The 56845-nt window shown below is 58.3% G+C and carries 57 protein-coding genes (1 of these 57 cut by a window edge); 23 read left to right on the top strand and 34 right to left on the bottom strand.

Annotated features, from left to right (window positions below):
* The 4 genes from HY2_RS12880 to HY2_RS12865 all read right to left on the bottom strand — a co-directional run.
* Nucleotides 1–66, bottom strand: partial view of a type II and III secretion system protein family protein gene (locus HY2_RS12880; RefSeq protein ID WP_034828249.1) — the beginning only. The gene continues 1500 nt to the left of window position 1, outside the view; only the first 66 of its 1566 coding nucleotides appear in the window; its start codon is at nt 64–66; its stop codon lies off the left edge, out of view.
* Nucleotides 67–68: 2 nt separating this feature from the next.
* Nucleotides 69–908: a Flp pilus assembly protein CpaB gene (gene cpaB / locus HY2_RS12875; protein ID WP_034828247.1), complete on the bottom strand. Its 840-nt coding sequence runs from the start codon at nt 906–908 to the stop codon at nt 69–71.
* Between the two features lie 99 nt (nt 909–1007).
* Nucleotides 1008–1523 carry an A24 family peptidase gene (locus tag HY2_RS12870; protein WP_051595005.1) on the bottom strand — a complete coding sequence of 172 codons (516 nt, stop codon included), beginning with the start codon at nt 1521–1523 and terminating at the stop codon, nt 1008–1010.
* A 136-nt stretch (nt 1524–1659) separates the two neighbouring features.
* Nucleotides 1660–1821 (bottom strand): Flp family type IVb pilin, encoded by a 162-nt coding sequence (locus tag HY2_RS12865; protein ID WP_051595024.1) that lies wholly within the window; start codon nt 1819–1821, stop codon nt 1660–1662.
* 310 nt (nt 1822–2131) lie between these two features.
* Here HY2_RS12865 and HY2_RS12860 point away from each other — a divergent pair, with 310 nt between their 5' ends.
* The 3 genes from HY2_RS12860 to HY2_RS12850 all read left to right on the top strand — a co-directional run bounded on the left by HY2_RS12860 (nt 2132) and on the right by HY2_RS12850 (nt 3863).
* Nucleotides 2132–2575, top strand: a complete 444-nt coding sequence (locus tag HY2_RS12860; RefSeq protein ID WP_034828244.1) for a pilus assembly protein N-terminal domain-containing protein — start codon at nt 2132–2134, stop codon at nt 2573–2575.
* A gap of 122 nt (nt 2576–2697) precedes the next feature.
* Nucleotides 2698–3249, top strand: a complete 552-nt coding sequence (locus tag HY2_RS12855) for a TadE/TadG family type IV pilus assembly protein (protein WP_034828241.1) — start codon at nt 2698–2700, stop codon at nt 3247–3249.
* Between the two features lie 11 nt (nt 3250–3260).
* Entirely contained in the window at nt 3261–3863 is a 603-nt protein-coding gene (locus HY2_RS12850) for a TadE/TadG family type IV pilus assembly protein (protein WP_233346368.1), read from the top strand.
* A gap of 21 nt (nt 3864–3884) precedes the next feature.
* On the opposite strand, the gene HY2_RS12845 is transcribed toward HY2_RS12850, so the two are convergent.
* Both HY2_RS12845 and murC read right to left on the bottom strand, forming a co-directional pair.
* Entirely contained in the window at nt 3885–5390 is a 1506-nt protein-coding gene (locus tag HY2_RS12845) for an MFS transporter (protein WP_034828239.1), read from the bottom strand.
* Between the two features lie 92 nt (nt 5391–5482).
* A complete protein-coding gene (gene murC / locus HY2_RS12840) occupies nt 5483–6907 on the bottom strand; it encodes a UDP-N-acetylmuramate--L-alanine ligase (RefSeq protein ID WP_034828237.1) in 1425 nt (474 codons plus the stop codon).
* Nucleotides 6908–7087: 180 nt separating this feature from the next.
* On the opposite strand from murC, the gene HY2_RS12835 reads away from it, so the two are divergent.
* Nucleotides 7088–7606, top strand: a complete 519-nt coding sequence (locus HY2_RS12835; RefSeq protein ID WP_233346367.1) for a DUF3291 domain-containing protein — start codon at nt 7088–7090, stop codon at nt 7604–7606.
* Here HY2_RS12835 and murG read toward each other — a convergent pair.
* The 12 genes from murG to HY2_RS12775 form a co-directional block, all read right to left on the bottom strand.
* Nucleotides 7603–8700, bottom strand: a complete 1098-nt coding sequence (gene murG / locus HY2_RS12830; protein WP_034828236.1) for an undecaprenyldiphospho-muramoylpentapeptide beta-N-acetylglucosaminyltransferase — start codon at nt 8698–8700, stop codon at nt 7603–7605. The genes HY2_RS12835 and murG overlap by 4 nt on opposite strands.
* Nucleotides 8693–9844 (bottom strand): FtsW/RodA/SpoVE family cell cycle protein, encoded by a 1152-nt coding sequence (locus HY2_RS12825; RefSeq protein ID WP_051595003.1) that lies wholly within the window; start codon nt 9842–9844, stop codon nt 8693–8695. Before HY2_RS12825 ends, murG begins: the two co-directional genes overlap by 8 nt.
* A complete protein-coding gene (murD, locus tag HY2_RS12820; protein WP_034828232.1) occupies nt 9841–11256 on the bottom strand; it encodes a UDP-N-acetylmuramoyl-L-alanine--D-glutamate ligase in 1416 nt (471 codons plus the stop codon). The genes HY2_RS12825 and murD overlap by 4 nt, the downstream gene beginning before the upstream one ends.
* Before the next feature lie 10 nt (nt 11257–11266).
* Nucleotides 11267–12460 (bottom strand): phospho-N-acetylmuramoyl-pentapeptide-transferase, encoded by a 1194-nt coding sequence (mraY, locus tag HY2_RS12815; RefSeq protein ID WP_034828231.1) that lies wholly within the window; start codon nt 12458–12460, stop codon nt 11267–11269.
* On the bottom strand, nt 12460–13893 hold the full coding sequence (locus tag HY2_RS12810) for a UDP-N-acetylmuramoyl-tripeptide--D-alanyl-D-alanine ligase (protein WP_034828228.1): 1434 nt from the start codon (nt 13891–13893) through the stop codon (nt 12460–12462). The genes mraY and HY2_RS12810 overlap by 1 nt, the downstream gene beginning before the upstream one ends.
* Nucleotides 13890–15329, bottom strand: a complete 1440-nt coding sequence (locus HY2_RS12805; RefSeq protein WP_034828226.1) for a UDP-N-acetylmuramoyl-L-alanyl-D-glutamate--2,6-diaminopimelate ligase — start codon at nt 15327–15329, stop codon at nt 13890–13892. Before HY2_RS12805 ends, HY2_RS12810 begins: the two co-directional genes overlap by 4 nt.
* Entirely contained in the window at nt 15326–16954 is a 1629-nt protein-coding gene (locus tag HY2_RS12800; RefSeq protein WP_034828224.1) for a peptidoglycan D,D-transpeptidase FtsI family protein, read from the bottom strand. Before HY2_RS12800 ends, HY2_RS12805 begins: the two co-directional genes overlap by 4 nt.
* Nucleotides 16951–17292 (bottom strand): cell division protein FtsL, encoded by a 342-nt coding sequence (gene ftsL / locus HY2_RS12795; RefSeq protein ID WP_034828222.1) that lies wholly within the window; start codon nt 17290–17292, stop codon nt 16951–16953. The genes HY2_RS12800 and ftsL overlap by 4 nt, the downstream gene beginning before the upstream one ends.
* The gene (rsmH, locus tag HY2_RS12790) at nt 17289–18320 is read right to left on the bottom strand and encodes a 16S rRNA (cytosine(1402)-N(4))-methyltransferase RsmH (RefSeq protein ID WP_051595002.1); all 1032 of its coding nucleotides are present in this window, start codon (nt 18318–18320) and stop codon (nt 17289–17291) included. Before rsmH ends, ftsL begins: the two co-directional genes overlap by 4 nt.
* Entirely contained in the window at nt 18320–18832 is a 513-nt protein-coding gene (locus HY2_RS12785) for a division/cell wall cluster transcriptional repressor MraZ (RefSeq protein ID WP_051595001.1), read from the bottom strand. The genes rsmH and HY2_RS12785 overlap by 1 nt, the downstream gene beginning before the upstream one ends.
* Nucleotides 18833–19249: 417 nt before the next feature.
* Complete coding sequence (gene ahpD / locus HY2_RS12780) at nt 19250–19792, bottom strand: alkylhydroperoxidase, AhpD family (protein ID WP_034828221.1); 543 nt, start codon at nt 19790–19792, stop codon at nt 19250–19252.
* 244 nt (nt 19793–20036) lie between these two features.
* Nucleotides 20037–20585 carry a peroxiredoxin gene (locus HY2_RS12775; RefSeq protein WP_034828219.1) on the bottom strand — a complete coding sequence of 183 codons (549 nt, stop codon included), beginning with the start codon at nt 20583–20585 and terminating at the stop codon, nt 20037–20039.
* 116 nt (nt 20586–20701) lie between these two features.
* On the opposite strand from HY2_RS12775, the gene HY2_RS12770 reads away from it, so the two are divergent.
* Nucleotides 20702–21601 (top strand): hydrogen peroxide-inducible genes activator, encoded by a 900-nt coding sequence (locus tag HY2_RS12770; RefSeq protein WP_034828217.1) that lies wholly within the window; start codon nt 20702–20704, stop codon nt 21599–21601.
* 129 nt (nt 21602–21730) lie between these two features.
* The gene (locus HY2_RS12765) at nt 21731–22699 is read left to right on the top strand and encodes a bifunctional helix-turn-helix transcriptional regulator/GNAT family N-acetyltransferase (RefSeq protein ID WP_034828356.1); all 969 of its coding nucleotides are present in this window, start codon (nt 21731–21733) and stop codon (nt 22697–22699) included.
* Nucleotides 22700–22778: 79 nt separating this feature from the next.
* On the opposite strand, the gene HY2_RS12760 is transcribed toward HY2_RS12765, so the two are convergent.
* Nucleotides 22779–24257, bottom strand: coding sequence for a sigma-54-dependent transcriptional regulator (locus HY2_RS12760; protein WP_034828215.1), 1479 nt, complete (start codon nt 24255–24257; stop codon nt 22779–22781).
* 610 nt (nt 24258–24867) lie between these two features.
* Here HY2_RS12760 and HY2_RS12755 point away from each other — a divergent pair.
* Nucleotides 24868–25062, top strand: coding sequence for a NepR family anti-sigma factor (locus tag HY2_RS12755; protein WP_146617208.1), 195 nt, complete (start codon nt 24868–24870; stop codon nt 25060–25062).
* A gap of 128 nt (nt 25063–25190) precedes the next feature.
* Here the strand turns inward: HY2_RS12755 and HY2_RS12750 are convergent, their stop codons facing one another.
* The 6 genes from HY2_RS12750 to dcm all read right to left on the bottom strand — a co-directional run bounded on the left by HY2_RS12750 (nt 25191) and on the right by dcm (nt 30737).
* Nucleotides 25191–25559, bottom strand: coding sequence for a PilZ domain-containing protein (locus HY2_RS12750; protein WP_034828211.1), 369 nt, complete (start codon nt 25557–25559; stop codon nt 25191–25193).
* A 101-nt stretch (nt 25560–25660) separates the two neighbouring features.
* Nucleotides 25661–27256 (bottom strand): putative bifunctional diguanylate cyclase/phosphodiesterase, encoded by a 1596-nt coding sequence (locus HY2_RS12745; protein ID WP_162173288.1) that lies wholly within the window; start codon nt 27254–27256, stop codon nt 25661–25663.
* 125 nt (nt 27257–27381) lie between these two features.
* Nucleotides 27382–27819 carry an ester cyclase gene (locus HY2_RS12740; RefSeq protein WP_034828209.1) on the bottom strand — a complete coding sequence of 146 codons (438 nt, stop codon included), beginning with the start codon at nt 27817–27819 and terminating at the stop codon, nt 27382–27384.
* Entirely contained in the window at nt 27816–29030 is a 1215-nt protein-coding gene (locus HY2_RS12735; RefSeq protein ID WP_051594999.1) for a type II restriction endonuclease, read from the bottom strand. Before HY2_RS12735 ends, HY2_RS12740 begins: the two co-directional genes overlap by 4 nt.
* Complete coding sequence (locus HY2_RS12730; RefSeq protein ID WP_034828207.1) at nt 29021–29479, bottom strand: very short patch repair endonuclease; 459 nt, start codon at nt 29477–29479, stop codon at nt 29021–29023. Before HY2_RS12730 ends, HY2_RS12735 begins: the two co-directional genes overlap by 10 nt.
* On the bottom strand, nt 29472–30737 hold the full coding sequence (gene dcm, locus HY2_RS12725; RefSeq protein WP_034828205.1) for a DNA (cytosine-5-)-methyltransferase: 1266 nt from the start codon (nt 30735–30737) through the stop codon (nt 29472–29474). Before dcm ends, HY2_RS12730 begins: the two co-directional genes overlap by 8 nt.
* Nucleotides 30738–30913: 176 nt before the next feature.
* On the opposite strand from dcm, the gene uvrB reads away from it, so the two are divergent.
* The 5 genes from uvrB to HY2_RS12705 all read left to right on the top strand — a co-directional run bounded on the left by uvrB (nt 30914) and on the right by HY2_RS12705 (nt 39734).
* Entirely contained in the window at nt 30914–33121 is a 2208-nt protein-coding gene (uvrB, locus tag HY2_RS12720) for an excinuclease ABC subunit UvrB (RefSeq protein WP_034828203.1), read from the top strand.
* A 312-nt stretch (nt 33122–33433) separates the two neighbouring features.
* Complete coding sequence (locus HY2_RS12715) at nt 33434–35326, top strand: ATP-binding protein (RefSeq protein WP_155836561.1); 1893 nt, start codon at nt 33434–33436, stop codon at nt 35324–35326.
* A gap of 96 nt (nt 35327–35422) precedes the next feature.
* Nucleotides 35423–35566, top strand: a complete 144-nt coding sequence (locus tag HY2_RS17355; RefSeq protein WP_155836560.1) for a hypothetical protein — start codon at nt 35423–35425, stop codon at nt 35564–35566.
* Between the two features lie 999 nt (nt 35567–36565).
* Nucleotides 36566–37540, top strand: a complete 975-nt coding sequence (locus HY2_RS12710; protein WP_051594998.1) for an endonuclease/exonuclease/phosphatase family protein — start codon at nt 36566–36568, stop codon at nt 37538–37540.
* A 70-nt stretch (nt 37541–37610) separates the two neighbouring features.
* Complete coding sequence (locus HY2_RS12705) at nt 37611–39734, top strand: caspase family protein (protein ID WP_034828199.1); 2124 nt, start codon at nt 37611–37613, stop codon at nt 39732–39734.
* Between the two features lie 79 nt (nt 39735–39813).
* On the opposite strand, the gene HY2_RS12700 is transcribed toward HY2_RS12705, so the two are convergent.
* The gene (locus HY2_RS12700) at nt 39814–40431 is read right to left on the bottom strand and encodes a hypothetical protein (RefSeq protein ID WP_051594997.1); all 618 of its coding nucleotides are present in this window, start codon (nt 40429–40431) and stop codon (nt 39814–39816) included.
* A gap of 93 nt (nt 40432–40524) precedes the next feature.
* Nucleotides 40525–41361, bottom strand: a complete 837-nt coding sequence (locus HY2_RS12695; RefSeq protein ID WP_034828197.1) for an ABC transporter permease — start codon at nt 41359–41361, stop codon at nt 40525–40527.
* Nucleotides 41362–41638: 277 nt separating this feature from the next.
* Here HY2_RS12695 and HY2_RS12690 point away from each other — a divergent pair, with 277 nt between their 5' ends.
* From HY2_RS12690 to HY2_RS12680, 3 genes are all read left to right on the top strand, one after another.
* On the top strand, nt 41639–42175 hold the full coding sequence (locus HY2_RS12690) for a GcrA family cell cycle regulator (RefSeq protein WP_051594996.1): 537 nt from the start codon (nt 41639–41641) through the stop codon (nt 42173–42175).
* Between the two features lie 133 nt (nt 42176–42308).
* The gene (locus tag HY2_RS12685; protein WP_051594995.1) at nt 42309–43652 is read left to right on the top strand and encodes an ATP-dependent DNA helicase; all 1344 of its coding nucleotides are present in this window, start codon (nt 42309–42311) and stop codon (nt 43650–43652) included.
* Between the two features lie 130 nt (nt 43653–43782).
* Nucleotides 43783–43965 (top strand): hypothetical protein, encoded by a 183-nt coding sequence (locus tag HY2_RS12680; RefSeq protein ID WP_034828193.1) that lies wholly within the window; start codon nt 43783–43785, stop codon nt 43963–43965.
* Between the two features lie 20 nt (nt 43966–43985).
* Here the strand turns inward: HY2_RS12680 and HY2_RS12675 are convergent, their stop codons facing one another.
* The 5 genes from HY2_RS12675 to HY2_RS12655 form a co-directional block, all read right to left on the bottom strand.
* Nucleotides 43986–44216: a hypothetical protein gene (locus HY2_RS12675; protein ID WP_233346365.1), complete on the bottom strand. Its 231-nt coding sequence runs from the start codon at nt 44214–44216 to the stop codon at nt 43986–43988.
* 85 nt (nt 44217–44301) lie between these two features.
* The gene (locus tag HY2_RS12670; RefSeq protein WP_034828190.1) at nt 44302–44499 is read right to left on the bottom strand and encodes a hypothetical protein; all 198 of its coding nucleotides are present in this window, start codon (nt 44497–44499) and stop codon (nt 44302–44304) included.
* 170 nt (nt 44500–44669) lie between these two features.
* Nucleotides 44670–45125, bottom strand: coding sequence for a dUTP diphosphatase (gene dut, locus HY2_RS12665; RefSeq protein ID WP_034828188.1), 456 nt, complete (start codon nt 45123–45125; stop codon nt 44670–44672).
* Between the two features lie 63 nt (nt 45126–45188).
* On the bottom strand, nt 45189–46688 hold the full coding sequence (locus tag HY2_RS17645; protein WP_206741029.1) for a hypothetical protein: 1500 nt from the start codon (nt 46686–46688) through the stop codon (nt 45189–45191).
* Between the two features lie 62 nt (nt 46689–46750).
* Complete coding sequence (locus HY2_RS12655) at nt 46751–47635, bottom strand: branched-chain amino acid aminotransferase (protein WP_034828186.1); 885 nt, start codon at nt 47633–47635, stop codon at nt 46751–46753.
* 55 nt (nt 47636–47690) lie between these two features.
* On the opposite strand from HY2_RS12655, the gene HY2_RS12650 reads away from it, so the two are divergent.
* Genes HY2_RS12650 through HY2_RS12635 form a run of 4 tightly spaced genes read left to right on the top strand, consistent with a single transcriptional unit; the run spans nt 47691 to nt 51727 of the window.
* Nucleotides 47691–48158, top strand: a complete 468-nt coding sequence (locus HY2_RS12650; RefSeq protein WP_051594994.1) for a MarR family winged helix-turn-helix transcriptional regulator — start codon at nt 47691–47693, stop codon at nt 48156–48158.
* A complete protein-coding gene (locus HY2_RS12645) occupies nt 48155–48838 on the top strand; it encodes a response regulator (protein ID WP_034828184.1) in 684 nt (227 codons plus the stop codon). The genes HY2_RS12650 and HY2_RS12645 overlap by 4 nt, the downstream gene beginning before the upstream one ends.
* Nucleotides 48839–48845: 7 nt before the next feature.
* Nucleotides 48846–50147, top strand: a complete 1302-nt coding sequence (locus tag HY2_RS12640) for an ATP-binding protein (protein WP_034828182.1) — start codon at nt 48846–48848, stop codon at nt 50145–50147.
* A 32-nt stretch (nt 50148–50179) separates the two neighbouring features.
* On the top strand, nt 50180–51727 hold the full coding sequence (locus HY2_RS12635; RefSeq protein ID WP_034828180.1) for a carbon-nitrogen hydrolase family protein: 1548 nt from the start codon (nt 50180–50182) through the stop codon (nt 51725–51727).
* Here the strand turns inward: HY2_RS12635 and HY2_RS12630 are convergent.
* Together HY2_RS12630 and HY2_RS12625 are read right to left on the bottom strand one after the other, a co-directional pair.
* Entirely contained in the window at nt 51724–52413 is a 690-nt protein-coding gene (locus tag HY2_RS12630) for an SOS response-associated peptidase (RefSeq protein ID WP_034828179.1), read from the bottom strand. The genes HY2_RS12635 and HY2_RS12630 overlap by 4 nt on opposite strands.
* A gap of 59 nt (nt 52414–52472) precedes the next feature.
* Nucleotides 52473–53378, bottom strand: coding sequence for a GNAT family N-acetyltransferase (locus tag HY2_RS12625; protein ID WP_034828178.1), 906 nt, complete (start codon nt 53376–53378; stop codon nt 52473–52475).
* A gap of 241 nt (nt 53379–53619) precedes the next feature.
* Here HY2_RS12625 and HY2_RS12620 point away from each other — a divergent pair, with 241 nt between their 5' ends.
* The 4 genes from HY2_RS12620 (at nt 53620) to zapE (ending at nt 56811) form a co-directional block, all read left to right on the top strand.
* Nucleotides 53620–54054 (top strand): response regulator transcription factor, encoded by a 435-nt coding sequence (locus HY2_RS12620; protein WP_034828177.1) that lies wholly within the window; start codon nt 53620–53622, stop codon nt 54052–54054.
* 115 nt (nt 54055–54169) lie between these two features.
* Nucleotides 54170–54772 (top strand): rhomboid family intramembrane serine protease, encoded by a 603-nt coding sequence (locus HY2_RS12615; protein WP_034828176.1) that lies wholly within the window; start codon nt 54170–54172, stop codon nt 54770–54772.
* A gap of 35 nt (nt 54773–54807) precedes the next feature.
* Nucleotides 54808–55632, top strand: a complete 825-nt coding sequence (locus HY2_RS12610; RefSeq protein WP_034828175.1) for a hypothetical protein — start codon at nt 54808–54810, stop codon at nt 55630–55632.
* A 51-nt stretch (nt 55633–55683) separates the two neighbouring features.
* The gene (zapE, locus tag HY2_RS12605) at nt 55684–56811 is read left to right on the top strand and encodes a cell division protein ZapE (RefSeq protein ID WP_034828174.1); all 1128 of its coding nucleotides are present in this window, start codon (nt 55684–55686) and stop codon (nt 56809–56811) included.
* The last annotated feature ends 34 nt before the right edge of the window (nt 56812–56845 follow it).

The following is a 56845-nucleotide window of genomic DNA, read 5'->3' as shown; positions in this document are numbered from 1 at the left end:
AAGAGGCGGCACCGAAGCCGCCAGCGCCAGGGCAAAGAGGCCTGTAATGCTTTTATATGGTTTCATGTTCAGCGCCCCCGCGGCCCAACCGGCATATCGACCTGTCCATTCTTGTAGACAACCACCCCACTCTCAGATGGTCCGCCCCCTGCCGCGTTGAGCAGATCGCTCCGCGCCTTGCGGCTCTCCGCTTCACCTACGTCCGACCAGGAACGAAGGGACAGGGACAGAATCCCCCTGCGCTCTGCATACGCAATCAGCTCAGCCTCATCTCCGGTAACTTCGAGCGTGGCTGTGCTGCCAATCTGGCTCGCGCCGCCGAATTCCTCCGTGTTGTAGACTTGATCAATTGCCAGAACACGAACGTTCTGAAGAACTGTCTTCGTGATGGGAAGCTTCTCGTCACTTGATGCTCCCTCGACCTCATAGGTCAGGATGACGTCAACATGATCGTTCGGCAGGATGAAGCCACCGGTTGCAGATTCGACGGAAATCTCGACAGCCAACGCACGCATACCAGGGGTCAGTAACGCCGCCATTGTACCTGTATCGCCCTTCATGACCAGCTTGGTGTCCATGATTGGCTCTTTTTCATAGATCGGGATACGCACAATACTGCCAGCCAACTTTTCCATGGCGTCCGAGTCGCCTGCCTCTGTGCTGTAAGTATTGAGAACACTGCTCTCCGGCCAGTCAGCCCAGCGCAAATCTTCCGGAGTGATCATATCACCAATCTGCAGATTGCGCTTCGCCACAAGAACCCGAGTCTGAGACACTTCCCGGGTTTCAACGACTGGTTCGGGGGCGGATGCGACTACAGGGGCCTGCGCCATGTTGCGCACCAGAAAGGCCGCTGCGATGGCTGCAATAGCGGCCCCGACCAGAATGATCAAACGTATCGGCGACATCAGATGTCACTCCCCTAGATACATATTCCGACTGGCCATACTTGCGGCATGTAACCACCCGATTTGGCCAAACAATTTCACACCGGGCCTAAAGCATCGTTAACCGAAAAAACCGATACGGCTTAAGGCTTCGGTAAGAAATGGAGTCTCGGGGCCAGCGACGAAGACACCTATGGCAATTGCAACACCATACGGCACACCCGCCTTTTCCTCGAATGGCGCCCGCACAGCGCCAGGCAGGACCTCGACCGGCATGGTCTTGCGAACCAGAAGGATGATCATGGCGCAGGCACCGCCGGCTAGTGCCATTGCGAACAGAAAATCCATAGCCGCATTCGGGCCTATCCATAACATCACGGCAGGGATCATTTTGGCATCCCCTCCCCCGAAGATATTGAAGGCAAAAAGTGCAAACGCGATGACGAATGCACATAGCGCGGCAAGAAGGTGCCCGCCCAGTATCTCAAGTGGCAGCCCGGAGACAAACGCCGCAGGAATGAACAGTGCCGCAAGGGTAAGATTCAGCCAGTTTGGAATTGTAAGCCGGTTTATATCGTGAAGGGCTGCGAACACGCAGAGCGCTAGAAACAGGCTGCCAAGAATTATCAGGATCATGATCTCGCTTCCCCAAGCTTTGACTTTCCGGAACTCTGCCTGAAAAGACTGAAGGAAGTTTTATCCGAGAAGACATGAAAAAGCCGCCAGGAAACCCCGGCGGCTTTATCTGTTACTTCAAGATTTAGCGCCTGAATTAGGCAGCAGTCATCTTATCAGAAACGGCTTTGAACTTGGCGTTCGTTGCGCCGCCAAGAGCGGTAGCACCGCCAATGATAGCAACAGCGATCAGAGCAGCGATCAGGCCGTATTCGATAGCCGTGGCGCCAGACTCGTCTTTAAGAAAACGTGCAAACATTTGGAAACTCCCATCATGCATTTCTAACTGCCCCGGTTTTGGATCTCTCTGTCCGGAACAATCCAGACACTAGCCCATCAGTCTCAATATCAGGTGAAAGAAAATAGAAAATCCATAAAGGCTAATGAGTGATTTGTTTACCATTTGACCCCCTGCAAATACTGGCCTTTTTGATTCGCGATGGTCTTTTCCGAATGCGTATACAATGTGTCCAGACAGCCTTCTGAGAGCTTTCTGGAAACCCTATTAGGAAAGGCGCAACTTTATTCAGCGAATGTCCTGAGGCTGATTTACTCTGGAGACGGCAGACATGAAGTTCGCGGGGAAACTGTGCGCATTGTCGCTGGCAGGCGCTCTCATGGCGCTATTCGCCATAGCGGAGCCCTTGACGATAAAGGCCGATACAACAGTTCCTGTCAAACTGCGTGGCAAGGCTGGCAGTGTTGTGCTTGGTAACCAGAGAATTGCCGATGTCGCTGTACATAATGAAAGCCTGATCTTCATTACGGGCCGCACGGCAGGCACGACCAATATCATGGCGTTCAATGAGAATGGCGATCAGATCTATGCCGCCGACATCATCGTCACTGTGGACACCAGCAACCTTGTCACGGTTAATCGCTCAGGCGAAGACTTTACATATGACTGCGACATAGACTGTACACCCGTACCTTCTCTGGGCAATGAGCGCGGCTTTTTCTCTGGCACTGTCAGCCAGGAATCAATTCTCAACAAGCGTGCGGAAGGTTGGTAGCCTTCCCCTATCCGTCAGAAAACTGAGAATCCATAAAATTTAATCCAAGTGCGCAACGGCCTGAAAACTGTGCTTTGTTACAGTATTCTCTGGACCTGCATGTCCTATGGGGAAGTTGCGCAATGACAATTCCATTTACCATCCTGACCGCTCGCCTGCAGGGCAAGGTCGAAGCCTGGTTACAAGACCGCAAAGGGGCCGCAGCTGTCGAGTTTGCACTTGTGGCCATTCCCTTCTTCTTCCTTATCTTCGGCATTCTGGAAATCTGTCTGATTTTCATCATGTCCACCATACTGGAGCACTCTGTAGGCGAAGCAGCCCGCAAAGTCCGTACAGGGCAGGCCCAGAAGAGCGGCTATACGGAAGTCGAATTCCGGCGCGATGTCTGTAATGAATTCTTCGATCTGCTTAGCTGCGATAACAAGCTGCACATTGATGTACGCTCCATGAGCAAATTTAGTTCGGCAGACATGAGCACACCCAAGGATGCCGATGGCAATCTGGATGATGCCGGCTTCATTTTCAGCCCAGGCGGAGCGAACGAGATCGTCGCGGTTCGCGTCTATTATGAGTGGCCTCTCATGACGCCAGTCATTTCCGCACCTCTCGCAAACCTGCCCAACAACCGGCATCTGCTTCAGGCCAATGCCGTATTCCGTAACGAGCCCTTCTGAGACTTATGGACATGGCCACGAAATCTCTTCTTTCCCGTTTGAACCCGCGCCTGAAATGGCGCGGCGTGCGAGGCATCCGCTATAATCAGGAAGGCGTCTCGGCAGTCGAGTTTGCCCTGATCGCCCCAATTCTCATTTTGCTCTATCTCGGCTCGGTCGAGCTCAGCCTGCTTATGCGGGTGGATCGGCGCGTGACTTCAACCAGCGCCAGCATGGGTGACCTGACTGCACGCCTGGCCAAGGTGACGGATGATGACATGCGCGAAATGTTTGCCGCCGCAGATGTGATGATGCAGCCCTACAGCGCTCGCACGGCCCGTATGCGCATTACTAGCATTGTCGACAATGGTGACGGCAATGCGCGCGTCGCTTGGTCAGATGCCTATCTGATGACGCCCTATTCCAAGGACACGATCCTCAGCGTTCCAGACGGCATCATCTCCTCTCCCGGATCGGTGATCTTGTCGGAAGTCGAGTATAATTACGACGGTGCCCTTGGCGGCTTCCTGACCAATGACAAGAAACTGCGCAGCCATTTCTATCTGCGTCCGCGCCGCGTCCGTGAAATCGAACGTGTTTCAGGCAGCGGCGGTGCCTTCGGCCCGACCAGCTAAACCTTTCTTAAAGCCCCTGCCCTAATCGGCAGGGGCCTTGCTGACACGAACCTGGGTCAGAACGGCAAATCCGCAGAAGAACAAAAGCGCGATGGCAGACATGCCGACCCGCTGGCTGTTTGACCATGTGGTAAACAATTCAATCAGCAACGGTCCGATCCAGACCGTCACCGTACCAGCAATCGCATAGAGCCCGAAGAACTCGCCCCGCATATGAGTCGGCGCGACATGCACCAGCATGGAGCGGCTGGAAGAGATATTGGCCGTCGCAAAAACGCCGATCAATGCCCCTGTCATCAGATAGGTTACATCCGACAGGCTGGAAAAGACCGGCGTGTTCCACAATTCGCGATTGTCGATCAGCCCATAGAAAATGGAATCGCGCGTTACAGACAGGCTGAGGAACAGGATCACGACAATCGCAAGCAGTTCCATCAGAAGAGCATTTTTCGGTCCGAGCTTTGAATCGAACCAGCCGCCGGCCACCCCGCCCACAGCAGCCCAGATGGAGGCCCAGATTGCGTAGACGGTCAGCTCCACAATGCCCCATCCCAGGAACAGGCTCACATAGACAGCCGCCAGCGCCAGCAGGGCGAACATGCCATCGGCATAGATGGTCCGGGCGATCAGGAATTTGAACGCTTCCTTGTGATGGCTGGCCTTGCGAACCGTGCGAATGACATTCTGAGCCCCCTGCTTCACCGCCGGGAACAGTTTCGTACCCTTTCGTCCGGTATCTTTCGCATAGAGGAAGAAGGGGATGATCATCGTAACCAGCCAGACCGCGCAGATAGGTCCGGCAATGCGGAAATGTTCATATTTGGAGGTATCGATGCCAAATACTGGCTCTGCAAAAGGCCAATGCATCATATCCGGCAGGGCGAACATGAAGACGATCGCAATGAACAAGACGGTCGAGGCCGCATTGCCGAGCGCGAGGCCCATGCCCGACACCGCAGGTAAGGCGGAAGGGCTCGCCGCATCCGGCAGCATGGAATTGTGTGTCACTTCGCTAAATGTGTAGCAAACATAAGCCGCAATCAGGATGCCGATAATTGTGCCCGTGGACAGGCCTGCCTCACCCGGAATGGCCCACCAGAGCATGAAGCTGAGCACCGACAGCACTCCAAGCACGACAATCAGCAATGGCTTGCGGCGCAGCCCCCGATCAAAGGCGGCCCCGAGGAAAGGGGCAGTCAGCGCGGCAATCGCGCCAGCCCATTTCGACAGCGAGGCAACAACCGCCTGGCCTTTCGCTCCAGCCACCTGAGCAGCCGTGGCAGCATCCAGCCCCTCAAGCTCTCCGCTGGCCAGAATATCAGCGCCGATAATGTCCCTGGCGAAATAGGGCGCAAAAACATAGATGATGATGAGAATATAGTAGGGGTTACGTGCCCATTCGAACCAGGCCCAGGCAAAGCCCGTCTTCCCGAAAGCGCCGCCTTCCCCGCCTGGCACCACGCCCTGCTCGGCTGCGACAATTGCCGCTTCTTCATCCTGGCCGGGTGACAGTGATGTCTCAGTCATTCGATATCCTCCACTTCGCCTCTATCGGGCGCTGGGGAAGAACCTGCGACATTCGCGGGCAAAGGGAAAGGCGTTTTACCCTTGTCGCGGCGTCAGGACTGTAGCTTTTTCGCCAGTTCACCCGCGTAACGCGTGATGTCTCCTGCACCGAGACACACCACCATCGCGCCCGGTTGCGCCAGGGATTTCAGAACCTCAGGCAATGTGTCCAGCGAGGACAGGGCCTGCGCCCCGCGATGACCATTGCGCGAAATGCTGGTGACCAAGCTCTCATGCGTGATGCCTTCAACGGGGTTCTCCCCCGCCTCATAGACTGGCGCGACCAGCACATTGTCGGCTTGGTCAAAGCAACGCGAGAAATCTTCGAACAGGTCCCGAAGGCGCGTGTAGCGATGCGGCTGGCACACGGCGATCAACTGGCCCTGGCCCAACATCGCGCGAGCAGCTTTCAGCACGGCCTCGATCTCGACTGGGTGATGGCCATAATCATCAATGATGCGCACAGGCGCCTCGCCGTCGACAGGCGTCCACTCTCCCACCGGCGTGAAACGGCGCTTCACCCCGCCAAACTGGTTGAGGGAGGTACGGATCTGCTCATCACTCGCGCCCAGCTCCAGCGCCACAGCGATGGCAGCCAGCGCGTTCTGGACATTGTGCTCCCCTGCCATCGGCAGGGTCAGGCCTTCAATCATACGCGGCTGGGCAGAGCCCGGACGGCGCAGCGCGACATCAAAATGCGCGCCGGAGAGGTCTGTATTCAGGTTCACCGCCCGCACATCGGCCTGACGGTTGAAACCATACGTAATGCGGCGGCGGTCTGTCACGCGGGAGGCAAGGCCCTGAACTTCGGGGTGGTCCGTGCACAGCACCGCAAAACCATAGAAAGGCAAATTCTCGACGAAGACATCAAACGCCTCGCGCAGTTTTTCCATGGAGCCATAATGATCCATATGCTCGGGATCTATATTCGTGACCACGGCGCAGGTCGGGTGCAGCTTTGCGAACGTGCCGTCGCTCTCATCGCTTTCCACGACCATCCAGTCACTTTCGCCCGCCTTGTAGTTTGAGCCATAGGCATGAATGATCCCGCCATTGATCACGGTGGGGTCAATGCCGGAACCATCGAGCAGCGCCGCGACCATGGAGGTCGTCGTCGTCTTGCCATGGGTGCCGGCAATGCAAACCGTGTATTTCAGGCGCGTGATCTCTGCCAACATATTGGCCCGGCGCACTACGGGGATACCGGCAGCCCGCGCAGCAGCAACTTCCGGATTGTTGCCCTTGATGGCGGAAGAAATGATGACGGTGCCCGCCCCTTTCACATTCTCTCCGGAATGGCCGATGAAGATCTTCGCGCCGCGATCCCGCAGGCGCTGGACATTGTCGGACTCTCTGATGTCGGAGCCCTGAACCTCATAACCCATCGTGATCATCACATCGGCAATGCCCGACATGCCAATGCCGCCAATGCCGACAATGTGGGCCGGACCGAGATCAAAAGGCGTGGGAGATGTCATACAGAAATCCGCTCATTCAGAAAAAACACAAGACACAGCGTTACCTTGCTGCACATTGGAGAGGCAAGCGTTCCGGGCAATTCAAACTCAGCTACTGCTCCTGCGACAGAACTGTCTGCCAAGCCGCGTTGAGCATCCTTTTGAATCGTGGCTATTCATTGGCACAACAGGAGGTTGTTTATGACGGATGAGACTGAAATGAAAAAGCCTATGGAAATGCATCTGGCAGAACTGAATATCGGCCGCCTGATTGCGCCAACCGACGATCCCCGCGTCAAGGAATTCATGGATAGCCTCGATTTCATCAATGGTCTGGGCAAGCAGATGCCGGGCTTTGTCTGGATGATGGAAGGCTCTGGCGAACCGGGCAAAGGCAATACCGAGAACAAGATCGGCGGCGATCCGCAATTCGTGTCCAACCTCACAGTCTGGGAAGATGTGGAAAGCCTCGAACGCTTTGTGTGGGGCACGGTGCACCGCAAATTCTATGAACGACGCGAGGAATGGTTCGAGATCCTTGGCGGCATGCATTTCGTCATGTGGTGGGTAGAGCCCGGCCATCAGCCGACGCTGGAGGAGGCCCTGGAGCGACTGGCCGCACGCCAGCGCGAGGGAGACTCAGACTTCGCGTTCGGCTGGGACTGGCTGCGCGACGCAAAGATGCACCGCACCCATGCCTGCCGCCCCTCAGCGGCTTAGAGTTCTGCCACGCGTTCCGCCATATCGGCGAGATCACGGGTGGCGTTGATTTTCGCAGAGGCCTTTGCGGCGGCAGCGCGGGATCTCAGGTCATCCGCATCCTGCAGGCGGGCCGTGATCAGCGCGCCAAGCAGTTTGGGATAGAGATTGCTTTCCAGCACCATGTCTGCTGCGCCAACATCCACCAACGCTTCGGCATTGGCGGCCTGATGGTCATCCATGGCAATTGCCAGCGGGATCAGAATGGAAGGCCGGCCAACCGCCGCGATCTCTGACACAGTGCCCGCACCAGACCGCGCAATTACGAGATGGGCCTCTGAAAGTTTCTCCGGCATGTCGGAGAAGAAGGGCGCCAGCTCGGCCTCAATCTTCATGCGCCGATACATATTATCGACAAAGGCATATTGTTCCTGCCGCACCTGCTGGATCACTTTCAGACGAACCTGAAGCGGTGGAGGCACATGATCCGCGATCGCAGCGGGAATGATATCCCCAATGATCTTGGACCCCTGGCTGCCACCTGTGATCAGAATCGTCAGCTTGCCATCCGTGGAGGGATACGGGTCGTTCCGGCGGGCCAGAATGGGTGCCCGCACCGGATTGCCGACCGCCAGATGCGCGCTCCAGTTCGGCAGACGGTCCAGCCGGTCAAAGCCGCTGGCGACCAGTTTGGCATGTTTGGCGAACTGGCGGTTCACCCGGCCTAGCACAGCGTTTTGCTCATGTATGATGATCGGCACTTTCTGACGGCGCGCCGCCGCCAGTGCCGGAAAGGCCGGATAGCCACCAAAGCCGGCTACCAGCAGGGGCTGTGTCTCGCGGATCAGCGTCACAGCGCGGGAAATGCCCGCATTGATCTTCAGGGCTGCGCCCGGAACGGTCCAGGGCTTGCGAAAATTTGGGGAGGCCGCCTGCACCTGCTCCATCCATTCGGCGGGGAAGCCCTCGGCATATTTCACGCCACGCTTGTCAGAGATCAGGCCGACCTTCCAGCCGCGCTCCCGCATTTCATCGGCAAAGGCCCTAGCCGGGAACAGATGGCCCCCGGTACCGCCTGCTGCAATGATGACGAGCTTGTCTCTGCCTTCAACCATACCGGCCCCTTGTGCGCGTACCTTGTCCGCGCACAAGTGCCAGGGCAAGGCCGAGTGTCAATCCCGTGCCGATCATGGATGAGCCACCACTGGAAACAAATGGCAGTGTCATCCCCTTTGGCGGGATCAAGGCCAGATTAACGGCTATATTTATGGCAGCCTGAAGACCAAAAAGCGTGAAGAGTCCGGCACTCGCAGCCCGGGCATAGCCATCATCCACGCGGGCACTCGCGCGGAAGCCACGGATGATCACCAGAACGAAAATGCTCATCAGCACCAGGGCGGCAATCAGGCCATATTCTTCGGCCATGACAGCAAAGATGAAATCGGTATGCGCATCCGGCAGGTGCAGCTTGACCTGCCCCTCCCCCGGTCCGACGCCGAACAGGCCGCCTCGGCCAATAGCCTCCGCCGCCTTGTCTATCTGGTAGGTATCTGCCGAAGACGGGTCGATGAAGCTATTGATGCGCACGCGCACATGCGGAAGCAGCATATAGAGCAACGCCGACAGGCTTAGGCCGCCTACACCGAAGCCCACCGCCCAGCGCCAGGGCAGGCCGCTGACAAAAAAAGTTACCACGAAGGCCGCCGTCAGCAGGGCGGACTGTCCAACGTCAGGCTGCAGCAGCAAAAGGCCGAGCGTCACCGCATAGAACAGGAAAGCAATGATGGCCCATGGTCCGCTGGGGTACAGCTCCCGCTGGGCCAGCAGCCAGCCGCTCAGCACGATCAGGGCAGGCTTGACCACTTCGCTGGGCTGCACGCTGAACCCTGCCACCTGCAGCCAGCGCTGCGCACCCTTTGCCTCATGCCCCCAGACCAGGATGAAGAACATCATCGCCAGTCCGCCCATGAAGACCAGCGTTGCAAAGCGCCGCGCCCAGGACCGGTCCAGCATGCTTACGCCGATCATGATTACGCCACTGGCAGCTACAAAGAACGCCTGCCGGAAAACGAAGTAATATTCATTGTCATAGCCGATGCGCGCGGCCGCGCTGGGCCCGGCGGCGAGTGACAACAACATGCCAATGGCCATCAGGAAAAAGGCTCCGCCGACCAGCCCCCAATCAAGCGTCCGCCTCCACTCGGTCAGCCAGGATGTATCCGAGCGAGCGAGCAATGGGGCGGACGATACGTAGGTCAAGCCAACTCCTTCAACTCCTGCGGCATCATCGATTGGACAATGCTCCGAAACACATCGCCGCGATGTTCAAAATCACGGAACTGGTCGAAGCTCGCACAAGCAGGTGAAAGAAGAATGACTGGATGCTCATCGCCTGCAGCACTTGCATCTTTAAATGCAGCCTGGACAGCATATTCCAGCGTGCCGCATTTCTGCAGCGCCACCTTGCCCTTGAGCGTATCGGCAAAAGCCTCCTCGGCGTCGCCGATCAGATAGGCCTTGGTAATATTCGGGAAATGCGAGGACAGGGATTTGATACCGTCTGCCTTGGGAACGCCTCCGGCAATCCAGTAGGCATTCTTGTAGGCTTTCAGAGCCTGTTCGGCGGCCTCGGCATTGGTCGCCTTGGAATCATTGACGAACTTCACGCCATCAATCTCTCCCACCATTTCCAGGCGGTGCGCCAGGCCAGGGAAGGATTTCAGGCCATCCATGATGGTTTGCGGATCAAGGCCCAGAGAACGGCAGGCCGCATAGGCCGCAGACGCGTTCTGGTGATTGTGCCGCCCCGGCAGCGCAGTGCACTCCGCCAGCTTGCCGACAAAGTTCGCCTGTCCGGTCGTGCTGTCATAAAGCCGTCCGTCTACGGCGCTGACCCCGCGACCCAGCGCATAAGTCGAGGACGCCTGAATGACGCGGGCCGGGCCATTGGCCGACAGGCCGATCGCGATGGACTGGGTGATCACATCATCGAAACCGATGACCGCAACATCCCGGGCCGTCTGGTTCTGGAAGATGCGCATTTTGGCGGCCTGATAGCCTTCCATGCCGCCATGCCTGTCCAGATGATCCGGCGTGATGTTCAGCAGCACGGCCACGTCGCAGTGCAGGCTCTTCACCAGGTCCAGCTGATAGGAAGACAATTCCAGCACATAGACGGCATTGGCGTGCAGCGGGGCAAGGTCTAGCACGCCCGTGCCGATATTGCCGCCAATGCGCACATCGCGGCCAGCCTGCTTCAGGATATGTCCGATCAGTGCCGTCGTTGTCGACTTGCCATTCGTGCCCGTGATGCCGATAATTTTGGGACGGCCCCGTTCCGGCAGAGACTGAACCGCGCGTGCGAAGAGTTCCATGTCGCCGACAATCGGCACGCCGGTCATCTCGGCCATGCGCACGATGCGGTGTGGCTGAGGAAATTTGTACGGCACACCCGGAGACAGGACAAGCGCAGCAAAGGTCTGCCAGTCGCGCTTGTTGATGTCACTCAGGACCAGGCCCGCCGCCTCTGCCTTGGCGCGGGTTTCCTCATTATCATCCCACGCATGAACACGCGCACCGCCTGCCCTAAGGGCCTTGGCAGCCGAGAGGCCTGTCCGGCCAAGGCCGAACACCGCAACATCTCTTCCCGCATATTCAGTAATCGGAATCATGAGTCTTGGGTTACCTCAGCTTCAGGGTTGCGAGGCCCGCAAGGGCGAACAAAACGGACAGGATCCAAAAGCGGGCGACAACCCGGGTTTCCGGCCAGTTCTTTTTCTGAAAATGGTGGTGCAACGGCGCCATCAGGAAGATGCGCTTGCCCTGGCCGGTCAGCTTGCGCGTGATCTTGAACCAGCCAACCTGCATCATCACGGACATGGCTTCGATCACGAACAAGCCGCCAATGATGACGAGTGCAAATTCGTGTTTTGCGGCCACCGCCACGACACCCAGCATGCCCCCAAGGCCAAGCGAGCCTGTATCACCCATGAAGACCTTCGCGGGATAGGCATTGTACCAGAGAAATCCCATACCCGCGCCGATCATGGCGGACAGCAGAACCGTCAGCTCTCCCGTGCCGGGCGTAAACTGAATACCGAGATAATTGGCGAAAACGAAGTTGCCCGTCAGATAGGCGATCAGCGCATAGGCTGCGGCTGCGAACGTCATCGGCACAATGGCAAGGCCATCCAGACCATCGGTGAAATTCACGGCATTCGCGCTACCGACAACCACGATCATGCCGAACAGGATGAAAAATCCGCCCAGCGGAAGGAAATAGTCATTCACAAACGGCACAGCGACTCCGCCCGAAAAGGACGGGTCAGCCGGCTTCACGCTCGTCTCGGGCGCTAGACCCGCGATCATTTCAGCCAGGCCATTCAGCGGCCCCCACTCGGCATGGCCAACAGGGGTATGCGCGCCGTGCAGACCCATGATGAAGGCGCAGGCCAGCGCAGCGATGGCGAAGCCGACAATCAGGCGCACACCGGCAGATACGCCATCCGCGCTCTGCTTCGACACTTTCGCAAGATCATCGAGAAACCCAAGGACAGCATAGGACAGGGTCACAAACAGGGTGACCCAGATATAAGGGTTATGCAAATTGCCCCAGAGCAGGACACCAACGACCAGGCCGAGCCAGATCAGAAAGCCGCCCATTGTGGGCGTACCCTGCTTTGACAACTGCGCCTCCAGCGACAAGTCGCGGATCGGCTGCCCCTTGCCCTGCCGGGCCCGGAGGAAATTGATGATTGCATCACCGAAGATCACGGTCACCAGGAAGGCCGTCACAACGGCGGCTCCCGACCGGAAGGTGATGTAATTCAATAGATTGAATATACCGCTGTCAGCGGCCAGCCATTCATACAGCATCACCCGACCTCTGCGGCACTTTCTGCACCGCTATCCATCTTGCCCAATGCCGGCTCGCTCCATTGGCGTAACCGGTCTGCTAATCTCCCCATCCCGGACGCATTCGAGCCCTTGATCAAGAGCACATCTCCATCCTGAAGGGTTTTTTCGAGCTGATTCCACAGCTCTTCCCAATTGGGAGCCCAGATCTGCTGCAACTGGGGCGGAAGTGAGTCCGCAAGATGAGTCATTTTGTCACCAACGAGGAAGACTCCAGCTGCCCCCGTCTCGACGACGGGAGCTGCCAGCGAGGCATGCTCCTCGTCCGAGGTCGCACCAATTTCCAGCATCTCGCCAAGGGCAACCAGGCGACGTCCTTCAGGTCTCCGCGTCAGCGCAGCAAGGGAGGCACGCATGCTGGCGGGATTCGCATTATAAGCGTCATCAATCAGCGTGATATGGCCCCCACCCGGCAAGGCGAGGCGCTCTGATGTGCCGCGTCCAGGCGGCGGGGTGTAGCCTGACAGCGCCTCTGCGCAATCTGTCACAGCAAGACCGGACTGGCTGGCCGCCAGTACGGCAGCGGCAGCATTCAGCGCCCAATGTTCGCCTACGGCATTCAGCTTCACCAGTACCGGCTTGCCGACAACATCCAGTTGGATACGGCTTTCCTGACCATCCGTTTCATAGCCGACAATGCGGGCCGTCGCATTCGCGGCATGGCCAAAGCTTTCCAGATTTCCGGTGGGGCAAAAGCGGCGCGCCCGGCCTGCCAGATATTCAAAGAACTCATCATCGGCCGGCAGGATGAAGGTGCCGCCTGCTTCCAGACCGGCAAAAATGTCTGCCTTTTCATGGGCCACCGCGCTGAGAGAGCCTAGCCCTTCCAGGTGCGCCCCGGCAATGCAGGTGACGATGCCCGTATGCGGACGGACCATATGACTACGCGGGGCAATCTCGCCCGGCGTGGACATACCGATCTCGAAGACCGCGCGGGTCGTCTCTTCCGGCATACGCGTTAGCGTCAGCGGTACGCCCCAGTGATTGTTGAAGCTTTTGACATTCCAGTGCGCTGGTCCAAAGGCACGGTAGATCTGCGCCAGCATTTCCTTGACGCTGGTCTTGCCCGCAGAACCGGTAACCGCCGTACGATGCGCAGCGCAGCGACTACGCGCTTCGATTCCCATTTGCTCCAGCGCCTTCAACACATCGTCGACCACGATTTGCGGCCCGTCGCCCACCTTGCGGGAGACCAGAGCGCCAGACGCCCCAGCGGCAAAGGCGGCCTCGACAAAGTCATGCCCGTCGCGCTGATCGGTCAGCGCCACGAACAGATCGCCGGGCTTCAGCGTGCGTGTATCAATGGACACACTGCCGATGACGTTGAAGTCAGCCGTCGCCGCGCCCCCTGTTACCAAGGCCATGTCTGCAGAGGTCCACAGTGGCGCGCTCATCCGGCACCGCCTTCCAGCGCGGCCAGCGCCGTGTCCTGATCGGAGAAGGGAGTGATTTCCTTACCAATGATCTGGCCTGTCTCGTGACCCTTGCCCGCGATGACCAGCGTATCGCCCTTTTTCAGCTCAGAAATTATAGTGCGGATCGCTTCGCCGCGATCGCCTATCTCGCGCGCATCCGGCGCAGCGGCCATGATGGCCTTACGGATCAGCGCCGGGGCTTCAGAGCGCGGATTGTCATCGGTCACGATCACATCATCGGCCTGACGCGCAGCAATCTCGCCCATCAGCGGGCGCTTCTTGGCATCGCGATCGCCGCCACAGCCAAAGATCACTTTCAAGCGGCCAGCCGTGTGCGGACGAACCGCGCGCAGCAGCACGTCCAGACCATCCGGCGTGTGGGCATAGTCCACGAACACGCCTGCGCCCTCCTCTGTCTTGCCGACGAATTCCAGACGGCCTTTCACAGGCTTCAGATTTTGCAGGCCTAGCGCCACCTGCTCAAACTCCATGCCCAAGGACAGGCAGATCGCGGCAGCGGCCAGCGCATTCAAGGCCTGGAACTCGCCAATCAGGGGCAATTCAAAGGGCTTCTGTTCCACATCGCGCCAGAACAGGTTCAGCACCTGACCGGTCGCACGCGGCATGATCTCGTCAATCCAGAGATCTTCCCCGCGCCAGCCAAAGGATACCACTTTCAGGCCATGCTCCGTCGCTGCCTTTTCAAACACGTCGCGATGATCGCTGTCCGCATTGACGATAGCCGGCATGCCCGCCTCGCCAAAGTCGCGGAACAGGCGCAGCTTGGCGTTCAGATACTCTTCCATCGTCGCATGGTAATCGAGATGGTCCTGCGTGAAGTTCAGGAAAGCGACCGCCGAGAGGTCCACGCCGTCGAGGCGGTGCTGTTCCAGTCCATGGCTAGAGGCCTCCATCGCACAATGCGTAACGCCTTGCCCTGCCAGTTCACGCAAGGTTTCGTGTATGGTCACCGGGTCCGGCGTTGTGTGGCCGACATCAATCTTGCCCTTCGGGCCGATGGCGCCCAGCGTCCCCATCGAGGCCGCCGGCAGACCCGCACCGGCCCAGATCTGGCGGCAGAAATCCACGGTCGAGGATTTGCCATTCGTACCGGTCACGGCAGCAATTGTCTTCGGTTGGGACTTGTAGAAATGCTTCGCGGCCAAGGCCAGAGCCCGGCGCGGCTCATCCGCAATGACATGGGCTGCTGCCGTCACATCCACGCCGCTATCGGAGAGGATAGCAGCAGCGCCTTTTTCAATCGCCTGCGGAATATAATCCCGCCCGTCAGATACCGTGCCCTTCAGGGCGGCAAACAAATAGCCCGGCTGAACACGTCGGCTGTCCGCCGTCATGCCGGTGATCTCGGTCTCTCCATTCTCGACGAGAGGGAACAGGTCTTTCAGTTTGGTCACAGCGAACTCCTCTTCTCCTGGGCGGAGCCGAGGGCAGCGCCAGCTGGACGGATATCCTCAAAGCGCGGGGCCAGGCCGAGAAGTGGCGCGACCCGCTCAATGATCCGTCCAGCGGTGGGGGCCGCATTATATGCTGCGGTGACGCCAATCTCATTTCCGGCCTGCGGATCATCCAGAGTTACGATCAGGGCATATTGAGGACGATCATAGGGAAAGATCGCCGCAAAGCTGGTGACATTCTCCGTATCGGAATAGCCGCCGGGAATGGGCTTCTCCGCCGTGCCTGTCTTGCCCGCGACGCGATAGCCCGCCACTTCGGCATTCTTGCCGGTGCCGGTTACGACCGCTTCACGCATCATGACATTGACGATCTCCGCCGTCAGGGCAGACATCACACGCACCGGCTGGGGCCGCTCGCGATGGTTCATGATCAGCGTCGGCTGAACGCGCTCGCCACCATTTGCAAAGGCAGAAAAGGCCTCCAGATACGCCATCGGTGTAACGGCGATGCCATGGCCGTAGGAAATGGTCGCTGAATAGAGATCATCGAACCGTTCGGGCAGAATTGGCGCAGCGCTGCCGGACAATTCGATATGCGCGCGGTCCATCAGCCCGGCCTGCTTCAGGAAGGCCTGCTGACGGCGCGTGCCGAGCTTCTCATTGATCCGTACCGTACCGATATTGGAACTTTGCGAGATGATGTGTGTAACATCTGCATCGCCATAGAAAGGATGGTCATCCTTGATCGTGTAGCCCCTGATCTCCAACGGTTTGCGCACATCGAACAGGTCTTTCGGATGCACAATGCCACTCTCGATGGCTGCTGCCACGGTGAACGGCTTGAACACCGACCCCAGTTCATAGACAGCGCCCACAGCGCGGTTCATGCGGGAGGGGTCACTGACACCGATGTCCAGCGAGCGGTTCGGATCGAAAGGTGGCCAGCTGGCCATGGCGCGCACCTCGCCGGTCTGCGCATCCATCAGGATCACGGCGCCGCCCTGAATGTCGTGCTCCGCCGCTGTTGCGGCGAGTTCGGCCTCGACAGCGGCCTGAACGCCATTGTCGATGGTCAGGCGAACAGGCTCGCCGCCCTGGGCCAGGCGTTCGTTCTGGCTGTATTCGATGCCCCCTGCCCCGACGCCATCAATATTGGTAAAACCCAGCACATGACCGGCCAGCGTGCCGCGCGGATAGGCCCGGCGGCTTTCTTCTTCAAAGCGCAGCCCCTCAAGACCGAGGTCGAAAACCGCCTTGCGCTGGCGTGGAGTGAGGCCCCGCTTGACCCAGACGAATTCCCGCGTCTGATCAGACAGGCGCTCACTCAGGCCTTCGACGTCAATTTCCGGCAGGACGGTGGCGAGCGCCGCAGCAACTTCGCCCCCGTCCCAGATCAGTTTCGGGTTTGCAACCAGTGAATAGGCGCTGACGGATGTAGCAAGCAGCTCACCATTGCGGTCCACAATATCGGCGCGCACCACACGCGGGGCCTCCTCGGAGGCATGATGCACGGGCGCATCACCGCCAGCCAGCGCCAGATAGCCGGCCTTGCCCGCCAGGACGACAAACAGCGCGCCGACCCCAAGGCCAGCCAGCCGCGTCCGGTTGCGGGAGGCTTCGCTCACTCTGGCGCCTCCCCTTTGGTTTCTGCTGCCGGGATCTGGCCCAGCTCTGTGATCGGCACACCAACCAGTGCGTCCAGATCCCCTTCAGAGGCCATCTGCTCCGGCTTTGGCGGCCCCATGCCCAGCTCCTTGCGAGCATATTCCTCAATCCATTCACGACGGCTCATGTGCGACAGCTCCGTTTCGAGCAGCGCCTTCTCGTGAAGGGCCTCCTCGATCTGGGCTTCGACAGCCATCAATTCTGCAGCCGTATCCTTTGCGCCATATTTTGCACGGTACAGACTCACAATCAGCAAGCCAATGACGACAAGTCCAAACAGGAACGCTCGGCGGCTCATATGGCATCCTCCAGCGCTGAGAGTGGCGGCAGATTCATGCCATCACTCGCGTCTTCCATAATGACGGGGGCTTCGGTCCGGATCGCCGCCCGCAACTTGGCTGAGCGTGCCCGTGGATTGCCTTCCACTTCGTTAGCAGACGGCAGAACCGCTTTGGAAACAGCGAGTTCGAAGGTGGAATCAGGTCCCTTTTGCGCCAAAGGCATGTGACGCGAGCCCCCACCGGTCTTTCCGGAGCGGTCGCGCAGCCACTGCTTCACCATTCGGTCTTCCAGCGAATGGAAGGTGACAATCACAAGCCTACCACCGGGGCGCAGCAGACGTTCAGCCGCGTGGAGCGCCCGCGCCAGCTCTCCCAGCTCATCATTCACATACATGCGGATGGCCTGGAAGGTCAGCGTGGCGGGGTGGATTCGTGCGCCCTTGCGACCACCAACAGCGCTCTCGACCGTCTCGGCCAGCTCCGTTGTCGTTTCGAATTTGGCTTCCTCGCGTCGGCGCACAATGGCCTTAGCAATACGGCGCGCCTGCTTCTCCTCGCCCAGACGGAAGATGACATTGGCGAGGTCGCGCTCACTCATACAGTTGACGACATCTGCCGCCGTCGGCCCGACCGCGCCCATGCGCATGTCCAGCGGGCCATGTTTCATGAAGGAAAACCCCCGCGCGGCCTGATCAATCTGAAAGCTGGACACGCCAATATCCAGAACAACGCCATCGACCCGCTCAAAACCCGCTTCCGGGACGATTTCGTCCATTTCACCAAAGCGACCAAGCAACGGAACGAGGCGTTCCATATCTTCCGCCATCTTCTCGGCACGCAGAATGGCGTCCAGATCGCGGTCAATTCCGATCAGCGTGCACAAGGCCGACTGTAGGATGGCGCGGCTATAGCCACCCCCACCAAACGTGCCGTCCACGATGACATCGCCATCCTTCGCGGCGAGCCATTTCAAAACTTCATCCAGCATGACCGGCTTGTGCCCGGCCGACTCGCCCAGAGTCGGGGTTGCAGTGTCTTGCGTCATCAGCCCTCCCCTCCATCAATGATTGTGAGACCTGGCGCGCCGCCGACCTGCTGGCGCAGCACTTCATTATAGGCCTGGCCCAGCGCTTCCAGCGTGTCTTCCTTCGCAGCTTCTGCCGCCATGGCATCGAAATGGGCGGCATGGCGCTCAGGGTTCCAGATCTGGAAACTGTCCATATTGCCAGCAAACTTTACGCGGCCTTCAAGGTCAGCAGCCTGCATCAGCTCATCGGTCAACTTGATGCGGCCCGTATCATCCATTTTCAGGTCGGCAGAGCCTGCAATGATGCGGGTGACAAGCGCCTTGCGGGCCGGGGATTGCGGCGCAAGGCGGGTGAGTGTGGCACGGTACATTGCCATCAGCGCTTCGCCGCCCCCTTCGAGGCAACCAGAGCCATCCAGTGCGGGCCACAGGAAGATCCGGTTCCCACCGCCCAGCGCAGCGCGAAAGGAAGCGGGTATGGAAACCCGTCCTTTTGCATCAATAGCGCTTTCATAGGTGGAAACAAACACCCGCCAACCCTGACTTATTCTGCCTAAACCCCGCATGGGTAAACCATGTCTTAATTTGGAGTACCATGGGATAAGATGGGCCTCAATGGGCGCTGTGGATGAATTCAAATATCCACAAACCCAGAAGCATAAAATAAAAAGGGAATATTACACGAACAAAAGCGAACGCTTTCTCTACCCTACTTGGGGCGTGTGAAAATTTCCTTTCTGAATCAGCCGGCTGCCAGTCGCATGATTGGAACATGGGACGGGATGAAAAAAGCCTGCCTTTTTTCCGCTTTTTCACAGCTTGCACACAGCTCGCGGAGAAATGGTCCAAATCAGCGGCAAGAGAACTTGCTGAATGCTTCGCGACATAAGAAAAGGCCCCGAAGCAATGCTTCAGGGCCTTTGAAACCTTGGGACGGTCAGGGCGCGTCAGGTGCCCTGGGATTCTGCGGCTGCTTCTGCCGCCATGACGCGGGAAACGGCGTTCACAACCGCGCCGATACGGACGGCAGCCTGGATCTGCTCGCTGGTCATGCCATGCTTGCGAAGTTCGGCCTCATGCGCGTCGAGACACATGCCGCAACCATTCACAGCTGAGACGCCGAGGGAATAAAGCTCGAAATCCGCTTTCTCGATGCCAGGCGCGCCGATGACATTCATCCGCAGCTTGGCTGGCAACGTCTTGTAGACGTCATTCTTCAACAGGTGGACCGTGCGGTAATAGACATTGTTCATGCCCATGATGGCGCTGGCGGCCTTGGCCGCTTTCAGGGCCTCAGGGCTCAGCTTCGGCGACACTTCTGCTTCAATGGCAGCCAGCGTGACCGGCTCTCCCACAGCATGTGCACAAGCCAGGAAAGTCCCGAGCTTTTGCTGATCCGACAGGATCGTCTCGTTCAGCAGGGAGCCAAGATTGAGCTTCAGATCCTTGGCATAATCGGGCAGCGCAGATTTCAGGGATTCAACAGACATGAATCATCCTTTCGATAGGAATATGCAGGTTTTGCGGGGGGGGAAGCGTATTGGCCCGACAAGCCAGAGGCTTGGGTGGGGGACGAGTGCCTATGTCCATGGGTAGGACATGCGGCCTGCCGGGCCTATCGCGACGCTTTCAGACGATGCCCCTTGGGGTGGGGGAGGGAGAGAGACACCATCTTTTTATCTGCGTGCGAGGGGTATACGCGCGAACCGGAGATACGGTTCCAAAATAGTTTGCCTACAATGTGTCGCCGCCGACAGGACGGTTACATGGGCACAATTCGTCCGTTTGCAGGGCGTCAAGGACGCGCAGCGTATCGGACGGGTTACGACCCACATTCAGGTTCGTTACATAGACGTGCTGAACCACATTGTGAGGGTCAACGACATAGGTTGCGCGATAGGCAACGCCTTCTGACGGCTCACGGATACCAAGACCGTCAACCAGTTCGCCGCGCGTATCAGCGAATTGCCAGATCGGCAGTTCGTTGAGGTCTGCATGATCGCGGCGCCATGCGAGTTTCACAAACTCATTGTCAGTGGAACCGCCCAGAACAACAGCGTCCCGGTCTTCGAACTCGCCGGAGAGACGGGCAAACTCGGCGATTTCGGTCGGGCAGACGAAGGTAAAGTCTTTCGGGTAGAAGAAGATAACCTTCCATTTGCCCTCAAAGGAATCCTGCGTGATGGGCTCGAAAGCGCTCTCGCCGTTTTGTTCGTGCTGCATGAATTTCGGTTTCACACCGGTGACAGTGAATTCGGGAAGCTTCTGGCCAATACCGAGCATGTAAATCTCCTGAGTTTGTTGTGCTGCCGGCACGGTGGAGCCGGTCACCCCTTCACTTGCGCAGTTCGGGGAAAAAGAAAAATTGATAATCCTAGAAAGAGATATAGAAGGAATCTATGATTATCCCGACCCTTCGACAATTACAGTATCTAGTGGCCCTTGGAGAGACGGGATCCTTCTCCCGCGCAGCCGAAGCGTGCCACGTCACGCAGCCGACCCTTTCCGCCGGCATCAAGGAGCTGGAGGAAATGCTGGGGGTCAAACTTGCAGAACGGGAAGCCCGCGGCGCCAAGCTGACCCATGCTGGCCAATTGGCGGTTTCACGCGCCAGCGCGCTGATCAATGATGCCCATGCCTTGGTACAGGCCATTCAGAGCGCCGGGGCCCTGCTGACCGGCCCGTTTCATCTGGGTGCCATTCCCACCATTGCGCCTTTCGTGCTGCCGGCCGCGGTACGCGCCCTCAGCGAGGCCTATCCGAACCTCAAACTCTACCTGCACGAAGACAAAACCTCCCGTCTCATCGACCAGCTGCGTACCCGCACGCTGGACGCGGCCCTGATCGCCCTGCCCTGGGATGTGCACGGCGTCGAGACCCTGCCTTTGTTCGATGACGAGTTCCTGTTTGCCGCGCCGGTAAACCACCCGCTCGCCAAGAAAAACGGCCTCTCCCCAGAAGACCTCGCGAATGAGGACATTCTGCTGCTGGAAGACGGCCATTGCCTGCGCGATCACGCTCTGTCGATCTGCCGGATGAAAACCGGCGAGAACAAGGGACAGGTGGCCGCGACATCTCTGGGCACGCTGGTCAACATGATTGCGGGTGGCCTGGGCGTCTCCCTCCTGCCGAAACTGGCCACGGATAATGGCCTCTCCACCGGCCCGGACGTGGCCTTGCGGGAATTCGTCCGCCCAGTCATTGGCCGCCAGATCGGCATTGCCTGGCGCACCGGCAGCCCGCGAGAGGCTGATGCCCGCAAGATTGGCGAGATCGTCAAATCGGCTGTCCGCCACTAGCGAGGTCAGCGCGGCCCTACCCTATCCGCTGACACTATCCCGGCCCGCGCCGCACAAGCCGGCTTGACCTGACATGAGACGACACATAAAAAATAACGCGTTATATAACTGATTATGGATTTTCTCCCCATGGCACACGATATTCTTCGCGACGTCGGTTATCTCGGCCTCGCCAGCCGCCTGAAACGCCTGGCCGACAAGCTGCAGGCTGATGCCGTCAGCGTGTTCGATGCCCGCAGCTATCCCATTCAGACCACGCACTTCCCCCTGATTGCTGCACTGGAGGCGCGTGGCCCACTCAGCGTCAACGCCGCCGTAGAGGCAACCGGCGTCAGCCAGCCGGCCATTACGCGCATCCACAATGCCCTTCAGAAAATGGGCCTGACAGACACGCGCCCTATTGAAGGTGACAATCGGCAGAAAGAAATCTTCCTGACACCGGCGGGCGAAGCCCTGGTCAGCGAAATGCGGGCAAGTTTCTGGCCTGCCGTGCGCGATGCAGCCCAGCAGCTATGCCTTTACCCGGAGCATGATTTGCTCTCCGAAATCGCACGGGTCGAAGACCGCCTCGCCGAGCAAAGCCTTGCAACCCGCATCGAACAGACCTCCAATTCATCCGGCCTGCGCATTGTCGAATATACTGACGCGCTGGCACCGCACTTCGACAGGATCTCTCGCGAATGGGTGGAAGATATGTTCCGGCTTGAACCGGAAGACATTGCCATGATTGAAAACCCCCGCAGCAAGGTCATTGACTGTGGCGGCACAATTCTGTTCGTGGAGGACCCGGAACTCGGGATTATCGGCACCTGCGCCCTGATGCCTGCAGAGGATGGGGCGTTTGAGCTGACCAAGATGGGCGTCCTGAAATCCGCGCGCGGCCGCAAGGCGGGAGACTTTCTGATGAAACAGATCCTGCGCCGCGCCCGCCAGATGAAACTGCGTGAACTGTTCCTGTTGACGAACACAAAATGTGACACGGCCATTCGCCTATATGAGAAATACGGCTTCAGGCATGATGACGACATCATGCGCCGCTATGGCCACCGCTATGAGCGGTGCGACGTCACCATGTCCTACGCCATGCCTGCAGTCTGATACACTCGCGTATAAAAAAGCGGCCCCGAAAGGCCGCTTTCCTTTTTCCCTTTGACCTCGGCATACAGCCTTGGTGCGCCTAGCTGGCCTCGCGCTCTGCGCGGACTTCCAGGTCATATTCGCGGACCTTGCGGTAGAGGGTCGAACGACCGATTCCCAGTCTGCGGGATACTTCACTCATATGTCCATCATAGAAATCAATCGCATACTGCAGAATGTCACGCTCAATGTCCTGTAGAGCGCGCAGCTCGCCATTTTCATCCTTGATGGAAATCGGACCTTCGCCTTCAGATGACGGCGCGATACCAACCATCCCTTCAGGTGCAATTGGTGCAGCAGACGGCATGGCCGGAGCCTCTGGCAAGCTGGCCACATCCGGCATCTGGCCGGAAATCTGCGGGAAGTCCTGCGGGCGCAGCATGTCACCCTCGCACAGAACGACTGCCCGGAATACGGCATTCTCCAGCTGACGCACATTGCCCGGCCAGTCATAGGAATAGAGCAGCTTCAGCGTATCATCTGTCGCCCCGCTAACCTTGGCGCCCTCACTGGCATTGAAGCGGGTGATAAAGTGATCCACCAGCGCCGGGATGTCCTCGCGGCGCTCACGCAGGCTGGGCATGTCCACCGGATAAACGTTCAGGCGGTAGAACAGATCTTCCCGGAATGTGCCTTCCTTCACCTGCTGGGCAAGATCCCGGTTGGTGGCAGAAATGATCCGCACATCCACTTTGGTCGGGCGGCGGGAGCCGACGGCATCCACCTCTCCTTCCTGAAGGGCGCGGAGCAGTTTGACCTGCGCGTCCAGCGGCAGCTCCCCCACCTCGTCCAGGAACAGCGTACCGCCATCCGCTTCAACAAACTTACCAAGAGATTTGGTCACAGCGCCGGTAAAAGCCCCCTTCTCGTGACCGAACAGGATCGACTCGACCAGATTTTCCGGGATCGCCCCGCAATTGACGGTCACAAAGGGTTTTCCCGCGCGACCGGAAGCGCCCTGAATGCACCGCGCGACGACTTCCTTACCGACACCGCTTTCACCTAGAATCAGAACCGGGATGTCAGAGGTTGCCGCCCGCTCTGCCAAGCGCAATACCTGACGCATCGGCGGAGCCTGCGCGATCATGTCCTCAAAGGCCATGCCGCCTTCGGCCTTTCGGGCCAGGCGCTTAACTTCTCCGGACAGGGACTGCATCTTCAAGGCGTTGCGGATCGACACAACGACGCGCTCAGGATTGGCTGGCTTGACGATAAAATCAACAGCCCCACGCCGCATGCTCTGAACAATCGTATCAATACCGCTGGTGGCCGTCAGCATGATAACCGGCAGGTCCTGACGCTTGGAGGCCAGGCGCTCCAGCGTGTCCATTCCGGACATGCCGGGCATGGTCAGGTCCAGTAACACGACATCAATGCCGTCTTTCGGGTCAGATGCCAGCGCAATGCCAGCCTCGCCATCCGGCGCGGTACGGCACGCAAAGCCAGCCTTTTCCACAGCAGCCTGCAGCAGGCGGCGCTGGGTCGGATCGTCATCAATTACCAGGACCGTCTTAGCCATGTTCAGTATCACCCTTTCCGTATCCGGAGCAGGCGGGACGCTGGCCGGACATCTGTATGTTCTGACGCAATACGAAACACCCCCGTCCCGTATCGTTACGCCCCGTTCTGACACATGGGTGTGGAGTTACGGTTGAATGGAAGGATGAAATTTCAATCAAATCCTCCGCGTGCGGTACGCGGAGAAGCGTGAAAGCGGTCATATAAGAATAACATGGATTAATTATGCGACAGGCGCTTGCCTTTTATGTCCCGCCAAATCGGCCAGGATGATGTCACAAAAATTATATACCGCTTAAACCTCTAATTTCAGCACAAGGCTTTAAAGCCTCCTGCGCAAATCTGCAATCTGTAGCTATAGATACAGAATACGATGCGCCTTAAGTGCGAGCTGCTGCAGGGCTTCTCAGTACAAACGTCAAAAACTACATCCCAAAAGGTTGATTCATGTCATTCAAATTTCGCGAATGCGTCTCATACCGTCCATTTTGAAGTGAAAATCTTTTGGGTATGACGGTATCGACAGAGCGGGAATTTCACCCTAAAGGGCCACATCTGCTGGGGATCGGGCTTCAAGATTGAATCCCGCCCTAAGAGGAATGGGACGCGGCATGATGCAGGACAGAAAAGGTAAGCAAACTGTCTCCGGCACAGGAAAGCCTATCCAGAAGGCAGACATTATCGGAGAGGCCATGCGCGAAACCTTTGAACGCATCACTCAAGAGCCCCTGCCCAAACGCCTCAGCGACCTGATGGATGCTCTCAAGAAAAAAGAAGAGCAGAACAAGAAGAAAAAGGAGGGCTAAGCGCCCTGCTCACATTCGGCGTCCCCTTTGAGACAGAAAAACCGCCGAACCCGGATAAAAACACCCCGGCCCGACGGTTCCTGCATGATCCCCCAGCAAGTGCTGGACGGAAGTTCAGAACCAGCCTTTCAGCCAGCCCTGGAAAGGGTCACCTCGCTCACGCCCGTGAGGCTTCGCAGCAGGCCTGCTGGCAGCGCTTCGGAGAAAGCGACCCCGATGACAGGACCAATTTTCCAGCGCACCACACAGTGAAGCCTGGACGCCGCGCCACCAGGGCCTGTGCGCATCAGTAAGTGAAACGTATTCGGAAGTCCTGGCCATTCGCCAACTGTGAGAGCTGCACCACTCATCGAAATATTGCGGATCACAACACTGCGCGCCTGGCTCATGTCTTCCAGCACGATACGCCCTGCGACCTGCCGGTGAACCCGAAGGCTCCGGCGCAGATCGACGGGCGCGCCATCCTGACCGACCCTGATGGGAACATCCTTGCTCATACCCAGCCTATGCAGGAAGGGAGCAAAGGGTTCAAAAATAATCGAAACAATATTTCGGGCCGTATGGATTAACCTTGGCCACACCCGAAAACAGGGGCCATTCAGGCAATTCCGCGGCTTGAGACGGGCAGCGCGTCTGCTTCCTCATAATCCTCATTGGGCGCGTCTTCCGTCTCGCGAGGCCCTGTTACCTCGGCCGGCCGGCCATACAGGAAGCCCTGACCATATTCACAGCCGATGCCCTGCAAAAAGCTGACATGCGCGCTGTCCTCGATGCCCTCTGCAGTCACCTTCAGACCCAGATTGTGCGCCAGCGTCGTCACGGTCCGCACAATCGTGTCAGACGCTTCGTCATTGCCCAGCCGTGCGACGAAACTCTTGTCGATTTTCAGCTTGTCAAAAGGCAGCTCGCTAAGGTGCCGCAAGCTGGAATAGCCCGTTCCGAAATCATCGAGGGAGATGCGGATACCTTGGCTTTTCAGCTTCGTCACCATGGCGTGCGCGGCCTCGAAATTCGCCACCAGGGCTGTCTCGGTGATCTCAACCTCCAGCCGGCCCGGCGCAACGCCCGTCTCGGTCAGGATCGCCAGGATCTGCTCAGCCAGCCAATGATCGCTCAGCTGCAGGGAGGACAGATTGATCGCCATCGTCATATGCGGCGGCTTGTGGCGCAGCACCAGACAGCCCTTCTTCAGCACCTGAAGGAACAGGCGGGAAATCAGGCCTGACTGCTCAGCAATCGGAATGAACTCATCTGGCATCAGCAGCGTTCCGTCTGAAGCGCGGCAGCGGGCCAGCGCCTCAAACCCGATCACATTGCCGGTTTCCAGATCGATGATTGGCTGGAAATATGGCTCGACCCGGCCGTCGGCAATCGCACTGCGCAGCTCGCCCTCGATCAGGGCGCGACGCTTGGCGGCTTCTTCCATACCTGGCTCGTAGAACGAGATCGACACCCCACCCTTGTCCTTGTCACGATACATGGCGATGTCTGCGCGACTGAGGAAAGCCTCCACCCCCAGATGCTCGTCATCCGTTTGCGAGACACCAATGCTTGCGCCGACAGAGCAGATGACATGTTCCAGCTCAAAAGGTGCCCGGAAAATGCTGGGCATTTGATTGATGATATCATTCAGCGGTGGCTCGCTGGCAGCCCCCTTGAAGATCACCACGAACTCATCGCCGCCCATGCGGCAGACCATCCCCAGATCGCCCACAGCATCGACCAGGCGCTCACTGACAGCAACCAGCAGCATGTCACCGGCATTGTGGCCGTGCAGATCATTCACGCCTTTAAAGCGGTTCAGGTCCACCCCGACAATCGTAACCGGTCTTTTGGATGCGTTCTGTAGCAGTTTCTTCAGATGCGACATGCCCTTGCGGCGATTGGCCAGGCCCGTCAGCGGATCGTGCAGCGCAATGCGCTCGGTCGCCTTCTCGGCCTCCTTGCGGGCATTGATTTCCTGCCGCACTTCCTGAGCCCGCCTGACCATGAAGATCAGCATGGCCAGAGGGAGGATCATCATCACGACGAGCATCTCGTCAATTTCCCACGATTCATGTGTATCGGAGAAATGCACAATATATTCAAAAGCCTCGGTCACCACCGCCACCACGAACAGCATAATGGCCGCAAAGGTGATGATAATGGCATCACGGCGCGCGCGCCGCTGTGAAGCTTCAATCTTCTCTTTCACACGATGCGGCATTGGGGGGAAACCCTTCCGTAATAACTGCCGTAAAGTAAGGAAGAAGGGTAAATCGGGCGTTAGCCACACCTTGGCAATTGCTTGCAAGTCAGGCCCCAGCTGCAAAAGCCCGCTCAGGCGAGATCCAGCGCCCTCAGTACCGCGCCCTGATCGAAATAGGGCCGTTCGCAGATAATCCGGTCACTGCCGGGCGCGAACTCGAAGCTTGCGGCCATGCGCACACGGAAGCTCCGCCCCGTCGGCGCGATCTCCCTGTCCCCTACTCTCAGGGGGCCGGTATGCGTGCCGGTCAGCCAGAACTCGACCAGCACCGTATGGGCCGCCTCGTCAGCCGCGATGGAGATGATCTCATTGTCCTGGTCCGGAAAGGGCGTGCGCGACAGCTCGAAATAGCGCCGCACCGCCGCCTCGCCATCAAACACCTGCCCGCCGCCATGCATCTCATAACGCGGATGCTCAAACGTCGCGATCACCGCATCCCAATCATGCGTAACTTCGAGCGCCATATGATTGCGGACATTCTCGATGCGGGCGGCGGTGAGGGGGGTCATGATTTCCTGCTGCTTGGTAGTCTGGAAAGGAACCCCTCAAGCGAGAGGATTTCTCTTTGAATAGATTCAGGATATTTTGAATGCAGTTTTTTCGGGACAACCAACTTCACACCTGATGAAGACATTTCAGAGAACTGATTCAAAGAGACGCCTTCTTGCAGTGTGAGAAGATACTTTGTCGAAACACGGTCCGCTTCATTCAAAATCTGCCTCCATCGGTCTTTACACGTTGTCTTCGCAGCCAGAACGGTCAACCCTTCAGACGGGTAGCTTAGGTCTCTATACTGAGCAGATGTAGGAAAAAGAAAGTCCGGTTTCTTGTTACCCTCGATTTTAGGGTTGTACTCGTAATCAACCCCTTCTCTAAGTCCCACCTCATCAAAAATGGATTTGGCGTGATACTCGAGCGACTTTCCAGACCTTGACTTGCGACTTTGGAGAATTGTCTGCGCCATCGCCAAAAACGCCTCGAGGTCCGAGAAGCCTCGCTGCAAGCGAGGTGTGAAAAATGCACGCTCCACGCTTCTGAAAATTTCAAACTCGCATTCGCGGCGTCTCAGCAATCTGTCGTCAATGGATTTATTCTTATCCGGCCGTAAACTGATTGCCCTTTGTATTATCTCCATGCCAGAAGGAAACTTTTCCAACCACGCTTCGGGAATGTCACCGGAAGAGAGCGTACAGGTTGCTGACTTGTTTTCCTTGGCAAAGACTCGGGATCTGTTGCCAGGGTCCCATACAATGGACTCTCCCGGCTCTACGGGCCCAAGGATATCTTCAAGAAAGACTTCCTCTTCGCGTTGCCCGCATATCCAAACCTGACACTGAACAGGTGCGCCAAGCTTAAATGCGAAGACTGAAAGTGCGCCTGTGTTCTCAGGGTCTAAAAGCGGATTTTCACGTCCGCCCAAACCAGTTAGTCTGGTCTCGTTCCGCCCGGAAGAATGATTGTCATGAAACTTGTTGTTATAATAAATGATGTTTGAAGACGTGGTGTAGCCACCGGGAAACATCTGAAGCTCCACCACACCCCTAGGGTTTTTCCGGGTTAGGTCTTCAAAATGCGGCATCAAATGGAATGCCAGGTCCCTTGGAACATACGGACCTGCTTGGTGCCCACCGGTGAGTTGTGTGTCGTTTCCTGATAGTCGCTTTATGTACCAAACAAAGCTTGGGCCAGACACACTATCTACCCAATCATCTAATTCCATAGCCCTACTCCTGATATCTCCACTTTCTGGAGATCAGAATTCAACCAGTCTGCCAATACTTTGATAATGTCAAACGCCTCATCTTTGCGCTTAAAGGCACATTCCCAAACCACCGAAACTCGCCAACCCTCAGCCTGCAGTGTGCTCATTGCAGACTGATCCCTGACGACATTGCGATTGATCTTTTTCCTCCAAAACTCGGTTCGTGTTTTGGGCCATTTGAAATACTTGCAGTCGTGTTTGTGCCAGAAACACCCGTGGACAAATATCACAGCCTTGTACTTCGGAAACACAAGGTCAGGCTTTCCGGGAAGCTTTTTGTCATGCAGCTTATAGCGAAATCCCATGGCGTGCAGCCCTCTCCGCACAATCATCTCCGGCTTGGTATCCTTGCCCCGGATACCAGACATCATCCGGCTACGAACTTCAGGGCTTACAACATCAGCCATTTACGACCATTCGACGCCCACGATACAAATCCCTCTGCAGCTTGTCTCCCGCCGTCAGCTCACGCGCCATGGCTGAACGGATATAGGGCTCCATAATCTCCGCTATCGCTTCCACCACCGGGACGACAACGGCGTTACCAAACTGTTTGTACGCCTGTGTATCTGACACCGGGATTGACCAGAATCTATTCCCGCGCTCAAAGCCCATAAGGCGTGCGCACTCAGCAGGCGTCAGGCGCCGGGGATTCTTCCCTTTGCCCCTGCTGACCAAAACTTCCGACCCATCCTTGTAATACCGGGCGGACAAGGTGCGGGTGACATCATCGGGGCCACACAGTCCGTACCCGAACCCATTGCCCTTGGCATTGTGCTTTGCCTTGTAGTCCTGAAGGTATTGCCACAATTTGGGTGTAAGCGTGTACTTCTCCGGTACACGGTCAGCCGGCTCAAGAATGTCGCCAAGAGTGGGCCATGGCTTTGGTGGCAACCTCAGTTCATCAAACGAGAAGTCCGTGTCTTCCCGAAAACCAACAATGAAAATGCGCTCGCGTTTCTGGGGTACCCACGGCTCTGAACTGACGACTCGTGTGGTCACTTGGTAACCCAGTTCCTCAGTCAGGACTTTCATGATCGTCGCAAACGTCCTGCCCTTGTCATGCCTCTCAAGGTTTTTGACATTCTCAAGAAGAAACGCCTTTGGCCGGTGACGCTTTATGATTTGCGCAACATCAAAGAAAAGCGTTCCTTGTGTTTCATCAAGAAATCCATGCTTGCGACCCAAGGCATTCTTCTTGGAAACACCTGCTATTGAAAAAGGCTGACACGGAAACCCAGCGAGCAGAACGTCATGCTCCGGGATCATGTCCAGTGCCGTATCGTCTTTTGTGTACTCACGGATGTCCCCTGCGAAGACGTGCCCTTCTTCTTCTGGAAAATTACGCGCATAGGTTTGTGCGGCGTACTTGTCCCATTCACTGGTAAAGACGCATTTACCACCGATCGCCTCAAAGCCGACACGCAAACCGCCAATCCCTGCAAAAAGGTCAATGAAGCGGAATGCGGGCTGATCCCGATCTGGGCGACGCGCTTCGGCATATTGCTGCAATATTATGATGACGGCCTTCTTGGGCTCAGTCTCGCCCTCTTCGTAGCGCCGTGCCGTTCTCTCCGCCACACCGACAAGCGAGGCTGCCTCTTTGAGGCTGAGTCCGGCCTCCAGCCTTACTCTCGCAAATTCACTCAACTCACCATCAGCCATAGCTGAACTCCATATCGGTGGGAATAATTTTGACAAACTGTCGTGATTTGACTCGGCGGACAAGGTTAAAGTTCGCAACTTGTTCCATTTTCCACAGCTTGACTCTCCACCACCCCACCTCCGAACACAACAAGAACACCCTAGACAGGTCCCCTCCCCTGCACCATATCTGGCAGATGGCTCCTCCCCCTCCTTCCAAGGGCGTTTCTGAAGCGCCCAGCGTGTTCTCGCTTGATGGCTTCGCCCGCGATGCGGCCGGGGCCCTGCCCTCTGACAACTGGACCCCTCACCGGCCGGACCGGGACTGGGTCAAGCTGGAAGGCGGCAAGCGCTTCAAGGTGCATTCCGAATATGAACCCGCGGGCGACCAGCGCACCGCCATCCCCGAACTCGTCGACGGCATCCAGGCCGGCGAGCGCGACCAGGTGCTGCTCGGCGCGACCGGCACCGGCAAGACCTTCACCATGGCCAAGATCATCGAGGCGACCCAGCGCCCGGCCCTGATCCTCGCGCCGAACAAGACCCTCGCAGCCCAACTCTATGGCGAGTTCAAATCCTTCTTCCCGGAAAACTCGGTCGAGTATTTCGTCTCATACTATGATTACTACCAGCCGGAGGCCTATGTGCCGCGGTCGGACCTCTATATCGAGAAGGAATCCTCCATCAATGAGGCGATTGACCGAATGCGCCACTCGGCCACCCGCGCCATTCTGGAACGCGATGACGTGATCATCGTCGCCTCCGTCTCGTGCATTTACGGCATCGGCTCGGTCGAGACCTACACCTCGATGACGTTCAAGCTGGAAGAGGGCCAGCGCATTGATCCGCGCGCCGTGGCCGAACAGCTGGTCGCCAATCAGTATACGCGCAATGACATGAACTTCGTGCGCGGCACCTTCCGCGTGAAGGGCGATGTCGTGGACATCTTCCCCGCCCACTATGAGGACCGCGCCTGGAAGCTCTCCTTCTTCGGCGACGAGCTGGAGAGCATCACCGAGTTCGACCCCCTCACCGGCCGCACCATGCAGCGCATGCCCGCCATCAAGATCTACGCCAACAGCCACTATGTGACGCCCCGGCCGACGCTGAACCAGGCCATTGAGCAGATCAAGGCGGAGTTGAAGACCACGATCGCGCATTTCGAAAAGCACGGCAAATTGCTGGAGGCCCAGCGCATTCAGCAGCGCACGCAATATGATCTGGAAATGCTCGCCGCCACCGGCAGCTGCAACGGCATCGAGAACTATTCGCGCTATCTCACCGGCCGCAAGCCGGGCGATCCGCCGCCGACCATGTTCGAATACCTGCCCGACAACGCCCTCGTCTTCACCGATGAGAGCCACCAGACCGTGCCGCAGATCGGCGCCATGTACAAAGGGGACTTCAGCCGCAAGTCGACGCTGGCCGAATATGGCTTCCGCCTCCCCTCCTGCCTCGACAACCGCCCGCTGAAATTCGAGGAATGGGACGCCATGCGCCCGCAGACGGTGCACGTCTCCGCCACGCCGGGGTCGTGGGAGCTGGACCGGACCGGCGGCGTCTTCACAGAACAGGTGATCCGCCCCACCGGCCTGATCGACCCGCCGGTCGAGGTGCGCCCCGTCTCGAAGGATGGCGCCAACCAGGTCGATGATGTCATGGCCGAGGTGAAGGAGGTGGCCGCCAAGGGCTATCGCAGCCTGATCACCACGCTGACGAAAAAGATGGCGGAAGACCTGACGGAATTCCTCAACGATCATGGCGTGCGCGTGCGCTATATGCACTCCGACATCGACACGATCGAGCGGATCGAGATCATCCGCGATCTGCGTCTGGGCGAATTCGACGTGCTGGTCGGCATCAACCTTTTGCGGGAGGGGCTGGACATTCCCGAATGCGGCTTTGTCGGCATCCTGGATGCGGACAAGGAGGGCTTTCTCCGCTCAGAGACGAGTCTGGTGCAGACGATTGGCCGCGCGGCGCGGAATGCCGAGGCGCGGGTTGTGCTCTATGCGGACAAGATCACCGGCTCCATGCAGCGCGCGATGGACGAGACCGAGCGCCGCCGCGCCAAACAGGTCGCCTATAATGAAGAGCATGGCATCACGCCGACCACGATCAAGCGCGCCGTCGCCGATATTCTGGGAGAGCTCGGCGAGAAAAAGGATGGCGCCCCGAAAGCGCGCGGACGCGGCAGGGACACGGCCAAAGGGCGCGGTCGCGGCGTCAAGGAAACAAAGGCCTTGCCACTTGCGGGCGAAAGCGGCCACAATCTCAAAGCCGCCATCGCGGACCTGGAAAAACAAATGCGCGAAGCCGCCGCGAACCTGGAATTCGAAGAGGCCGCGCGGTTGCGGGATGAGGTCAAGCGGCTAAGGGAAGAGGAGCTGGGGCTCAACACATAAGTCAAATTTATAGGTAGCATTTTGGGGGATACCAAATTGGCACGACCGGAGAATTACCTCCCGCTAGGCACTCGAGTTTGGGTGCTAATTTTAAATTGCCTTTTCGCCTATGCACTTTTCGTGTTTTTTTCAGGTTACTTCATTCCCAAAGGTGGTGCGGACAGCGTTTGGCTTCTATGCGCTGTTTCCTATTGGCTTCTGACCTTACTTTCTGCGCCTTGGTTTAGTCCCCCGCGGGACAGTCTAATTAGTGCCGTTGGCTCACTACTATTATTACTCTCATTTACATTTGACCCCAACGAGGCATCTACAGTGGGATGGCTTGTTCTGCGATGGATAGGTGTCGTTTACGCAATTGTTGTGATCGGAATTGCAACCTCTTCCATGGCACTATTGAATACCGATGCGGTGAAATCCAAGGTGCTTTACCGGCTTAACTCCGTACTCGGAACAGGGGTGTTATTATTTAGCTTCCCAGCAGTTATTTCTTTTCTCTACACCTATACGCAAAATCAGATTGCGGTCGCTTCGCTGACCATTTTTTGGCTTCTTTTTGTCGTCGGCGGCTTGCTAGAGAAATTAGTAAAGGTCTGGCGTATCGTACATGCATCAGCTGAAGACCTTTCTTCAACGCTACCAGTTGGTAATATCGAGCGGGTGGATTTTCCTAATCTAGTTCGAGTGCGTTTGAATTCGCCCAGTCTTTGGAAGCCTGGAGCTGTTTTTGCTGCGAATTTATCAGACGGATCTACCCGAGAATGCTTATCGCTCTTCAGCCAAACTCAAGGGGCGGAAACAGTGGGCACAGGCTTTTTGGCTGCCCACCTTACCTCATCCGACTTTCAGGTAAGAGGCGAAGTTCTTCCGCTGCAAGAATCGCGTTCCGTCGAAGAAATTACGACGGAAATAGCAGGCGCTGCGAACTGCACTATCGCGGGGTTTGTCGTTGAAGGATCAACAATCTCAACTGTTCGTTTTGAGCTATGCGGCGATGCTGTTGTGCATGAAGGATTTGCTGTTTTTGCGCTGCTCGACGGAAAGCGAGTTTACTATCAGGTCGTCGGTGCCGAGACCGGGGAAGAAAGTTTCGATTCAAACCCGCTGGGGAAGCAGATCGCCATTGCATCCCAACTGGGATCATTCGTCGACCAAAGCAGCTTTGAAAAATTTCCGTGGATTCCTCCGATGAATACTCCGCTTTTTCGCCAAGATATTGACTTCAAGTCAGCAGACGGCGACGTTGATGAGCACTATGGATTTTTGGTAGGAAAAGTCCCATCCACAGACATACCAGTGTACGGATTGATCGAGTCGATGGTCGATCACCATACCGCAATTTTAGGTGCAACCGGCACAGGCAAGACCGAACTCGCACTAGATGTAATTCGGCAAGCCCTATCTGAAGATACTAAGGTTTTCTGCGTCGATTTCACCGGGGAATACAAACATCGTCTCAAAGATTGTCGACCTATATTCTTAGGCCCTTCGAAAGAACAAGCAGACGAGTTGGATGCGAAGCTATTCGATGTCGAAACGGGCTCTTACGGAGCAGGCACAGAAAAAAGAGCTCTTCGAGAAGAGATGGATAAACTCCGCGGTGAGACGAAAAATAAAGTGGCCGAGTTTCTAGAGAGCGAAGAAAATTACTTTACGATTTTTGAGCTTGCCGAGATCACCAACTCAGCTGCAACTCTGAGTCTTACGGAACTTTATTTGTCTGCAATTATGGATTGGGCTCGAAAGCATCGACAGGCACGGAAGATACTTATCGTGCTCGAAGAAGCCCATACTATCGTTCCGGAAAGCACCGGATCCGGGTTTGACTTCGGAACACAATGGATTGTTTCCAAGATCGGGCAGATAGCCCTTCAGGGACGCAAATACGGAGTCGGATTGCTTATAATTACTCAGCGTACTGCGCTTGTAAGTAAAACCATCCTCTCTCAATGCAATACCTTTCTCACCCATAGTCTCATTGACCAAACGAGCCTAGGCTTCCTCACCAATGTCTACAGCCCTGATCACTGCCGATTAATTCCCAATTTGGGGAAGTTTGAGTTTATTGCGTATGGTAAAGGTATTCTGGCGGATAATCCTATCGTTCTAAAAAGAGACTTCGACCCAAAAATTAAAGCGGCATCGGACGCACTCCGAAAAGAACTGAAAAAGCCAGCCGCGGATGAAGCTGCAACTCCTGAAGAATGATCAAAGAACCAAATCCCTCCTCGTGCGTTGGGAGGGGATTGGTGTCCTGGAAAGGGTCGTGTCACGAGGAAGCGGGCGAGGCAGGTTGGGCTGGTGATGGCGATCCTGACGGCGACGGCGTCTGTGGCGGGCTGTGTGGCGGCGGCGATTGGCGCGGGCTATGTCGCGGGCGAGGAAATTGCCGAGGATCATGGCGAATTCGATCCGCTGGACGAGGTCGCAGATGGCGAGACGGATTAAATCGTAGGGCCGGGCCCTCCCCTCCCTTTCGCTCACCCCGGCGAACGCCGGGGCCCAGCCCCTCCCCCACACACGCCTTGCCACTCTGGATCCCGGCGGCGGGGATGCACGCCCCCTCACATTTGGTCGCCGTGCCAGACAAACCCATGCGCCTTGCACCAGGCGAGCAGTTCCGGCAGCGCCTCTGCCTCAATTTAAAGGTCTGCCTCGATGCGCGCCGCCAGCGCGCCCTCGCCCATGACGCGCAGAATTCCACAGTCTGACACAAAACTGTGAAATTCTACCCTCAGGGGACTCGACTCTTTTGGTTAATTGGGGAATCATTTCGGTTAGCCAACGAAATACGGGTGGGAGCTCACCCACTCAAGGAGCGTCGGCCAGTACATCGCCCTCGCCAGAGGGCCAGGGTCAGGGGCAACGCCGTGAGAGCGGCCGCGCGAAAGACCCAGGCAGCAAGGCGGGATAAAGAGCAGGCGATGTCTTCGATGAGGGGAGCTAGACCCCGATGCGAAGGGCTGTATGTCGTGACCGGAGCGCGATCCGAAGCACGGCACCAAAGGAAAATCCGCAAGGATTTCCAGCGGTTAGGTCAGGCCTGAAGCTCATATGCCTCGTGCACATGTCGCTTAAGGGTTTGGCCGCAGGGAGATGACCCGGGCGCGTGCCCCGTTCGCAGAGCAGTGGCAGCGACCAGCCGGACCCCGACATGGGCAAAAGAAAAGGCCCGCTTTCGCGAGCCCTATCCTAGCCCGGTGTCAATCGAGGACCGACAACGAGTGCATGCACAGTGTCTCGGTAGTCTGATTCGAAGCACCAGAGAAGGTGTGGGCCTCACCGCTCACACCTTCTTTTTTGGCTGAAGGCCGGGCCGGAAGGCCGCTGCGGACTCGCCTCAGGCGCGAATATTTCAGCTGCGCCTGCGCCCTATTTGCAACTTCCCCCTCAGGCGCGCGTAATCTGGGTTAATCGCTCCCGTTTCGCCCAGCCGAAAGCCTGCCCATGTTTGCCCTTTTGGAAATCCTGTTCCTGATTATCGGCAGCTTCGGCCTGTTCGCAGCGATCAGCCCCAAACTACGCACCGAAGCCTGGTGGCTCCGCATCTGGACCTACGCCCGCCTGCAATTCTGCATCCTGCTGGCGGTCTCGGCTCTGCTCTATATCGCATTTTTCCCGGTGGGCAGTTTGCTCTCCATCATCATACTCAGCCTGCATGGTATAGCCTTCATTATGTATGCGGCGGATATCTGGCCTTATCTCCCCGGCCGACCGAAGGAAGTGCCCCGCGCGCCACGCGATGCGACCGGGGCGAAGCTTTCCATCCTCTTGATCAATGTATTGCAGGAAAATCAGGACCATGCCGCCGTGCTGGACCGGATCGATGAAGCCGGCGCCGACATCGTGTTCCTGTCAGAAACAAGCGAAGCCTGGCGCGAAGCCCTGTCGCATATCGAAGCGGACTATCCGTATACTTATCTGCTTCCGCTGGAAGAACATAATGGCCTGCTCTTCTATTCCCGCCTGCCGATACAGAATGTACAGGAACGCTATCTCTGCCAGGATCACATCCCCTCCCTCACCATTGATGTGGAACTGCAGGGAGAGGAAATCCGCCTCTATTGCATCCATCCGCGCCCGCCCCGCCCGCGCGACAAGCCGGAACATCTGGATGATGAGCTCATGATCGTCGCGGATGAACTGCGCGAGCAGGACCGCCCGGCCATGGTGATCGGGGATTTCAACGAGGTGGGCTGGTCCTGGATGTTGCGCGAGTTCAAACGTCACGCGCAGCTGTGCGACCCCAAGCGCGGACGCGGCCTCTATAATAGTTACAGCGCACAAAACCCGCTTCTCGCCTGGCCGCTGGACCATGCCTTCGTGACGAATGATTTCTATCTCACAGGCATGCGCCGCCTGCCTGCTTGCGGATCCGATCACTACCCGATCCTGTACGGTTTCCAGCGTCGCAAGGCCTGAAACGACAGACAAGTAGCCTCAACCCCGATTTGAGTGTAATCTTCCCTTAACCATCAACCGGGGGAAGGTGATGAAAAACGTGCAACGCCTTTTCACCTGCGTGGCAGCACTGCTTGTGCTGTCGGCATGCAGCATGGCCGAAAATACGAGCGCGGAGAATCCCCAGGCGACCAAAAATGATGTTCCGCCGGTTGAGATTGCCGTGCCGGGCGTCTCCGGAGAAGTCGAGCCAAACGAGACAGAAGAGAACAAGCTCGACTTGCCAAGCGCACCAATCTCTGGCGGAGTCGGCTCGACCTCCTTTCCGGATGATATTTACACTCCTGGCCTGGGCGGCGGGCCGAACCGGGAACCGGCAGGATATTCCGAAGAAGAGGAGGATAAAAACAAATCTGCGGGGCCACCCATGCGTCCTGTGCCTACCCCTTCCCCGGCCCCTCAGATCCCGGAGGATATCCCACCGGAATATGCAGAGCTACTGGAAGAATATGCGGATGACCCCGAAACACTGGCCATGATCCGGGCCATGCTGGAACGGGAAGACCGTTCATTGGAGCTTGGCGCAGCCGCCGGACCGGATTTCAACAAGACCTGCCAGGCAGAAACCACTCCTCGCCGCACCTTCCTGATCACCTGTATGGAGGTGCAGTCGGGCGACCTGTCACAAGCCAGCCACCCCATTGGCAGCGACCTGAAGGCATCGCTGGAAACTATTGCCAGAGATCTCGCCGGACCTGGCGTCGCACTTGGCCGCGTAGAGATTCCGCTCTGTTTCTGGAGTGAAAGCACTCAGATTACGGACAGCCCCTATTTCGGCATGTGCCCGGACTGGGACTATCGGTATTCAGACCTTGCCGAGAAAGCTGCGGCCGATTTCGACACAGGCCGCATCGCCCACCATGCGCCACAGCAAATGGTGCTGAACCAACCCTATTTTCTGGAAGTCGCCATTCAGCCCCTGCAAAAGCAAAGCGATCAGGACCGCATTGACGAATCCCTGACCGCGGCGATTGGCACAGGCCTGGCGCCCGGCAGCACAGAGGATGCGCTGGGCCTGTCCTTTGACACGATCCGCGCCGGCAGCGTGATGTCGGTCTCTGCGCTTGGCGAGGGCTATGACATCAGCGCCACAACACCACCGGAACAGCCCCTTCTGCCGGGCTCTCCCACGGTCTGGCAATGGCAGGTGACCCCGCGCCAGCCCGGCACACCGCTGCTCACCTTTACCGTATCGGAAACCGTGGAGGTGAATGGCCGCGACCTGCCGCGAACGGTCAAGACCATCCCGCTCAATATCAGCGTGAAGCGTCTGGACGATCTGCTGGCAGATACAGGCCCCGATGAGACAACAGCTGGCACCCAACAGCGCTCACTTGCCTCCGATACCGGCTCCTCAGCCAACATGCCAGCTGACACAAGCACGTCCGGTCTCATGAGCGCCGCATCAACATCCGGTCCGGATACGGATATTTCCGGCTGCAGATGGGTGGCAGGCGCGGACCCGGACCGACAGGCCATGGTGCTCAGCAATCTCTCCTATTCCCCGCCGGTCAGCCGCCTCGCCGTGACGCATCAGGATGGCGCGCGGATGACAGAGGCACTCAGCGCCGTCGGCTTCTCCGTGCTGCAATGCGAGGATCTCGGCCAGCGCCAGACAGTGCGCGCGCTCAGCCTGCTGGGCCGCATGGCAAAGGCGCGGACGGATATGGGCGCCCATCCTGTCACTTTCTTTTATTATTCCGGCCATGGCGTGAACATTGAGGGTACGAACTTCATCCTGCCGACGGACATTCCCGGTGCATCCCCGGATGATATTCGCGACATGGGCGTCAGCTTTGAACAGATCTTCAACCGCGTCTCGTCCACGGTCGCACCCACCTCATTCGTCGTGTTTGATGCGTGCCGCACCGTGATGGATGATCAGAGCCGCGGCCTGATGCGCGCCTACAGCCCGGTCGGTTGGGCGTCCGGTGTGTTCCAGGCTTTTGCGACCGAACCCGGCAAGACCGCCGCCGATGATGGTGTCTATTCAGAGGAACTCGCCAGCAACCTCAGCAGTCTGCCAGATCCGGCCAATGTCGTGTTCAAGCGCGTACAGGATGCCGTCGCCTCACGGACAGGGCAGAAGCAACGCCCAGTCTATACAGATGGTACAACGGGCGGGGATTTCTACTTCAAACAGGCTAACGACTAGCCCACCCTGCGGCACAAAAGAAAACCGCCGACCCATGAGGACCGGCGGCTGATTATCTTCTTGCTGAACCGGAACAGGCCTACGGGCTGACAGGAATGTCTTCCACTTTCTTTTCCCGCTTCGGCTTGGCCGAGGGCGGTACATCATTTTCGACCAGCGCATCTTCCGGTTCCGGCGCAGAGCCAGAGACGGAACAGCAACGCACCTGCATTTCCAGAACGCGGGTATTGAAGCGGCACTTCTCGTCGTTGATCTCGCGCAGGATAGAGAGCCCCCCTGCCCGGGTCGTGTAGCGTGTCTGCGTGCAACTGGTCAGCACATAGCCGGGTCGGCAGGTGCCGGTGTCACTATTCTGGATCGTGCGGGTTTCGCACTGGACCTGTTTGGAGAAGGCCTCGTCTGCACGGGACATGGCCTCGTCGGCGCGGGACCGGGCCGCATCGGCGCTCGCCTGTGCCCGAGCCGCCGCTGCGTCAGCACTGTCAGCCATTGCGCGGGCCTCGGACAGGCGCATGTCCGTATCGGCCAGCGCGGTCGTATTGCCGTCGATTTCGACTTTCAGCTTGCAGACCGCCTCGTCTGCTTTCCCCGGATCGGCGCAATATTGTGCAACCGTCTGGTCGCTGGGGATCATTTGGCAGCCTGCCAGAAAGGCACTCGCAGCCAGGGCCCCTGATAGAATGATGCTGTGACGCATGTCATCTCCTCTGAAGTTACCCCAGCCAGGACAAGCGGCATAGAAAGGGGCAAGACGGGAGACGTCAATACGGCTCCCGTCTCAGGGGAGTCCTCAGGCTTTCAGCTTGTAGCCGGACCGGAACATCAGCCAGACGGCGAAAATGCCCGCCACAGATAGCGATCCGGTCACCCAGACCCCCACGACAAGAGAGCCATTGGAGACGCCCAGAAAACCGTACCGGAATCCGTCAATCATATAGAAGAAGGGGTCCAACAAGGCGAGTGTGTGGAACGGCTCCACCATTACCTTGATGTCGTAGAAGGTGCCGGAGAGGAAGGTCAGCGGCACGATCACGAAATTGGTCACGGCAGACAAATGGTCAAATTTCTCGGCCCAGATGCCGCCGATCGCACCCAGTGCGCCCAGCACGATGGCAGAGGTCAAGCTAAACCAGATGATTGGCCAAACGTGCACGACATTCAGATCCGCCAGGCCGCTCAGCTGGATGCCCAGCGCGGAAATCGCCGCCACAATCAGGCCGCGCACAACAGAGCCACCAATAAAGCCCGCCGTCAGTTCTAACGGAGACAGGGGTGGCATCAGAAAGTCCACATAGGTGGAGTTGAACTTCGACTGCACGAGGCTGGAACTGGTATTCTGGAAGGCGTTCTGCAGGATCGCCATAACGATCAGGCCCGGTGCGAGGAAATTGATATAGTTCAGGCCCTCAAAATCACCCATCAGGCGACCGCGGTCCCCAAAGGCCAGCTTGAAGACAGTCATATAGAGCAGCGTCGTCACCACAGGGGCAAAGACGGTCTGCATCCACACCTTCATGAAACGGCCGATCTCACGCTTGAACAGGGTCCACAACCCTACTCCATTGATCTTGCCATACTGGCGGACATGACGTTGGGCGGAGGAATGTTCAGCAAGTGTATCGGTCATGACGCTGTATCTAGGCCTCCCGATGCGAATCTGCGAGGGGTAGCGACAGGAAAATTCTGGAAAATTACGGCTGCCGGCATTTTGTCCACAAGCTGACGCAGTTAACCACAATATGTAGAAAGCCTGTGGAAAGCCATCTCTGCATATTGTGTTTCGTTTCGCTGCTGATACGATATCTAGGTGTTAAGCGGATGGCGCGTAGCAGCCATCTCAATATCTAGGGGCTGATGGGTTGTAAGTGTTAACAACCTTGATCCGAGCTGGGAGACCAAGAAACATGTCCTGGACCGAAGAACGGGTAAGCGTGCTGAAGAAACTCTGGGCAGAGGGCCATTCCGCCTCCCAGATCGCGAAGCAGCTGGGCGGGGTTACCCGCAATGCAGTCATCGGCAAAGTCCATCGCCTGGGCCTTTCTGGCCGGGCGACACCGTCACGCCCCGTCAAACGCCCGCCGCGCCTGGCCCGTCCGAAGCCACGTGTGATGCCGGATGGCAGCGTCAAGCAGGCCGCACCGGCCCCCACCACCGAAACGATGGAGCCGCGCACCGCCCCAGAACGCGCACCGGCGGACATCATGGCGCCTCTGCCGCCCCTGCAACAGGCGGATGGCGAGCCAGCCTCCATCCTGACGCTGCGGGATTCCATGTGCAAATGGCCGATTGGCGACCCGGCCGATCCTAAGTTCGCCTTCTGTGGCCGTAAGGCAGATTGCGGACCCTACTGCGCAGAACACGCCAAAGTGGCCTTCCAGCCCGCCCGCAAGCGCGACACGCGCAAGGGCGAGTATGATTATGTCCGTCGCATCGCCGGTTAATTCCGGCATCGCACCCTAACCCCATGCGGCAGACAGGAAGCCCCCGAAGTTTTTCTTCGGGGGCTTTTTGCTGCGCAGTCCCCTGCCCCTGGCCCCCTCGCCATCACCGCAAAACGCCGCTAAGGCTTCAGACGTGACGACACTGCCCGCTGACCCGAACGCAATCTATGCGACCCCTGCCAAATGGGTGGCCAGTGGCGCCGGCGCGCAGGGCAACCTCTTCCTCACAGGCCGCGCCGGCACCGGCAAGACGACAATGCTGCGCAAATTCCTCTCCCAGGCCGGAGAGAAAGCCATCGTGTTGGCGCCGACCGGCGTCGCGGCGATGAATGCCGGCGGGCAGACAATCCACTCCTTTTTCAAATTCCCGCCCCGCCTGATCGAACCGACAGACATCAAACGCCTGCGCTCAACCCGCCTCGTCAAGGCCATCGACACGATGATCATCGACGAGATCTCAATGGTGCGGGCGGACATGCTGGATGCCATCGACAAGAGCTTGAAGCTGAACCGCGCCTCCAAACGCCCGTTTGGCGGCGTCAGGATGATCCTGTCGGGAGACCTGCACCAATTGCCACCCGTCGTCTCCGGCCAGGAAGCGCCGATCCTGCGAGAGCGCTATGGCGGCAGTTATTTCTTCAATGCGCCGGCCTTTCGAGATGCAGAATTCGCCCTGCTGGCCCTGAAGCATGTCTTCCGCCAGGAAGAGCCGCGCTTTCTGGCCCTGCTCGGCGCCCTGCGCACAGGGCGCGTGACGCCGAATGATGAGGCCGTTCTACGCGGGCTCGTCAGCTCAAAGACGGCGGTCGAGGCCTCCGAAACGCATGTCGTTCTAACCCCCAATAACGCCAATGCCTATCGTATCAATCAGGCCCGCCTCGACGGTCTGGACACACGCTCGCAAACCTATAGCGCGGATGTACAGGGCCAATTCGACGAGAAATCCTATCCCACCGAAGCCGACCTTGAACTGAAGGAAGGTGCGCGGGTGATGCTGATCAAGAATGATCCGGAAGGGCGCTGGGTGAACGGCACGCTTGCGACCGTGGCCGGCTTTTCAGGCAGCCGCGTAATCGTCGAGATCAATGACCATGTCTATGAAATCGAACCGACGGCCTGGGAAAAATACCGCTACGAACTGGACCCGGAAACCAAGCAGGTGAAACGCGAAGTGGTCGGCACGTTCAAGCAGATGCCACTGCGCCTCGCCTATGCCGTGACGATCCACAAGGCGCAGGGCCTGACGCTGGACAAGGTGTTTATCGATTTCGATTCCGGCATGTTTGCGCATGGCCAAGCCTATGTTGCCTTCTCCCGTGCACGCTCTCTGGACGGACTATCCATCAGCCGCGAACTTCGTCCGCGTGACCTGGTATTGGACCGCGAGGCCTTCGCATTCGGCAAGCTGGAAACCATAGAAGATAATGACGCCTATTTGCTGGCGCGCTTTGCCAAGGCCGATAACGCCCTGCTCTGACAGAGCTTTTTCTCACTGTGAACAAAAATAGAGCGATACCGGACCATTCTGACAAACATCCGGACATGTCGCCAATGCGTTAAGGAGTCTTAAGGAAACGATCACAATGATGACGCATTGTTCTAGTGTGATGAGCATAACGAAACGATATAAAGGCCATCTTGCCATGCCACCGATTTACGAACGTCGTCAGCGCCGGGCACAACTCAGACTGGAAGTCGGGTCCAGCCCGGCCGCCAAGAAAACACCAGCCCAGCTTGCCGCCCAGCGCCGCAAGATGCGCATTCCGGGCGGCGGCGGCACAGGCGACTGAGTTTGCCTGTCGCGTAGAGATCAGGCCAGTTTCCGGATTTCTTCCGAGAGCTGACGCTCCTGATCGGTCGCAATTTTCTCAAGCACGCGAACCCGCTCCTTGAGACGATTCACTTCGCCCAGCACACGGTCCATATCTGCATCAGAGGCCGCATCGGCTTGGCGGTTGGCCTTCATCCGAAAGTAATTGTTTACGACGCCCGCGCCAACGCAGATCAGCACGATGATAACGATCATTTCAAACGGATTCACGAGGCTCCACTCCTTCTTATCAGGGCTCCGCAAAAGCGGACATCCTTGTCATTTATAGCCACTCTAGCTGAAAACTGCCTGACTTCTAAGACAATCCATCAATATCCTTGCGCAATTGCCTGTCACGATCCGTAATGATCGCCTCCAGCGTGCGGATACGCTCTGAAAGATTGGCGATCTGTTGCGAGGCTTCACGGGAAACATCCGGCTCACGGCCCGGCCTGCGCAGCAGCATCACACCCAGGATAATCAGGAAGAAGACAAGGGGAAGATATACAGTCACGGGCAGGCTCCTTTTCAGCAACACACAAACTTTCGATCTCGAAAGCCAGTTGGCTGGAGCCTCCCCGTTTCATGGCTGGACCCGCGAATACGGCGGATGCCCAATCTCCTGAACTTATCGATAAACAATATATGGATATCGACCAGAGCCGGTTCAAGAAAAAATCGGAATTATCTTCCGGTGGAGCCAAACCCGCCGCTGCCGCGCTCCGTTTCGTCCAGGCTTTCCACTTCTTCCCAGGCCAGTTGGGTGACCGGCGCCAGCACCAGCTGGGCGATGCGCTCGCCGCGCTGGATAGTGAAGGCCTCCTGGCCCAGATTGATCAGGATCACTTTGATCTCGCCGCGATAATCGCTGTCGATCGTGCCGGGCGTGTTGAGGCAGGTCAGGCCATGCTTGGCCGCGAGGCCGGAGCGCGGGCGCACCTGAATCTCATAGCCTTGCGGGATCGCAACGGACAGGCCGGTCGGGATCATGCCTCGCTCGCCGGGTTGCAGCATGATGGGATCATCTTCGGAAACAGCCGCCCTGACATCCATGCCGGCAGAGCCGGTGGTCTCATAGGCAGGCAGTTGAAGGCCCTCGAAATGGGGCAGCGGGCGGACGGATACAGTAACCTTGCTCATGCCTTTAGCCGTTGGCGGAGTCGCAATACCAAGTCAAGCAGATAGCGCCGACCAGCGGGGTTGTTATTCCTCATCGTCTTCATGCGCGTCGCGGATGTCTTTTTCCCAGTCCATCGTGTCGCCGCGCATCAGCTTGTCATGTTGCATTTCCGACTCGCTCTGCCGTTTCAGGAAGATCGTGTTGTCGATTCCATCCAGCATGTATTTCTGCTGCTCGTCATTCTTCTTGAGGAAGGAGTCGATGGCCGTATCGGCAGGCATGGTCTGCCGCAGCTTTCCAGCATAGGTATCGTTCAGCCGGTTCTGCTCTTCCCGGTCGAGCCCTGCATTGGCGAGATCCTTGTAGACCTGCTTGGTCGCCTGCAGATCGCACTTTGCCTGACGGCGCTGCTCCTCGGTCATCTTGTGACACATCAGGGCAGCCAACGCGCCACCCCCTCCCCCGGAGGGTGCGGGGGGCAAGGTCAGCTCAATTCCTGGAATGCGCGGCGGCGGGCGCCCGGTCTGCGGCGCGAAGGCTGGCGGGGGCGCTGACGTCGCAGCTGTCGTTTCCGGAGGTGCGCCCGGCGGTTCAGGCAGCGTCACGATGTCGTCGGCAGGCCCCGGTTCGGGCTGGACCACATCGGGCAGGTCCACCTCTGGCGGCGCAGGCTCGGGCGAATCCACCCGCTCCGGCGCAGGGGGCAGGTCTTCCTCAGCTACAGGCTGCTCCTCTTCAGGCATTTCCGGTTCTTGCACCGGGGCCGTCTCTTCCTGTTCCGGCAATTCTTCGGAAATGTCCGGTTCCGGCACCTGAACGGGAGGCGCGTCGGATGGCGCTTCCGGGGCCGGCATAATAGGCAGCTCCTCCGGCAGAGGTTCCTCGATCAGGTCAGGCTCGGCCTCGTCCAGGGGCACTTCCAGCATATCGGGAAGGTCTTCAGGCACCTCCGCCAAAAACTCCATGGACGGCTCTTCGGACATCTCCTCCCCAGGCAGACCGGGTTCAGGCGGCAAGAAGATTTCCTCCGCCATAACAATAGGGGCCGGCACCTCTTCTGGCGCGGGATCTTCGACCACGGTCTTCACCGGTACTTCCGGCGGCGGCAGGGCCTCTTCCATCACAAGCTCCGTCTCCGGAACAGGTGCAGGGGCCGGAATAGGCTCAGGGGCCGGGACGGGTTCGGGTTCGGAAAGAGGCTCTGGCTCTGGCTCTGGCTCTGGCTCTGGCTCTGGCTCTGGCTCTGGCTCTGGCTCTGGCTCTGGCTCTGGCTCTGGCTCTGGCTCTGGCTCTGGCTCTGGCTCTGGCTCTGGCTCTGGCTCTGGCTCTGGCTCTGGCTCTGGCTCTGGCTCTGGCTCTGGCTCTGGCTCTGGCTCTGGCTCTGGCTCTGGCTCTGGCTCTGGCAGAGGATCAGGTTCGAGGTAAACAATGTCTACCTCGAACGCATCATCCGGTGTGCCCGGCAGACGATCTATCTCGCCAAATGACAGCGACAACAGCAGCAACACAAGGCCGTTCAGGCCCAATGAAGCCACCACCCATTTCAGGCGGTATCGGAAGAATCGCTGCCACGCCGCACCCATTGGTGGAAACCATAGCAGAAATACCCGGAGGCAATTGTTATTTTTACTCCAGACTCAATGGCCTAGAGCGCAACGTCCAACTTGCCATTTACGAGGTTGGAGTAGTCCTCGACCAGGGCTTCGGAAATCTGGCCCGGCTTGTAGCTATGCGCACCAATCTCGGCCACCGGCGTGATCTCTGCCGCGCTACCCGTGATGAAGCATTCGGAGAAGGTCGGCAGTTCGTCCGGCATGATGGCGCGTTCGATCACTTCGATCTGACGCTCCTTGGCCAGCTTTATAGCGGTCTGACGGGTCAGACCATTCAGGAAGCAATCCGGGGTCGGCGTGTGCAGCGCGCCGTCGCGCACGAAGAAGATGTTCGCACCGGTCGCCTCGGCCACCTGGCCGCGATAGTCCAGCATCAGCGCATCGGCATAGCCATCACGCTCTGCGGAGTGCTTGGACAGGGTGCAGATCATGTAAAGGCCAGCGGCCTTGGCATGGCACGGTGCGGTGTCCGGGGCCGGACGGCGCCACTGGGCATGCGTCATGCGGATGCCTTTCATCTTGTCCTTGAAATAGTCACCCCAGGACCAGGCCGCGATGGCCAAATGGATCGTATTGTTCTGGGCAGAGACGCCCATCATTTCAGACCCGCGCCAGGCAATGGCCCGCACATAGGCGCTGTCGAGGCCGGACTTGGCCAGCGCCTCGCGCTTGGCTTCCTCGATCTGCTCCACCGTGAAGGGGATGTCGAAGCCCATGATTTCTGCAGAATTGTGCAGGCGCCTGGAATGGTCCAGAGAGCGGAAGATCTTGCCATTATAGGCGCGCTCACCTTCGAAGACGGAGGAGGCATAGTGCAGCGCGTGCGTCAGAACATGGACCTTGGTATCCCGCCACGGTACGAATTCGCCGTCCATCCAGATATACCCATCGCGGTCATCATAAGCGGTTCCAGACATCTGTTTCAGCGCTCCTCGCTTGCACTTCTTCTCATTTCGAGTTCTTTTTCAGACTATGGCCCCTGACGTCAACCTGAATAGACCGTTCGACCCTCGCCTCTTCCTGATGGATCAGGAACTGGATCGGGGCGTTGGACTCCTGCTGGCGGGGAGCGCGGAACTGATCAAGACCGCAGATGAGGCCCGACACAAGGCAGGGCTGAGCAAGCCAGAGCTGCAAATTCTCATGGCTGTACGCTATCAGCCCGGCCATACTGTGGGCGATCTACGTGATGCGCTGGGCATGACCGTACCCACTTTTGCCCGTATCATTGGCGATCTGGACCAGCGAGGACTGATCGAGCGTGAACGCGACGCACAGGGCGACAAGCGCCGCCGCACGCTGGTCCTCTCGGATGCCGGCACGACGCTGACCACGCAAATTGCCATTGTGTTACGAGAGCGGCTGCGCATTGCCTACCGTGCCGCCGGACCGGACGCCGTGGAAGGCGCCCGCAAGGTTCTGGACGCGCTGATCAAATGAACGGAGACAGCGTGCATATTCTCGTCGTCGATGATGATGACCGCATCCGCGATCTGCTGAAACGCTTCCTGACGCGCGAAGGTTATCGCGTCACGTCTGCGCCCGGCGCGGAAACCGCCCGCAAGCTGATGGACACGATGAGCTTTGACTTGGCCATTCTGGACATCATGATGCCGGGCGAGGACGGCCTGAGCCTGCTGCAGGCGATCCGCGAGGGGCGCAACAAGGATACGCCGGTCATGCTGCTGACCGCGCGCGGGCAGACGACCGACCGGATCGAAGGCCTGAAACTGGGTGCGGACGATTATCTGGCCAAGCCTTTTGAGCCGGAGGAATTGTCCCTGCGCTGCGCCGCCATACTGCGCCGGACACATACGGAGGCCCCGCCGGAAGAGGTCGAGATGTCCGGCATCATCTTCAACGCCCAGCGCGGCGAACTTCGCGAGGGCGACAGGCGCATCCGGCTGACCGAGGCCGAACTGCAATTGCTGACCGCACTGGCCGCCCATCCCGGCGAAGCGGTCAGCCGGGAAGAACTGGCAGCGGTCACCTCCGCCGGGCTTGAACGGTCCGTTGACGTTCAGGTGACGCGCCTGCGCCGCAAGATCGAGCCGAACCCGAAAGAGCCGATCCATCTGCAAACCGTACGCGGCGTCGGCTATCGCCTGATGCCGGACTGATCCTGGCATGAAGCGCTTCCGCCTCAGAGATATAACGCCGCGCGGCCTGTATGCCCGCAGCATGCTGATGGTCATCGCACCGGTCGTACTGATCCTTGCTCTGATGACATGGTACTATTATGACAGCCATATCGCCGAGGTGAACCGCAAGCTGGGCCAGTCCATCGCCCGCGACACCAGCCTCGTGCAGGCCTATTGCGCAGGCGGCAATGATGCCGGACTTGACCGCGAGATGATCAGCAAAGGCCTGGACCTGACCTTTACCTGCGACAGTCAGGAAGATGATTTCAATCGCAGCACCTATGCCAACGTCTTCTCCTATAGCCGCACGCTGGACGAGGAACTGGAAACCCGGCTGGAAGTGCCGGTCGATACCGCGCTGGACCCGCAGACCTCCATGCTGCATTTACGTTTCCCCGCCGGGGGGCGCACGGCAGAGATTGTCGTCGAGCGCAAACGTGTGCTGACGATCACGTCTCACTTCTTCATTGTCTGGGTCATCATCTTCTCTCTGTTCATGGTGACGCTGGCGATCGGCTTCCTGAACCAGCAGGTGCGCTCCATCCTGCGTCTGGCAGAAGCCGCGCGCGCCTTTGGCCGGGGCCGCGAGATGCCGGATTTTCGCCCCTCCGGGGCCAATGAAGTGCGTGATGCGGCCCGCGCCGTGATCGACATGAAAAACCGGCTGACCGCCTTCACCGAGCAGCGCACCGCCATGCTGGCCGGGGTCAGCCACGATCTGCGCACCCCCCTCACCCGCCTGAAACTGGCGCTAGCCATGATGGAGCCGACCGAAGACATAAAAGCCGCTCAGTCAGATTTGGACGATATGTCCATGATGCTTGATGAGTACCTCACCTTCGCAAGCGGCGAGGAAGGCGACGAGGCGGTGACGTTTGACCTCGCCAGGCTGGTGCGCGAGATCGCGGTCGGCTTCGGCCCGCATATAGAGGTAACCGGACCGCAGAGCATTCGCGTGCGTGGGCGGCCCCTGGCCATCAAACGCGCAGTCACCAATTTGATCTCCAACGCGATGAAATTTGCCACCGAGGCCCACGTCACCCTTGTCGATGGGCCCCACGCCGCCGATATACATGTCGATGATAATGGGCCCGGCATTGAGCCCGCCCGCAGGGAAGAGGCTTTTCGTCCATTCATGCGCCTTGACGAAGCCCGTACCCAGAATACATCCGGCACCGGTCTTGGCCTGACGCTGGCGCGCGATACAGCCCGCGCCCATGGCGGAGACCTTCGCCTGAGTGACAGCCCCTTGGGCGGCCTGCGGGCTAGCCTGCGCCTGCCCCATTGAACCTTTACCCCTCCAGAGGCATTTCTCCCCTTATGAGCACGAGCAAAGCCAAACTGATCATCCGCAACGCCACGCCGGATGACATCCCCGCCCTTCAGGAACTTTCCGCCAAGGTCTATGGCCAAGGCGACGAATACTCCCGCGACCATTTGATGGCCCAGATCAATCGCTTTCCGGACGGCCAGTTTGTGGCCGAGTATGAAGGCCTGATCGTAGGCCATTGCGCCACCTTCATGATCGCCTCCGAGCACGCCTTCGGGCCGCACACCTGGATGCAGATTACCGGCGGCGGATATGCTGCGCGGCACGATCCGGAGGGCGATGTCCTCTATGGTATGGATGTGGCCGTGGACCCGGATTTCCGCCGCCTGCGCATCGGCCAGCGCTTCTACAAGGCGCGCCGGGAGCTCTGCCAATGGCTGGAGTTGAAAGGCATCGTCTTTGCCGGTCGCATGCCGGGCTATGCCCGCAGGGCGAAGCAATATCCGAATCCAGAAGACTATGTGAAGGCCGTGCAGGAATCCAAACTGCGCGATCCGGTGATCACGTTCCAGCTGAACCAGGGCTACCAGCCGCTGGGTGTGCTGCAGCATTACCTGCCGGAGGACACGGACTCCATGGGACATGCCACGCACATGTTCTGGGAGAACCCGCTGGCGCAGGAAAAGATCAAGACCAATACCAGTTTTGGCGACACCTCCCTGCCAGAGCGCGTGCGCATCGCGACCGTGCAATGGCAGATGCGCCGCATCACCTCAATTGATGAATTCGAAGGGCAGCTGGAATACTGGGTCGATATCGCGTCGGACTATCAGTCTGACTTCGTCGTATTCCCGGAAATGCTGACCCTGCAATTGCTGTCACTGGCCGAGCGCCCGCTGGGCCCGGTCGATGCGATTGCTCAGGTGTCTGAATATACGCCGCGCTTTGTGGAATTCATGGAGAAGCTGGCAGTCTCCTACAATATCAACATCATTGGCGGCACGCACCCCAAGCAGATGGAGAATGGCGAGATCCTGAATGTCTGCCACGTCTTCCTGCGCGACGGCTCTGTCCACACCCAGCAGAAGCTGCACCCGACCCCGTCGGAGCGGCATTGGTGGAACATTCAGGGCGGGCGCGGCAATTCCGTGATCCAGACCGATTGCGGCCCGATCGGCGTGATGATCTGCTATGACAGCGAGTTCCCGGAGATCGCCCGCCACCTTGTCGACCAGGGCGCGCTGATGCTGTTCGTGCCCTTCTGCACTGATGAGCGCCGCGGCTATCTGCGCGTACGCTATTGCTGCCAGGCGCGCGCGGTGGAAAATCAGTGCTATGTCACCATGTCCGGCGTGGTCGGAAACCTGCCAAATGTCGAGAACATGGATATTCACTATGCGGAAAGTGCCATCCTGACGCCATCGGACTTCCCCTTCTCCCGGGACGGGGTCGCCGCAGACACAGCGCCGAACACGGAAACCATCGCGTTGGCAGACCTTTCGATCTCTGACCTTCTGACAGCCCGCCAGTCAGGCGCAGTGCAGAATCTCAAGGATCGCCGACTTGATCTCTATCAGGTCGCCTGGAAGAAGAATTAGGCGCGGTGGATCAGGCCTTCGCCCTGATTGTAGACATTCCCCACGGCGGGGCTGACGGGCCATATTTCCATCTCGGCGCCTGGATATGGCGTGTATAAGTCCGACACTTTGCGATTGTCGGAATCCATCCAGCGCTTATGGTCCGACGCCTTGAGGATCACCGGCATGCGGCTGGACAGGTCCGACACAAGACGGTTTGGCCGTGTAGAGAGGATTGTAAACGTGTCGATTTCCGACCCGTCAATCATCGCGCGATTCCACAGGCCCGCAAAGCAGAACCAGCGCCGCTCGGTCAGGCCCACCGCATAGGGCTTGCGATGCCCCTGCGGGCCGACCCAGGCATAATAGCCGCTGGCCGGAATCAGGCAGCGATGATGGCGGAACGGCCCGCGGAAGGTATTGGAAAATTCCAGCTCCTCGCATTTGGCCATATGGGTGGAGAATTTCTTCTCGCTGAGGGCCTTGTTCCACCAGCTGGGGATCAGCCCCCACATGGCAGGCGCGAGCTGCACCGTGCCGCGCGGCACATATTCCCCCTCCGGCGCCATGCGGATAATCGGCACGAACTGGCTGGGCGCGATGTTGAAGGCAGGTTCTGGGGCCTCAATGCCCGGCGGGGGCACAAGGCCGGTGGCCTCGCGATAGTCCTGCCACGAAATATCCTGTCTGAAGAAACGGCCCGCCATGCCCCTTCCCTTAACGAGCGTCGCGCAGCCTGCCTAGATGGCGCGACAGCCCTGCGGCGTCAGGGCTTGAACACGGCGTTGCTGTCTTTCAGCAACTCATAGGCGACATGGGCTTTCAGCTGTTCGGTCAGCTGATTGGTATCACCTTCCAGATGGTCCGGCGGAATGATCTGGCCGAAGGTCATGCGCACATTGGCACCACGCTTGTTCAGCAACTCATGGAACAGGGTAATGTCGCGCAGCTCTCCGCTAACGTCAGACAGGGTGTAGAACAGCCAGGAATTCCAGGCATCGAGATTGAGTGGCAGGATCGGCGCATTCTGTTTCCGGGCGAGACCGACCACGGTGGAGAACCAGTCCTTCTCAATCAGACGGCCATCCTCTTTCCGGGCCAGCCGACCGGACGGGAAGATGACGACGCACTTCTCTTGAGCGAAAGCCTCCCCTGCCCGCCTCAGCGTCTCCCGCGTCTTGGCTGGAGTGCGCTTGTCTGCCACCCATTCGACCGGGATGATGACATCCTGGAAGCGCGGATTGACGCGCACGGCATCGGCATTGGCGAAAAAGATGATGTCATCACGCACGCGCTTCAGCAGGTCCCAGACGGCCACACCATCGGCAAGGCCTGTCGGATGGTTCGCGGCAATGATCAACCGGCCATCCCGCGGCATGCGCTCAATCCCCTCCACCTCCAGCTGGAAATCGAGATGACGGGAGAGCAGGTCAAACGAGTCGCGGCCATTCAGCTGGACAATCTCGTCCGCCATCTCCCGCGCCTTGCGATATCCAAGCATTTTGTAGAGCACCGGTCGCACGAGAGGCCATGACCAGTTGGCCCGCAAATTCGGACAACGCTCCTCAATCAGCACATCAACAATGTGCTGATCATTATTTTTTTCATCAGCAACCAGAAAAGCTGATGCCTGTGCTGAGGCGTCTTTTCGGGCCAGGCTTTCGTCAGTCATGGCGGCTCTGCCACTCCGTTCTCCCCTTTAGGAACATAGGGATACCGGACGATCCTACAAAGGAGAAAGTCAGTATTGTGGAGGCGACAGAAAAGAGCGCTGGGCCTGCAATCTGTTGAAATATAAACACTTCGGAAAGCTTCGATTTACTAAGACGTAAGAGCCCCGTGGCAAGGTAAACCACAAGACGGGGTTGGCTTAAGCCTTTCCTTCCAAGGCTAATTAATCAGGATGAGCGTAGATGAAAGTTCTTTGGGTTGAAGATCACGAGCCGGTGAGAGACATGCTGGCGATTGCCGCTGACAAGGCCGCGCGCTCTCGTGTGCAGATTGACCTTGTGATGGCGCCAACCCTGATGGCTGCCGAATCCCGCCTGCGTCTGGAGCGTTTTGATCTTGTCGTTCTGGATCTGGGCCTGCCGGACTCCTTCGACCCGGATATGACGATCGCGCGTATTGCCAATATGGGCAAATACCGTATCGCCGTTGTCTCTTCCATGGATGTGCGCGACCAGGCCGTCGAGTCTGCTTTGCGTTGCGGCGCCAACATTCACCCGGAAGCCGTCTTCAAGGCAAACCTGCCGTTCAATCGCTTCATCCAGCGCCCTGACGCCTTTGAAGACTTCCTGATGGACCTGATGCCGGGTGTCGAAGCCGCTGCCATTAAGGCCGCATGATCCGACCCCACACTCAGGGCAGCGCTTGCCGGGCGCCCCTGCTCCTTGCTAAGCCGCCCAGAGAAACGTCCGGGCGGCTTTTTGCTGGACGAGATACCAGAAGGGTCTGCTGCCGATGGAATTTCCCGTAACGCTGAGCTTGATCGCCGCGAATGTTCTGGTCAGCATGATTGGCCTGTCGAACCGCGACTTCTTTGAAGAGAACAATTTCTGGATCGCGCCGATCCGGCAGAACAAGCAATACTGGCGGTTCGTGACGTCTGCCTTCCTGCACGTGAACGCGACGCACCTGCTGATCAACATGTATGTGCTGTGGGAATTCGGCCGCCATCTGGAACGCGCGCTGGGGGCAAGTATCTTCCTGATGATTTATTTCGGCTCTCTTCTGGCCGGCAATATCTGGGAATATATCGACAATCTGAACAAGCCGGACTATCGCGCCGTCGGTGCCTCCGGGGCAACTTCCGGGGTGATCCTGTCTTTCAGCGTGCTGGCACCCTTTGCCCTGCTGGGCGTGTTCTTCATCATTCCGATGTGGGCGATTGTGGCCGCGGTCCTTTTCATTACGATCAGCTTTGTTCTGTCCCGCCGGGAGAATACGATGATTGCACATGGAGCCCACCTTGGCGGCGCTCTGGCGGGCGGTGTGCTGACCCTGATTCTGGTGCCGGGAGCCTGGACCAGCCTGATGCGCCAGATTGCCGAAAGGCTGGGTTAGCGCCGAATCGTCCACCCCTATGAGGAGGGAGCCTGATGATGACACTGACTGCCCGGGCCGCGCGCCCCCTTGTGTTGGGGCTTGCCGCCCTTGGCCTGCCGGGCCTGATGACGGCAGACGCCGACACCTATAGCGACCAGTTGCAGGCCCTGCGCGCAGAGATCAATCCGCTGAGCGACCGCGCCGCAGCCGGCGATGAGACGGCGCTCGATCAGATGATCGAATGGGTTGAGATCTGCTACGATAACAAGGACTGCACAGAAGGCAGCGAGATGCAGCTGCGGGCAGCTCAGGCGGCCAGCAATCTGGGCTGGCTGTATCAGAAACAGAATTATGGCGGTGAGGAAGGACAGCCGCGCGGCGTGGCCTTCTATGTTCTGGCGGCCCGCTGGGGCAACCCGTTTGGCTATTACAATACCGCCGAATGCCTGCTGCAGGGCTGCCTGGCCCCGGAGTACGAGCAGGATTTCTTCAGCCAGGTGCTGGGCCCAGAAGACACCCGGCCCCCGCAAACCGACTATGAGCGCCAGTCCCTGGCGGCAAGCCTGTTCGGCAAGGCCGGAGATGCCGGCATGACCATGGGCTACATGATGGAAGGCTCTGTCCGGATGACCGCGCTGGGCATGGTTGGCGCATCTTTCGCACAGACCGAAAAGGACTGGGACAGCCTACCTGAAGACGAGCAACTGGACATTCTCGAAGACGAGAAGATGATGGCCGCGAACCGTGCGCTGCAGGCCTTTGACAGCGCCTTTCAAAGCAACCCTACTGATGAAGAACTAGCAGACATTTTGCGTTCTCAGAACCTGACGATCAACATACTTGAGAACGTCCCCATAACCGAGTTGATGGACCCATAATTTCGTGAACGGATCATACCTCCCCTTCCCCACCAGCCCGGATCGGCGCTGATGGGATTTGTCATCGACCGCTATCAGGCGCGGGTCGAGAGCGGTCAGCTCTCCCCTGACCCTGTACAGGAAAAAGCTGCCGTTGCGCTTGACGATCTGGCCCGGCGCCTGGCCAACAAACCGAAGGGCGGCTGGTTCTCCAAGCCAAAGCCCGTAACGGGACTGTACCTCTGGGGTGGGGTCGGCCGGGGCAAATCCATGCTAATGGATCTGTTCTTCGAAAACGCGCCGATTGAAGCGCGTCGCCGGGTGCACTTCCATGAATTCATGGCAGAGGTTCACGACCTGCTGGATGAATGGCGAAAGCTGTCGGGCAGCGAACGCAAGCGATCCGAGTGGCGCGTCAAGGGCGCGGGCGATGACCCGATCCCCCCAGTGGCGAAACAGATCGCCTCACGCGCGAACCTGCTCTGCTTTGATGAATTCCAGGTGACGCAGATTGCCGATGCGATGGTGCTGGCGCGCCTGTTCGATGAACTATTCGCGCAGAGCGTAACGGTGGTGGCAACCTCAAACCGTCATCCTGATGATCTCTATAAGGATGGCATCAACCGCCCTCTTTTCCTACCCTTCATTCAGCATCTGAAAGATCATTGCCAGGTGATGGAGTTGGCCTCCGAACGCGACTACCGCCTCGATCGCCTGATCGAGGCCCCGGTCTGGTATGCTCCGCTGGGGGATGAGGCCGAGGCTGGTCTGGACCGGGCGTGGGACCGGCTGACTTCTGGCGCAGAGCCGCAGCATTGCACGCTGACAGTGAAGGGTCGGAAGCTGGAGGTGCACAGAGAAGCCGCCGGTGTGGCGCGGTTTACGTTTGAAGAAGTGTGCGCGCGTCCGCTCGGCTCACGCGATTATCTGGCGATTGCGGCGCATTTCCACACGGCGATCCTGTCCGGCATTCCGACGCTTGGGCCGGAAAATCGCAATGAAGCCGCCCGCTTCGTGGCGCTGATCGACGCGCTGTATGAGGCCAAAGTCAAATTGGTGGCGAGCGCCGCGGCTGAACCGGAGGCGCTCTATCCGGAAGGCGACGGGGCGTTCGAGTTTGAACGCACAGTCAGCCGCCTGCACGAAATGCGCTCAACCGATTATCTGGCAGAAGAGAAGATGGAACCGGAGCTGGATTAGGAATCCAGCTGCACATGCGACGCCCGTGAAGGCG

Origin of the sequence: Hyphomonas pacifica, from assembly GCF_000682675.1 — a bacterium.
Classification (GTDB): domain Bacteria; phylum Pseudomonadota; class Alphaproteobacteria; order Caulobacterales; family Hyphomonadaceae; genus Hyphomonas; species Hyphomonas pacifica.
The sequence above is the reverse complement of the archived record's forward strand: the minus strand, read 5'-3'. Positions and strand labels throughout refer to the sequence as shown.

Bases quoted from the DNA above. Each gene is read 5' to 3' on its own strand.
- cpaB (WP_034828247.1), bottom strand. From the start codon at position 908: ATGTCGCCGATACGTTTGATCATTCTGGTCGGGGCCGCTATTGCAGCC.
- HY2_RS12870 (WP_051595005.1), bottom strand. From the start codon at position 1,523: ATGATCCTGATAATTCTTGGCAGCCTGTTTCTAGCGCTCTGCGTGTTC.
- HY2_RS12865 (WP_051595024.1), bottom strand. From the start codon at position 1,821: ATGTTTGCACGTTTTCTTAAAGACGAGTCTGGCGCCACGGCTATCGAA.
- HY2_RS12860 (WP_034828244.1), top strand. From the start codon at position 2,132: ATGAAGTTCGCGGGGAAACTGTGCGCATTGTCGCTGGCAGGCGCTCTC.
- HY2_RS12855 (WP_034828241.1), top strand. From the start codon at position 2,698: ATGACAATTCCATTTACCATCCTGACCGCTCGCCTGCAGGGCAAGGTC.
- HY2_RS12850 (WP_233346368.1), top strand. From the start codon at position 3,261: ATGGCCACGAAATCTCTTCTTTCCCGTTTGAACCCGCGCCTGAAATGG.
- HY2_RS12845 (WP_034828239.1), bottom strand. From the start codon at position 5,390: ATGACTGAGACATCACTGTCACCCGGCCAGGATGAAGAAGCGGCAATT.
- murC (WP_034828237.1), bottom strand. From the start codon at position 6,907: ATGACATCTCCCACGCCTTTTGATCTCGGTCCGGCCCACATTGTCGGC.
- HY2_RS12835 (WP_233346367.1), top strand. From the start codon at position 7,088: ATGACGGATGAGACTGAAATGAAAAAGCCTATGGAAATGCATCTGGCA.
- murG (WP_034828236.1), bottom strand. From the start codon at position 8,700: ATGGTTGAAGGCAGAGACAAGCTCGTCATCATTGCAGCAGGCGGTACC.
- murD (WP_034828232.1), bottom strand. From the start codon at position 11,256: ATGATTCCGATTACTGAATATGCGGGAAGAGATGTTGCGGTGTTCGGC.
- mraY (WP_034828231.1), bottom strand. From the start codon at position 12,460: ATGCTGTATGAATGGCTGGCCGCTGACAGCGGTATATTCAATCTATTG.
- HY2_RS12810 (WP_034828228.1), bottom strand. From the start codon at position 13,893: ATGAGCGCGCCACTGTGGACCTCTGCAGACATGGCCTTGGTAACAGGG.
- ftsL (WP_034828222.1), bottom strand. From the start codon at position 17,292: ATGAGCCGCCGAGCGTTCCTGTTTGGACTTGTCGTCATTGGCTTGCTG.
- rsmH (WP_051595002.1), bottom strand. From the start codon at position 18,320: ATGACGCAAGACACTGCAACCCCGACTCTGGGCGAGTCGGCCGGGCAC.
- ahpD (WP_034828221.1), bottom strand. From the start codon at position 19,792: ATGTCTGTTGAATCCCTGAAATCTGCGCTGCCCGATTATGCCAAGGAT.
- HY2_RS12775 (WP_034828219.1), bottom strand. From the start codon at position 20,585: ATGCTCGGTATTGGCCAGAAGCTTCCCGAATTCACTGTCACCGGTGTG.
- HY2_RS12770 (WP_034828217.1), top strand. From the start codon at position 20,702: ATGATTATCCCGACCCTTCGACAATTACAGTATCTAGTGGCCCTTGGA.
- HY2_RS12765 (WP_034828356.1), top strand. From the start codon at position 21,731: ATGGCACACGATATTCTTCGCGACGTCGGTTATCTCGGCCTCGCCAGC.
- HY2_RS12760 (WP_034828215.1), bottom strand. From the start codon at position 24,257: ATGGCTAAGACGGTCCTGGTAATTGATGACGATCCGACCCAGCGCCGC.
- HY2_RS12755 (WP_146617208.1), top strand. From the start codon at position 24,868: ATGATGCAGGACAGAAAAGGTAAGCAAACTGTCTCCGGCACAGGAAAG.
- HY2_RS12750 (WP_034828211.1), bottom strand. From the start codon at position 25,559: ATGAGCAAGGATGTTCCCATCAGGGTCGGTCAGGATGGCGCGCCCGTC.
- HY2_RS12740 (WP_034828209.1), bottom strand. From the start codon at position 27,819: ATGACCCCCCTCACCGCCGCCCGCATCGAGAATGTCCGCAATCATATG.
- HY2_RS12735 (WP_051594999.1), bottom strand. From the start codon at position 29,030: ATGGAATTAGATGATTGGGTAGATAGTGTGTCTGGCCCAAGCTTTGTT.
- HY2_RS12730 (WP_034828207.1), bottom strand. From the start codon at position 29,479: ATGGCTGATGTTGTAAGCCCTGAAGTTCGTAGCCGGATGATGTCTGGT.
- dcm (WP_034828205.1), bottom strand. From the start codon at position 30,737: ATGGCTGATGGTGAGTTGAGTGAATTTGCGAGAGTAAGGCTGGAGGCC.
- uvrB (WP_034828203.1), top strand. From the start codon at position 30,914: ATGGCTCCTCCCCCTCCTTCCAAGGGCGTTTCTGAAGCGCCCAGCGTG.
- HY2_RS17355 (WP_155836560.1), top strand. From the start codon at position 35,423: ATGGCGATCCTGACGGCGACGGCGTCTGTGGCGGGCTGTGTGGCGGCG.
- HY2_RS12710 (WP_051594998.1), top strand. From the start codon at position 36,566: ATGTTTGCCCTTTTGGAAATCCTGTTCCTGATTATCGGCAGCTTCGGC.
- HY2_RS12705 (WP_034828199.1), top strand. From the start codon at position 37,611: ATGAAAAACGTGCAACGCCTTTTCACCTGCGTGGCAGCACTGCTTGTG.
- HY2_RS12700 (WP_051594997.1), bottom strand. From the start codon at position 40,431: ATGCGTCACAGCATCATTCTATCAGGGGCCCTGGCTGCGAGTGCCTTT.
- HY2_RS12695 (WP_034828197.1), bottom strand. From the start codon at position 41,361: ATGACCGATACACTTGCTGAACATTCCTCCGCCCAACGTCATGTCCGC.
- HY2_RS12690 (WP_051594996.1), top strand. From the start codon at position 41,639: ATGTCCTGGACCGAAGAACGGGTAAGCGTGCTGAAGAAACTCTGGGCA.
- HY2_RS12680 (WP_034828193.1), top strand. From the start codon at position 43,783: ATGAGCATAACGAAACGATATAAAGGCCATCTTGCCATGCCACCGATT.
- dut (WP_034828188.1), bottom strand. From the start codon at position 45,125: ATGAGCAAGGTTACTGTATCCGTCCGCCCGCTGCCCCATTTCGAGGGC.
- HY2_RS17645 (WP_206741029.1), bottom strand. From the start codon at position 46,688: ATGGGTGCGGCGTGGCAGCGATTCTTCCGATACCGCCTGAAATGGGTG.
- HY2_RS12655 (WP_034828186.1), bottom strand. From the start codon at position 47,635: ATGTCTGGAACCGCTTATGATGACCGCGATGGGTATATCTGGATGGAC.
- HY2_RS12650 (WP_051594994.1), top strand. From the start codon at position 47,691: ATGGCCCCTGACGTCAACCTGAATAGACCGTTCGACCCTCGCCTCTTC.
- HY2_RS12645 (WP_034828184.1), top strand. From the start codon at position 48,155: ATGAACGGAGACAGCGTGCATATTCTCGTCGTCGATGATGATGACCGC.
- HY2_RS12640 (WP_034828182.1), top strand. From the start codon at position 48,846: ATGAAGCGCTTCCGCCTCAGAGATATAACGCCGCGCGGCCTGTATGCC.
- HY2_RS12635 (WP_034828180.1), top strand. From the start codon at position 50,180: ATGAGCACGAGCAAAGCCAAACTGATCATCCGCAACGCCACGCCGGAT.
- HY2_RS12630 (WP_034828179.1), bottom strand. From the start codon at position 52,413: ATGGCGGGCCGTTTCTTCAGACAGGATATTTCGTGGCAGGACTATCGC.
- HY2_RS12625 (WP_034828178.1), bottom strand. From the start codon at position 53,378: ATGACTGACGAAAGCCTGGCCCGAAAAGACGCCTCAGCACAGGCATCA.
- HY2_RS12620 (WP_034828177.1), top strand. From the start codon at position 53,620: ATGAAAGTTCTTTGGGTTGAAGATCACGAGCCGGTGAGAGACATGCTG.
- HY2_RS12615 (WP_034828176.1), top strand. From the start codon at position 54,170: ATGGAATTTCCCGTAACGCTGAGCTTGATCGCCGCGAATGTTCTGGTC.
- HY2_RS12610 (WP_034828175.1), top strand. From the start codon at position 54,808: ATGATGACACTGACTGCCCGGGCCGCGCGCCCCCTTGTGTTGGGGCTT.
- zapE (WP_034828174.1), top strand. From the start codon at position 55,684: ATGGGATTTGTCATCGACCGCTATCAGGCGCGGGTCGAGAGCGGTCAG.